Source organism: Burkholderia sp. Bp8986, assembly GCF_003854225.1.
GTDB lineage: Bacteria > Pseudomonadota > Gammaproteobacteria > Burkholderiales > Burkholderiaceae > Burkholderia.
This window is the reverse complement of sequence record NZ_QTQM01000014.1, coordinates 1-56,311: the sequence shown is the minus strand read 5'-3', so window position 1 is coordinate 56,311 and position 56,311 is coordinate 1. Positions and strand designations below refer to the sequence as shown.

At 69.3% G+C, this 56,311-nt stretch carries 51 protein-coding genes (1 of these 51 cut by a window edge); 19 read left to right on the top strand and 32 right to left on the bottom strand.

Annotated features, from left to right (window positions below; translation table 11 throughout):
- Nucleotides 1-547: the 3' portion of a response regulator transcription factor gene (locus DID99_RS15215; protein ID WP_044845365.1), read on the top strand. It extends 86 nt beyond the left edge of the window; only the last 547 of its 633 coding nucleotides appear in the window; the start codon falls outside the window, past its left edge; its stop codon occupies nt 545-547.
- Nucleotides 548-689: 142 nt separating this feature from the next.
- Here the strand turns inward: DID99_RS15215 and DID99_RS15210 are convergent, their stop codons facing one another.
- The 5 genes from DID99_RS15210 to DID99_RS15190 form a co-directional block, all read right to left on the bottom strand.
- Complete coding sequence (locus tag DID99_RS15210; protein WP_124667055.1) at nt 690-1,433, bottom strand: SDR family NAD(P)-dependent oxidoreductase; 744 nt, start codon at nt 1,431-1,433, stop codon at nt 690-692.
- Nucleotides 1,434-1,489: 56 nt separating this feature from the next.
- Complete coding sequence (locus DID99_RS15205) at nt 1,490-2,614, bottom strand: amidase (protein WP_124667054.1); 1,125 nt, start codon at nt 2,612-2,614, stop codon at nt 1,490-1,492.
- A gap of 31 nt (nt 2,615-2,645) precedes the next feature.
- Nucleotides 2,646-3,116, bottom strand: coding sequence for a nuclear transport factor 2 family protein (locus DID99_RS15200; protein WP_260444583.1), 471 nt, complete (start codon nt 3,114-3,116; stop codon nt 2,646-2,648).
- 116 nt (nt 3,117-3,232) lie between these two features.
- A complete protein-coding gene (locus tag DID99_RS15195; RefSeq protein WP_011356094.1) occupies nt 3,233-3,610 on the bottom strand; it encodes a hypothetical protein in 378 nt (125 codons plus the stop codon).
- A gap of 53 nt (nt 3,611-3,663) precedes the next feature.
- A complete protein-coding gene (locus DID99_RS15190) occupies nt 3,664-4,857 on the bottom strand; it encodes an acyl-CoA dehydrogenase family protein (protein WP_124667052.1) in 1,194 nt (397 codons plus the stop codon).
- A gap of 127 nt (nt 4,858-4,984) precedes the next feature.
- On the opposite strand from DID99_RS15190, the gene DID99_RS15185 reads away from it, so the two are divergent.
- The gene (locus DID99_RS15185) at nt 4,985-6,541 is read left to right on the top strand and encodes an ATP-binding protein (protein ID WP_124667051.1); all 1,557 of its coding nucleotides are present in this window, start codon (nt 4,985-4,987) and stop codon (nt 6,539-6,541) included.
- 80 nt (nt 6,542-6,621) lie between these two features.
- On the opposite strand, the gene DID99_RS15180 is transcribed toward DID99_RS15185, so the two are convergent.
- The 3 genes from DID99_RS15180 to DID99_RS15170 form a co-directional block, all read right to left on the bottom strand.
- The gene (locus tag DID99_RS15180; protein ID WP_044845361.1) at nt 6,622-7,008 is read right to left on the bottom strand and encodes a 2-hydroxymuconate tautomerase family protein; all 387 of its coding nucleotides are present in this window, start codon (nt 7,006-7,008) and stop codon (nt 6,622-6,624) included.
- Nucleotides 7,009-7,326: 318 nt separating this feature from the next.
- Nucleotides 7,327-7,827, bottom strand: a complete 501-nt coding sequence (locus DID99_RS15175) for an aromatic-ring-hydroxylating dioxygenase subunit beta (RefSeq protein ID WP_124667050.1) — start codon at nt 7,825-7,827, stop codon at nt 7,327-7,329.
- A complete protein-coding gene (locus DID99_RS15170; protein ID WP_124667049.1) occupies nt 7,827-9,110 on the bottom strand; it encodes a Rieske 2Fe-2S domain-containing protein in 1,284 nt (427 codons plus the stop codon). The genes DID99_RS15175 and DID99_RS15170 overlap by 1 nt, the downstream gene beginning before the upstream one ends.
- A gap of 139 nt (nt 9,111-9,249) precedes the next feature.
- On the opposite strand from DID99_RS15170, the gene DID99_RS15165 reads away from it, so the two are divergent.
- From DID99_RS15165 to DID99_RS15155, 3 genes are all read left to right on the top strand, one after another.
- Nucleotides 9,250-10,170, top strand: a complete 921-nt coding sequence (locus DID99_RS15165) for a LysR family transcriptional regulator (protein ID WP_124487664.1) — start codon at nt 9,250-9,252, stop codon at nt 10,168-10,170.
- Between the two features lie 545 nt (nt 10,171-10,715).
- Nucleotides 10,716-11,054, top strand: coding sequence for a hypothetical protein (locus tag DID99_RS37270; protein WP_185733775.1), 339 nt, complete (start codon nt 10,716-10,718; stop codon nt 11,052-11,054).
- 9 nt (nt 11,055-11,063) lie between these two features.
- Nucleotides 11,064-11,300 (top strand): hypothetical protein, encoded by a 237-nt coding sequence (locus tag DID99_RS15155; protein ID WP_124487663.1) that lies wholly within the window; start codon nt 11,064-11,066, stop codon nt 11,298-11,300.
- A 58-nt stretch (nt 11,301-11,358) separates the two neighbouring features.
- Here the strand turns inward: DID99_RS15155 and DID99_RS15150 are convergent, their stop codons facing one another.
- Together DID99_RS15150 and DID99_RS15145 are read right to left on the bottom strand one after the other, a co-directional pair.
- A complete protein-coding gene (locus DID99_RS15150; RefSeq protein WP_124667048.1) occupies nt 11,359-12,339 on the bottom strand; it encodes a PDR/VanB family oxidoreductase in 981 nt (326 codons plus the stop codon).
- A gap of 288 nt (nt 12,340-12,627) precedes the next feature.
- Complete coding sequence (locus DID99_RS15145) at nt 12,628-14,031, bottom strand: MFS transporter (protein ID WP_124667047.1); 1,404 nt, start codon at nt 14,029-14,031, stop codon at nt 12,628-12,630.
- 410 nt (nt 14,032-14,441) lie between these two features.
- On the opposite strand from DID99_RS15145, the gene DID99_RS15140 reads away from it, so the two are divergent.
- Nucleotides 14,442-15,572, top strand: a complete 1,131-nt coding sequence (locus DID99_RS15140) for a porin (RefSeq protein WP_124667046.1) — start codon at nt 14,442-14,444, stop codon at nt 15,570-15,572.
- Nucleotides 15,573-15,604: 32 nt separating this feature from the next.
- Here DID99_RS15140 and DID99_RS15135 read toward each other — a convergent pair whose 3' ends face one another.
- Entirely contained in the window at nt 15,605-16,636 is a 1,032-nt protein-coding gene (locus DID99_RS15135) for a LysR family transcriptional regulator (protein ID WP_044845355.1), read from the bottom strand.
- Nucleotides 16,633-17,607 (bottom strand): AraC family transcriptional regulator, encoded by a 975-nt coding sequence (locus tag DID99_RS15130; protein ID WP_124667045.1) that lies wholly within the window; start codon nt 17,605-17,607, stop codon nt 16,633-16,635. Before DID99_RS15130 ends, DID99_RS15135 begins: the two co-directional genes overlap by 4 nt.
- A 149-nt stretch (nt 17,608-17,756) precedes the next feature.
- On the opposite strand from DID99_RS15130, the gene DID99_RS15125 reads away from it, so the two are divergent.
- Nucleotides 17,757-18,863 (top strand): NAD/NADP-dependent octopine/nopaline dehydrogenase family protein, encoded by a 1,107-nt coding sequence (locus DID99_RS15125; protein WP_124667044.1) that lies wholly within the window; start codon nt 17,757-17,759, stop codon nt 18,861-18,863.
- Entirely contained in the window at nt 18,860-19,870 is a 1,011-nt protein-coding gene (locus DID99_RS15120; protein ID WP_124667043.1) for a 3-hydroxybutyryl-CoA dehydrogenase, read from the top strand. The genes DID99_RS15125 and DID99_RS15120 overlap by 4 nt, the downstream gene beginning before the upstream one ends.
- A 110-nt stretch (nt 19,871-19,980) precedes the next feature.
- On the opposite strand, the gene DID99_RS15115 is transcribed toward DID99_RS15120, so the two are convergent.
- From DID99_RS15115 to DID99_RS15080, 8 genes are all read right to left on the bottom strand, one after another.
- Nucleotides 19,981-21,318: an MFS transporter gene (locus tag DID99_RS15115; protein ID WP_044845351.1), complete on the bottom strand. Its 1,338-nt coding sequence runs from the start codon at nt 21,316-21,318 to the stop codon at nt 19,981-19,983.
- 172 nt (nt 21,319-21,490) lie between these two features.
- Nucleotides 21,491-22,537 (bottom strand): ABC transporter substrate-binding protein, encoded by a 1,047-nt coding sequence (locus tag DID99_RS15110; protein WP_124520359.1) that lies wholly within the window; start codon nt 22,535-22,537, stop codon nt 21,491-21,493.
- Nucleotides 22,534-23,685, bottom strand: coding sequence for an FAD-binding oxidoreductase (locus DID99_RS15105; RefSeq protein WP_124667042.1), 1,152 nt, complete (start codon nt 23,683-23,685; stop codon nt 22,534-22,536). The genes DID99_RS15110 and DID99_RS15105 overlap by 4 nt, the downstream gene beginning before the upstream one ends.
- Nucleotides 23,678-25,123, bottom strand: coding sequence for an NAD(P)/FAD-dependent oxidoreductase (locus DID99_RS15100; protein ID WP_124667041.1), 1,446 nt, complete (start codon nt 25,121-25,123; stop codon nt 23,678-23,680). The genes DID99_RS15105 and DID99_RS15100 overlap by 8 nt, the downstream gene beginning before the upstream one ends.
- Nucleotides 25,120-25,467: a (2Fe-2S)-binding protein gene (locus tag DID99_RS15095; RefSeq protein WP_124667040.1), complete on the bottom strand. Its 348-nt coding sequence runs from the start codon at nt 25,465-25,467 to the stop codon at nt 25,120-25,122. The genes DID99_RS15100 and DID99_RS15095 overlap by 4 nt, the downstream gene beginning before the upstream one ends.
- Complete coding sequence (locus DID99_RS15090) at nt 25,467-26,261, bottom strand: ABC transporter permease (RefSeq protein ID WP_124667039.1); 795 nt, start codon at nt 26,259-26,261, stop codon at nt 25,467-25,469. Before DID99_RS15090 ends, DID99_RS15095 begins: the two co-directional genes overlap by 1 nt.
- Nucleotides 26,258-27,256 (bottom strand): ABC transporter permease, encoded by a 999-nt coding sequence (locus tag DID99_RS15085; RefSeq protein ID WP_124667038.1) that lies wholly within the window; start codon nt 27,254-27,256, stop codon nt 26,258-26,260. Before DID99_RS15085 ends, DID99_RS15090 begins: the two co-directional genes overlap by 4 nt.
- Nucleotides 27,257-28,339 (bottom strand): ABC transporter ATP-binding protein, encoded by a 1,083-nt coding sequence (locus tag DID99_RS15080; protein WP_044845344.1) that lies wholly within the window; start codon nt 28,337-28,339, stop codon nt 27,257-27,259. It lies immediately after the preceding gene.
- A 294-nt stretch (nt 28,340-28,633) separates the two neighbouring features.
- Here DID99_RS15080 and DID99_RS15070 point away from each other — a divergent pair, with 294 nt between their 5' ends.
- From DID99_RS15070 to DID99_RS15045, 6 genes are all read left to right on the top strand, one after another.
- Nucleotides 28,634-29,524 (top strand): IclR family transcriptional regulator, encoded by an 891-nt coding sequence (locus DID99_RS15070; RefSeq protein ID WP_044845343.1) that lies wholly within the window; start codon nt 28,634-28,636, stop codon nt 29,522-29,524.
- 315 nt (nt 29,525-29,839) lie between these two features.
- Nucleotides 29,840-30,955 carry a porin gene (locus tag DID99_RS15065; protein ID WP_409333447.1) on the top strand — a complete coding sequence of 372 codons (1,116 nt, stop codon included), beginning with the start codon at nt 29,840-29,842 and terminating at the stop codon, nt 30,953-30,955.
- 39 nt (nt 30,956-30,994) lie between these two features.
- The gene (locus DID99_RS15060) at nt 30,995-31,207 is read left to right on the top strand and encodes a DUF3311 domain-containing protein (RefSeq protein WP_124528938.1); all 213 of its coding nucleotides are present in this window, start codon (nt 30,995-30,997) and stop codon (nt 31,205-31,207) included.
- A complete protein-coding gene (locus DID99_RS15055) occupies nt 31,204-32,682 on the top strand; it encodes a sodium:solute symporter (RefSeq protein WP_044845341.1) in 1,479 nt (492 codons plus the stop codon). The genes DID99_RS15060 and DID99_RS15055 overlap by 4 nt, the downstream gene beginning before the upstream one ends.
- A gap of 103 nt (nt 32,683-32,785) precedes the next feature.
- Nucleotides 32,786-34,258: an amidohydrolase family protein gene (locus DID99_RS15050; RefSeq protein ID WP_124667037.1), complete on the top strand. Its 1,473-nt coding sequence runs from the start codon at nt 32,786-32,788 to the stop codon at nt 34,256-34,258.
- Between the two features lie 131 nt (nt 34,259-34,389).
- On the top strand, nt 34,390-34,773 hold the full coding sequence (locus DID99_RS15045) for a hypothetical protein (RefSeq protein WP_124522053.1): 384 nt from the start codon (nt 34,390-34,392) through the stop codon (nt 34,771-34,773).
- 112 nt (nt 34,774-34,885) lie between these two features.
- On the opposite strand, the gene DID99_RS15040 is transcribed toward DID99_RS15045, so the two are convergent.
- The 7 genes from DID99_RS15040 to DID99_RS15010 form a co-directional block, all read right to left on the bottom strand.
- The gene (locus DID99_RS15040) at nt 34,886-36,448 is read right to left on the bottom strand and encodes a methyl-accepting chemotaxis protein (RefSeq protein ID WP_124667036.1); all 1,563 of its coding nucleotides are present in this window, start codon (nt 36,446-36,448) and stop codon (nt 34,886-34,888) included.
- Between the two features lie 435 nt (nt 36,449-36,883).
- Entirely contained in the window at nt 36,884-38,383 is a 1,500-nt protein-coding gene (locus DID99_RS15035; protein ID WP_124667035.1) for an alkaline phosphatase family protein, read from the bottom strand.
- Nucleotides 38,384-38,704: 321 nt separating this feature from the next.
- Nucleotides 38,705-39,475, bottom strand: a complete 771-nt coding sequence (locus tag DID99_RS15030) for an ABC transporter substrate-binding protein (protein WP_124667034.1) — start codon at nt 39,473-39,475, stop codon at nt 38,705-38,707.
- A gap of 150 nt (nt 39,476-39,625) precedes the next feature.
- Nucleotides 39,626-40,855, bottom strand: a complete 1,230-nt coding sequence (locus DID99_RS15025; RefSeq protein ID WP_124571154.1) for a cyanate transporter — start codon at nt 40,853-40,855, stop codon at nt 39,626-39,628.
- A 202-nt stretch (nt 40,856-41,057) separates the two neighbouring features.
- Nucleotides 41,058-42,434, bottom strand: coding sequence for an FAD-containing oxidoreductase (locus tag DID99_RS15020; RefSeq protein WP_044845334.1), 1,377 nt, complete (start codon nt 42,432-42,434; stop codon nt 41,058-41,060).
- 226 nt (nt 42,435-42,660) lie between these two features.
- Entirely contained in the window at nt 42,661-43,236 is a 576-nt protein-coding gene (locus DID99_RS15015; protein ID WP_124487641.1) for a hypothetical protein, read from the bottom strand.
- Nucleotides 43,236-43,700 carry a GNAT family N-acetyltransferase gene (locus DID99_RS15010; RefSeq protein ID WP_044845332.1) on the bottom strand — a complete coding sequence of 155 codons (465 nt, stop codon included), beginning with the start codon at nt 43,698-43,700 and terminating at the stop codon, nt 43,236-43,238. Before DID99_RS15010 ends, DID99_RS15015 begins: the two co-directional genes overlap by 1 nt.
- Nucleotides 43,701-43,878: 178 nt before the next feature.
- On the opposite strand from DID99_RS15010, the gene DID99_RS15005 reads away from it, so the two are divergent.
- Nucleotides 43,879-44,517 carry a LysE family translocator gene (locus DID99_RS15005; protein ID WP_044845331.1) on the top strand — a complete coding sequence of 213 codons (639 nt, stop codon included), beginning with the start codon at nt 43,879-43,881 and terminating at the stop codon, nt 44,515-44,517.
- A 225-nt stretch (nt 44,518-44,742) separates the two neighbouring features.
- Here the strand turns inward: DID99_RS15005 and DID99_RS15000 are convergent, their stop codons facing one another.
- A complete protein-coding gene (locus DID99_RS15000; RefSeq protein WP_124487640.1) occupies nt 44,743-45,954 on the bottom strand; it encodes a hypothetical protein in 1,212 nt (403 codons plus the stop codon).
- Between the two features lie 486 nt (nt 45,955-46,440).
- Between DID99_RS15000 and DID99_RS14995 the strand changes: the two genes are divergently transcribed.
- From DID99_RS14995 to DID99_RS14980, 4 genes are read left to right on the top strand one after another with little or no spacing between them, the layout of a single operon-like run.
- Complete coding sequence (locus DID99_RS14995) at nt 46,441-47,190, top strand: DUF3348 domain-containing protein (protein WP_124487639.1); 750 nt, start codon at nt 46,441-46,443, stop codon at nt 47,188-47,190.
- 10 nt (nt 47,191-47,200) lie between these two features.
- Nucleotides 47,201-50,248, top strand: coding sequence for a DUF802 domain-containing protein (locus tag DID99_RS14990; RefSeq protein ID WP_124667033.1), 3,048 nt, complete (start codon nt 47,201-47,203; stop codon nt 50,246-50,248).
- A 3-nt stretch (nt 50,249-50,251) separates the two neighbouring features.
- Entirely contained in the window at nt 50,252-50,896 is a 645-nt protein-coding gene (locus tag DID99_RS14985) for an OmpA family protein (RefSeq protein WP_124667032.1), read from the top strand.
- Nucleotides 50,893-51,528, top strand: a complete 636-nt coding sequence (locus tag DID99_RS14980) for a DUF2894 domain-containing protein (RefSeq protein WP_124667031.1) — start codon at nt 50,893-50,895, stop codon at nt 51,526-51,528. Before DID99_RS14985 ends, DID99_RS14980 begins: the two co-directional genes overlap by 4 nt.
- A gap of 30 nt (nt 51,529-51,558) precedes the next feature.
- Here the strand turns inward: DID99_RS14980 and DID99_RS14975 are convergent, their stop codons facing one another.
- The 4 genes from DID99_RS14975 to DID99_RS14960 form a co-directional block, all read right to left on the bottom strand.
- Nucleotides 51,559-52,131 (bottom strand): NADPH-dependent FMN reductase, encoded by a 573-nt coding sequence (locus DID99_RS14975; RefSeq protein ID WP_124667030.1) that lies wholly within the window; start codon nt 52,129-52,131, stop codon nt 51,559-51,561.
- Between the two features lie 54 nt (nt 52,132-52,185).
- The gene (locus DID99_RS14970; protein ID WP_185733774.1) at nt 52,186-52,863 is read right to left on the bottom strand and encodes a histone acetyltransferase; all 678 of its coding nucleotides are present in this window, start codon (nt 52,861-52,863) and stop codon (nt 52,186-52,188) included.
- Between the two features lie 586 nt (nt 52,864-53,449).
- Nucleotides 53,450-54,733 (bottom strand): isoprenylcysteine carboxylmethyltransferase family protein, encoded by a 1,284-nt coding sequence (locus DID99_RS14965; protein ID WP_124667028.1) that lies wholly within the window; start codon nt 54,731-54,733, stop codon nt 53,450-53,452.
- 120 nt (nt 54,734-54,853) lie between these two features.
- On the bottom strand, nt 54,854-56,311 hold a 1,458-nt coding region (locus tag DID99_RS14960; RefSeq protein WP_260444578.1), incomplete at its 5' end, for a collagen-like triple helix repeat-containing protein.

Sequence of the window (56,311 nt, the reverse complement as noted above, 5' to 3'; positions counted from 1 at the left end):
CATCGCGTCCGAGGGATTCGCGAATGCCGCCGATTTTCTCGCGCGCTTCGACGTGAACCTGCCCGCGTGCCTGGTGCTCGACGTGCGAATGCCGGAGAAAAGCGGATTCGACGTGCAGGCGGAACTGAACGCGCGCGGCGCGACGCTGCCGGTGATCTTCGTCAGCGGACACGGCGACATTCCGATGTCGGTGCGCGCGCTGCAGAACGGCGCGATCGACTTCGTCGAGAAGCCGTACAACTCGCAGCAGATGCTCGAGCGCGTGCAACGCGCGCTGCGGCTCGCGCAGCAGCGGCACGCGGTCGGCCAGCGTCACCGCGAGCTGCGCCAGCGGCTCGATGCGCTGACCGCGCGCGAGAAGGAGGTGCTGCGCGGTGTCGTCGACGGCAAGGGCAGCAAGCAGATCGCGTCGGACCTGTCGATCAGCGTGAAGACCGTCGACGTACATCGCGCGAGCATCAAGGAGAAGCTCGGCGCGACGTCGATCGCCGCGCTGGTGCGCGACGTGATGGTCGTGTGGGGCGACGACGGGGAGTCGTCGCGCTAGCGCAGGGTGGTTCGCACGCGAATCGGACCGTTCGTGTAAGCGTAGTGCCCGCACGCACCGAGCACGCCGCACACACCGCGCGCGGTACCGGTCAGCACCGGCCGGCATCAGCCTGCACCGCACGCTCGACGCATGCCGCCGCTCAACGCATGTACAACCCGCCGTTGATGTCCCAGCACGCGCCGTTCGCGAAATGCGCGTCGCCCGACGCGAGCAGCACGGCCGCATCGGCGACGAAGCCGGCCGACCCGAGCTTGCCGCCCGGCAGGCTCGCGAGCACCTGCCGCAGCTTGTCCGGCGCGACGCTCTCGTACACGATCGGCAGGTCGAGCGGCCCCGGCGAGATCGCGTTGACGGTCACGCCCTGCGCGGCGAGGTCGCGCGCGAACACCTTGGTCAGCGTCAGCGTGCCGCCTTTCGCGGCCGCGTAGTGCGCGCCCGTCGCCGAGCCGCCGTTCTGCCCGGCGAGCGACGCGATGTTGACGATGCGGCCCGCGCCGCGCGTCGCGAAGTACTGGCCGAACACCTGGCAGCCGAACAGCACGCTGCGCAGGTTCACGTCGATCACCTGGTCGAACTGCTCGGCCGTGATCTCCATCGCGGGCACGACCTTCGATGCGCCGGCATTGTTGACGAGCACGTCGATCGCGCCCCAGCGCGCGACGAGCGCATCGCGCGCGGCTTCGAAATCGCGTTTCGACGTGACGTCGAGCGGCAGCGCGACTGCGCGTGCGCCGCTCGCGTCGAGGTCGCGCGCATGCGCGTGAATGGCGTCGACGGCGATGTCGGCCAGCGCGACGCGATAGCCGGCCGCATGAAAGCGTTCGGCGATGACGGTGCCAAGCCCGCGCGCGGCGCCGGTGACGAGGACGACTCGGTCTGACATGGTGCGTGATTCCGTTGGTTCGCGGATCGTGGCCACAGCCGCGCCCGCATCGTGGTTCATGCGGCGAGCGCCGCTTCGAAGTGCGCGGCGACCGCGCACACCTGTTCGTCCGCGCCCTTGCGTCCGACGATCTGCAGCCCGGCCTTCAGCGGCGTTCCCGCGAGCGGCAGCGGCAGGCTGAGCGCCGGATGGCCGCTCAGGTTGAACGGCCGGATCAGCGACGACATCGCAATGACCGATACGCCGTCGCGTGCCTGCCGAAGCGTGATCGGCAGCGCGGGCAAGGTCGGCAGCACCAGCACCTCCGCGCGCTCGAGCGCGGCATCGACCTGCGCCGTGAAGCGTGCGCGCACGGCTTCGGCTTGCGCGAGCGCGGCCGGTGTCGTCGTCGCGGCCGAGCGCAGCCGCGCATCGAGGTCCGCGCCGAGCTTGCCGGTTTCGACGAGATGACCGAATGCACGCGACGTTTCCGCGTTGATGACGGCAAGCCCCGCGGCGAACGCATCCTGCATCGCATCGAGCACGACGTCGTGCGTACGCAGGCCCGACGCGCCAATTGCCGCGTCGAGCGCGGCCGCGATGGCCGGCCCGGCCTCGACGACCACGCGTGCGACCGTGCAGCCGGCAACGGGTGCCGCCGCGCGCGCCCGGTCGAAGCCCGGCGCGATGGCGGCCATCACGGCCGCGAGCGTGCGGATGTCGCGCGCGAACGGCCCGACACAGTCGAGCGTGGTGACGTCCGGCGCGACGCCGCGTCGCGACACGCGGCCGAACGTCGGCTTGAGCCCGGCTACGCCGCAGCAGGCGGCCGGCCCGCGGATCGAGCCGCCGGTATCGGTGCCGAGCGCGGCGTCGACGGCGCCGAGCCCGACGAGCGATGCCGACCCGCTCGACGAGCCGCCCGGGATGCGCGTCGGATCCTGCGGATTGACCGGCGTGCCCGTGTAGTCGTTGATGCCGGTCATGCCGAACGCGAGCTCGTGCATGTTCGCCTTGCCGGCGATCTGCCAGCCGGCGTCGAGCAGCAGGCGGACCACGTCCGCGTGCTGCGCGGCGGGCGCTGCGTCGGCAAGCGCGCGGCTGCCCGCGCGGGTCGGATGGCCGGCGATGTCGATTGTGTCCTTGATCGCGATCGTCGGGCCCGGGCCGCCCAGCGTGAAGGTGTCGATGAAGCCTGTCATGGTCGATGGCGTGCGAGTGCGGTGAAGGGGTTCAGGCGAGCGGCGCGGCGGCGAGCGGCCACGGGCCGTCGAGCACGCGCTCGGTGCGGAAATGGCGGATCAGCCAGGTCGCGCCGTCGGCGGCCGGCGCGAAATCGATGGTCAGCCGCGCGGCGATCAGCTCGGCGGTGCCGTCCGCGTAGCGCGACGCCTGCAGCATGATCCAGCGGCCGCGCGCGCTTGCATGGTCGCCGCCGACGTCGATCGACTCCGACGTCAGGAAGTGCAGGTTCGCCGAGAAATGTGGTTCGGGCGGCAGGTAGCGGCGCAGCATCGCGACGATCGCGTCCGTGCCTTCGAGGCGGCCGAACTTGCGCGCGTACTGCGGGCCGATGCCTTCCCACACCGCGTCGGCCGTGAATAGCGCGGCGAGCGCCGGGCCGTCGCCGGCATCCTCCGGCACGTCGCACAGCGCCATGTAGCGCGTGATCGTCGCGCGCACCGCGCGTTCGGCGTCGAGCATCGCCACGCGCCGCGCGAGCGCGTCGAGCGCTTTGACGGCTTCGCGTGCGTCGGGCGCTTCGCTTGCGTCGGGCGCTTCGAGCGCGCGCGTCGAATCGGGTCCGGTCATCGCGCGCCTCACGCCGCGGGCTTCGCGGCCGGCGGCACGGTCAGCGCACGGCCGACCCGCGCCTCGATCTTGCCGTAGCGCCACAGGTTGTATTCGCCGACGGGCGTCGTGCGATACAGGTTGCATACCGCGACCGTCGTGTCGAAGTCGGCGACGTCGGCCATGATGTAGAACGTCCACGGCGCGCCGTCGGCCTGGCCGACGACGAGGCGATCGTCATCCATCACGCCGAGCACGCGCACGCCGGGCATCGCCTCGACGGCGGCGAGCATCGCGCCGTACGCTTGCCACACTTCGCCGATCTTCTCGCGCGGCAGGTCGAAGAAGTTTTGCGACACGCCGCAGCAGAACAGCACGCGCAGCGGCAGCGGATTCGAATCGGACATGAAAGGTTCTCCTGAACAATGCGTTGTGCCGCATCGAAGCGAATCGACGCGGATTACAGATAGCCGGGAAACGGCGTGACGCCGGTGAACACCGCACCCGCGCCGTCGAAGTTGCCTTCGCCGAGAAACGCGTGCTGCGTGACGACCATCGCGTCGCGCAGCAGGCGCTGCAGCGGATGCGTGCGATAGATCGCGGCCGTGCCGCCGAGGCGGTACGCGCGCTCGACGACGCTCGCGCCTTCGCGGGCGATATGCGTGGCCGCGAGCCGTAGCAGGCTGACCTGCTCGGGCGTGACCGGGTTGCCGGCCAGGATCGACTGCCAGACCGAGTCGGTCGCGTCGTAGAAGAACGCGCGCGCCGAGCGCAGCTGCGCTTCGGCCTTCGCGAGCTCGATGCGGAAATACGCGCGATCGGCGAGGCGCGGGGCGCCGGTGGTCGTCTGGCGGCCACCCGACATCCGGTTCGCGACGTCGAGCGCCGCGCGGGCCAGCCCGAGGTTGACCACGGCGAGCACCTGCGCCGCATACGCGATGGTCGGATAGCGGTACAGCGGCTCGTCGACGGTCGGCTCGCCGCCGCGCACGAAGGTCCACGCGTCGGGCACGAAGCGGTCGTCGACGCGCAGGTCGTGGCTGCCGGTGCCTTGCATGCCGACCACGCTCCAGTTCTCGACGATCTCGACGTCGGCGGCACGGAACACGGCCGTGCGCGGCTTGTTCGGCGCGGCGTCCTGCGCGCCGGGCACCGCGATGCCGACGCCGAGCCAGTCGGCGCCCTTGCAGCCGCTCGCGAATTTCCACGTGCCGTTCACGCGCCAGCCGCCGGGTGCCGCCTGCGCCGGCTGGACCGGGAACAGCCCGCCCGCGAATACCTGGTCGGGGCCGCCCGCGTACAGCTCGGCCTGCGTGGCGAGCGGCAGCGCGGCGAGATAGACATTGGCCGAGCCGAAGCTCGCGACCCACGCGGCGGACCCGTCGGCGGTCGCGATCCGCTCGATCATGTCGAGGAACGCGGTGGGCGCGAGCGCATCGCCGCCGAAGCGGCGCGGCGTGCCCGCGCGATAGATGCCGGCCTCCTTGAACAGCGCGATCACGTCGCGCGGCACGTGCGACAGGCGGTCGAATTCGTCGCGGCGCGCGGCGACGGTCTCGATCACCGCGTCGAGCGGCGACACCCGCGCGGCCGCTTCGCGGACCGCATGCGGCGAGGGGGACGCGGCGTCGATGGCGAGGGCGGCGTTGGGCATGAGTGGCTCCTGGGAATGGGGTTCGAAAGACGATGCAATCAGTCTAGAAACGCCGAAAACACGCAGCAATTGGTGCGTAAGGCCGCGCGACTGGTGTGGCTCCGTGCCGGACTAAAGAAATCTTCAGATGCGGGCCGTGCACGCCGGTGCTATGTTGGACATCCGGCCGCGCGACGCCGCGCGCCTTCAACCGAATCCGCTCATGAGCTTCCCCGACGAAGACGATTTCCACCGGCTGCTCGACGCATTGACGACCTGCGTGCTGCTGCACGACGCGCAGACCAAGGCGATCGTGTGGGCGAACCGCGCCGCGTGCATCGCGCTCGGCTTTTCCGTCGAGGAGCTGCTGCCGCTGAAGGCGCCTGACATGACGCGTCCCGAACCGAAATACCGGCGCGAGATCGGCGTGGGCGCGATGGATCGCGCGATCGCCGAAGGGCGGCCGCAGGTGTACGAGTGGTGCTATCGGTCGCGCACCGGCGTCGACATGCTGTCGGAGGCGATCGCGACGCACGTGCCGCTGCGCGGGCGCGACGTCGTGATGGTGCAGTTCCGCGACATCAGCGCGGAGGAGGCGATCCGTCAGCAGTTGCGCCGCTACGAGGCGCGGCTGCGCGAATTCATGCAGGACCTCGACGAAGGCATCGCGGTCGTGACGCCGAACGGCGGCGCGCAGTTCATCAGCGAGTCGGGGCGCCGCGTGCTCGGGCTCGCGCCCGACGATGCGCTCGGCGGCGTGCTCGACTACTGCACCGCGGCCGATCGCGACCGGCTCGTCGCGCAGCTGCGCGATGCGCCGTCGACGTGCCCGTCCGAACCGCAGCGCTACCGCTTCGTGCGGCGCGACGGTTCGGCGTGCTGGCTGCGCATCACGTGCCGGCAAGTCGAGATCGAAGGTGACCTCGATGGTTTGCTCGTGCATTTCCGCGACGTCAGCGACGAGGTCGCGATCGAGGAGGCGCGCCGCGCCGAAGCGCGCATGCTCGAATACGCGGGCCGCTACAACGCGATGGGCGAGATGGCGACGGTGATCGCGCACGAGCTGAGCCAGCCGCTCGCGGCCGTGCGCAACTTCATCGAAGGTGCGGTGCAGCGGCTGAACACGCGCGGCGCCGTCGACGATGCGATCTGGGGGCTGCGCAGCGCGGACCGGCAGGCCGAGCATGCGGCGCTGATCATCAAGAGCGTGCGCGAGTTCATCGTGAAGCGCGAGCCGGTCGTCGCGCTCGCCGACCTGCGCGAGATCCTCGCCGACGTCGCGTATTTCATCGAGCTGCGTGCGAAGGAAGCGGGCGTGACGGTCGCGATCGTGCAGGCCGACAGGCCGCTGCCGATTCGCTGCGAGCGTGTGCTGATCGGGCAGGTGATCCTGAATCTGGCCTTCAACGCGATCGAGGCGTTCGCCGGCTGCGCGCGCGCGCCGTGCACGCTGACGCTCGGCACCGCCGACGTCGGCGGCCACGCGGAGCTGCGGGCGATCGACAACGGGCCCGGTATCGCCGAAGGGGCGCACGACCGGCTGTTCGACGGTTTCTCGTCGTCGAAGGCCGGCGGCAACGGGATCGGGCTGTCGCTGTGCAAGAGCATCGTCACGCGTCATGGCGGGCGCATCGGCGCGAGCCCGGCCGAAGGCGGCGGGCTCGACTGTCGCGTGACGCTGCCGCTTGTCGGTGCGCAGGCGTAAGCGGTGCGTCGCGGCGCAAGCGTAACGGGCGCCATGCACGTCGCGCGCATCGCGACCGGGCAGCGACGCGCGGCACACGATCAGCGCCCCAGCGCCCGCGCGGTCTGGCCGCCGATCCCGAAGTCGGTGTTCGGGATGTCCTTGATGATCACGCGCGTCGCCTGCAACGGCGCATCGAGCACGTTCGCGCCGGCGTCCGACAGCGCCGCGATCAACGCGCGTTTCTGCTCGTCGGTGCGGCCGGCGATCAGGATCGCGACGATCACCGGCAGCGACGGCGGTGCGCCATCGGCGGCCGTGCGGCCGCCAAGGCCGATGTGCGTGGCGGGCAATTCGGTGAGCAGGACGCGCACCGATTCGAGCGGTGCGCCGATCGCGTCGACGGTCGCGCCGCTGAGCCGCGCGATCAGCTCGGCCTTGCGCGCGTCGTCGTGGCCGGCCGGCAGGAAAACTTCGAGTGTGGGCATGGTCGTCCGGAAAGGTGAAGGTGACCGGCTCACCGTTGCGCTGGCGATGGCGAACCGGTGGCCGCTTGCAGCAGGAAGCCGATCTCGCTGCGCGCATGGGTCGAGCCGATCAGGTGGATGACCGTTTCCGCATTCGAGTGTGGGCTGGGTCGTCCGGAAAGGTGAAGGTGGCCGCCTCACCGTTCCGATCGCGCCGAGTGATTCGGCCGAACCGATCGGACGGACGACCGTTTCCGCATTCGAGTGTGAGCATGAGCGTCCCGAAAGGTGAAGGTGGCCGGTTCACCGTTGCGTTGGCGACAGCGAAGCGGCCGCCGCTTACAGCAGGAAGCCGATCGCGCTGAGCGCTTCGGTCGAGTCGATCAGGCGCACGACCTTCTCCGCGATCCGCATTTCGCCGTCCGCGTCGATGTGCAGCTTGTGCGTGACGTCGGCCGCGAACAGCGTCGCGACGCCGCGCTTGTACGCGACGACGACCTGCGCGGATTTCAGCTCGACCATGCCGGCGCTGCTGCTCTCCAGCGTGAAGCGCGACACGGTGCGCACCGTGCGCGCCGCGTCGGTCGCCGACGCCGAGTAACCGGACAGCATCCGCTGCACGCGCTTCTCGCGCATGTCCTGGTCGTCGAACACGTAGTTGAGCGTCGCCGCGAAGTCGGTGGTGTCGGGATCGATCGGCACCACGTAGTGACCGGCCCGATCCCACAGGTCGAGCCATGCGCGATAGTCGCGGCGGTCGAGCAGCTCGGCTTCGCGCCACACGAATTCGACCGCGCGGGCGAAGGTCTGCTCGGAAAAGAGGGCGTTGCGGTCGTCCATTACTGTTGCTCCATCATCTTGCGCCATTGCTGGTAGGCCTCGCGCATGCCCGTCTCGTCGGTCGCATGCGCGGTCTTTTCGCCGTTCGCGGCGGTCGTCTCGCGGTTCAGCCCGCGGTTCACGAGGATCGGCACGTCCGGCCCCGCATGCGCGCCGCGCTGCACGCGCTCCCATGCTTCCGCGTCATCGGGGCTGCCGAAGCCGAACGGTCCCTGGAAATGCTCGTGAATCCGCAGCCGCTCGCGATTCGCTTCGTCCGGGCCGCCATCCATCGCGAGCGCGACGTGACGGATCTCGGTTTCGTTCGCGGAGATCGGCCGCAGCACGCGGAAGAACGCCATCGACAGCGCGAGGTTCGGAAACAGGTTCAGGTTGAAGCCGACGCCCATCAGCGAGCGCACGATGCGGCGCGCTTCGTCCGGCGTATGGCGCTCGGCGAGCTTCGCCGCGAGCGGCGCGAAGCGTTCGGGCAGCGGCGCGCCGTCGTCCTGGTCGAGATCGATCAGCTCGGGCATCAGCACCGCGAGGCTGTGACCGTTGCCGAGCCCGCGACAGAAGGCGTCCTCGCTCGTCATGAAGCTCGTGATCGCGGCCGCCGTTTCGTCGTCGATCGACTTCATCCACGACTTGTGCACGACGGGGAAGTGATAGAGGTCGGTCGTGTTCTCGAGCTGGATCTTCCAGTTGCCCTTGAACTTGAACTTGTGCTCGCCGTTCGCCTTGATCGGGTAGCCGGCCCCCTGCTTCATGAACAGGTCGATCCACGGCTTCGCGCCGCCGAGGAAATCCTCGAGCGGTTCGATGGCGTCGTTGAAGCTCGCGAAGATCAGCCCCTGGTACACGCCCACGCGCAGCTTCACGAGCGGCAGGTCGCCTTTCTCGCACACGCCTTCGTAGCCGTCGCCGTACGGCAGCGCGCGCAGCGTGCCGTCGAGCGCGTACGACCAGCTGTGATACGGGCACGTGAAGCCCTTCGCGTTGCCCTTGTGCGATTCGCACACGGTCGCGCCGCGGTGGCGGCAGCGGTTCTGCAGCACGTTGATCTCGCCGGTCCTGTCGCGCACGACGATCACCGGCTGGCGGCCGATCGTCGTCGTGACGAAGTCGCCCGGGTTCGGCAGCTCGCTCTCGTGCGCGACCCAGATCCAGGTGCGGTAGAAGATGCGGTCGAGCTCGGCCTCGAACAGCGCTGGGTCGTGATACATCGCGGGCGCGATGCGGTCGGGCTGCGCGAAGCCGTGCAACGCGCGGGTGTCGATCGTCTGGGTGGGAATGTCGCTCATCGTCGTCGTGGGGAAAGAGTCGCGAAATCGGGCCGCGTCACGCGCGGCATCGGGTACCCAGTCTCGTCTTCCGCTACATATCCGTCAAATTGATCTAAAATTGCCGATCAAATAAATGCGGCAAATGATGGAGGTCACGATGACATCGGTCGATCATCTCGATCTGAACCTGTTGCGGGTGTTCCAGGCAATCGTCGAGGAGCGCAGCCTGACCAAGGCCGGCGAGCGGCTCGCGCTGTCGCAGCCGGCCGTCAGCTATTCGCTCGGGAGGCTGCGCACGCTGTTCGACGATCCGCTGTTCGTGCGCACGCGCGCGGGGATGCAACCGACGCCGGTCGCGCTCGAACTCGCGGGGATCGTCGGCAAGGCGCTCGACATGGTGCGCGTCGCGCTGCGCTATGCGGAGCGTTTCGATCCGGCGTCGAGCACGCGCACGTTCCGGCTGTCGCTGTCGGATGCGGGCGAGATGGCGTACCTGCCGGCGATCTGCCAGGCGCTGCGCGAGCGCGCGCCGCGCGTGACGCTCAGCGTGCAGCCGCTGCCGGTGGAGGAGATCGAGGAGGCGCTACGCGCGAGCCGGCTGGACTTCGCGATCGGCAACCTGCCGGAGCTGATGCCGCGCACGCGCCACCAGCTGCTGTTCGAGGAAACCTACGTGTGCATGACGGGGCGCCGGCGCGGGCTGCCGGCCGGTGCGGCGCTGAGCCTCGAGCAGTTCGTGCGCGCCGCGCACGTCAACGTGAAATCGGTCGAGCACAGCCACCATGCGCTCGACGACGCGTTGCGCGCGCAGGGCGTGGGCCGCAACATCGCGCTCGAAGTGCCGCACTTCGTCGCGCTGCCGAGCGTGCTGTCGGTGACCGATCTCTATGCGACGCTGCCGAAGCGGCTCGCGCGGATCCTGAACCGCGACAACGCGTTCCGGCTCTACGAGCTGCCGGTCACGCTGCCGCCCGCGCCGGTCACGATGCACTGGCACGAGCATTTTCACGAGGACGAGGGGATCGCGTGGATGCGCGCGCTGCTCGCCGAGATCGTCGAGCGGTTCGACGACGCGTGACGGTCGGGCTGCGTGAGCGCGTCAGAGATCGAGGAGGACTGCTAAAGTATGGGCTTCGAAGTGCTAGGCCTGACGTTGAGAGAGCAACGTTATGTTCTGCAAAGCCGATACGGAGAACAGGATTCATGGCCTCAGTGACGATTGATCTGGGTGCCGGAAAGCGCGCTACGCTCACGCGTGCGTCACGTTCAAGCGGTACCAGCTTGTCCGCCAGTCAACGCAGCGACGTGTCCGAATTAATGTTGCACTGGCCGAAATACAGTGGTCTGACCACGAACGTGCTGACATACCTTCGCCAACTTGGCCTAGACGCACTCCAAGGCACTCCGCTTGATGCGCTCAAGGCTGCCATCGAAAATGGACGCGTGGCGGTACAGATCGAACGACAAGCGGTTGGTGGTGGGGGTTCGGCTGGAGGTTCTCCCACAACTCCGCCATTCCCAAAAGCCAATAGGTTCGCCAGTGTGCCGAGAATGGCCCCGCTACCGGTAGACAAGCCCTTGCCTGGTTGGGCGACACCCAGCGATGTGTCTGCGGGCGAGCTCATGAGCTATCTGCAGAGTGTTGTCTCGGGCGGTGCAGGTGGTGCGGCCGCGATGGCGGGCGGCGCGGGCTTCGCTGATTCGACTTCGCTCAGTGAGGCATCGCCATTCGATTTTTCGCCAGATGCGTTGGGAGACGCGGTTCAAGTCGCGGGTGTCGACCGAGGCGATATGATGGCCTGCGACATCATCAAGGCTGAGTGCAAAGGCTCAGTGTTGCGCGAGTTCCGAGGGCAATATCTGAATTCGACGCTCAACGAGATTCAAGGTGATGCGAGCGATGGCATCAAAGAGGCGCGTAAGGCGCTCAAGTTGCTCAACGATAACCGTTTCAAGAAATAGGTGCCCGACATGACCCCCAACACACTGTTCGATCTGCTCGATCAGCTCGAATCTGCGAAGATCCACTACACCCTGAGCCGCAACCGACCGGATACGGTGCTGGTTTCGATCACGGTGGTCGGGATGCGGGTAGAGGTTGACGTGTTCCGAGACGGGCACACCGAGGTTTGCATCTTTCGCGGCACGGAGGAACCCACGGACGATGCGAATGAGCTCGAACGTATCATCGAAGCAAATCGGGATTGATTGCTGAGCGCCGCGCGCCCGCATCTTCCGACGCATTGCACCGATGATACGGGGCGCATCACAGATCGAGAACGAGCACCGCCGAGCGCGCCCGCGACACGCAGCAGCAGATCACCGTGTTGCTCGCGCGCTCGGCCTTGCTGAGGCAGTGGTCGCGATGATCCGGCTCGCCGTCGAGCACCGGCACCATGCAGGTGCCGCACACGCCTTCGCCGCATGACGTATCGACCTCGACGCCGATGCGCGCGAGCGCGTCCACGATCGACGTGCCGGGCGCGACGCGCACCGCTTGGCCGCTGCGCCGCAGGCGCACTTCGAAGCCTTCCGCCGGGGCGGCATCGACAGCGGCGTCGGCCGCGACGGGTTCCGCCGCGAAGCGTTCGAGGTGAATCGCGTCTTCCGGAAGCCGCGTGGCCGCCGCCGCGACGACGGCATCCATGAACGGCCCGGGCCCGCACGTATAGACGTGCGCTTTCGCGTCGATCGACTCGACGCAGCGGCCCAGTTCGGCCGCGAGTACGGCGGGCTCGATCCCGTAGTGAAACGTCACATGCGACGCAAACGGTTCGGCCGACAGTTCGTCGACGAAGGCCGCGTGTTCACGGCTGCGCGCGAAGTAGTGCAACCGGTAACGCGCGCCGCGCTGCGCGAGCGCGTACGCCATCGACAGCAGCGGCGTGATGCCGATCCCGGCCGCGACCAGCACATGCTCGCTCGCGTCGTCCGCCAGACGAAACAGGTTGCGCGGCGCGCCGATCGACAGCTCGGCACCGACGCGCACGTCGTCGTGCAGCGAGCGCGAGCCGCCGCGCGACTGCGCTTCCTTCTTCACCGCGAACAGGTAGCTGCCGCGCTCGTCGGGGCGGCCGCACAGCGAGTATTGCCGTGTGACGCCGGACGGCGCGGTGACGTCGATATGGGCACCCGGCTCGTACGCGTCGAACGGCTGGCCGTCGACGCGCGAGACCCGGAAACAGCGGATGTCCTGCGCCGCGTCGATCAGCGCGTCGATCCGGACCTGGTGGCGGTTCGCTTGCATGGGGTGTTCCGTGGGGTAGAAGAAACCGGCGCGGCGGATACCGCGCCGTCATGCAACCGAGAATAAGGACGGGCATCGCATAAATCAAATCGATAAAAAAGCGATGCCGGAATCAGTGAGGTGGATGATAGTCGGCGACCAGCATGACGGCCGCGGCGTCGACGATCGCGCAGGCGGTGCGCCGAACACGCGATCGCTGAACAGCGCGACTTCAGCGTGCGGCCGCGGCGCGGCCACCGTCGACGGCCGCCTCAGCCGAAGCCGAAGCCGACGCTGACCACCGCGACTTCAGCGTGCGGCAACGGCGCTGCCGCCGTCGACAGTCGCATCGGCCGAAGCCGAAGCCGACGCATGGCCGCGTTCGCGCTCGAGGCTGCGTCGATACTGCCGGCAGCCGACGGCCAGCAACATCGCGGCGAGCGTGGCCGCCGCGATGTTCACGATCGACATCGAATGGCCGACCGCCGCCGGCGCGCCGAACACGCGATCGGTGAACAGCGCGACGACGGTCGTGCCGATCCCGAGCGCGATCAGGTTCGACACGAGCAGGAACAGCGCGGAGATCTGCGCGCGCATCTGGTTCGGCGCGAGCGTCTGCATCGCGGCGGTCGACGTCGGCATCGGGAACGACGCGAAGAACATCGCGACGACGAGCATCGCGAGCGATGCCGGCAGGCTGTCGAGCTGCGTGAACAGCGTCGCGGGGATCACCATGCACGCGGCGCCGATCGCACCGGCGCGCATCGGCGCATCAATGCGGCCGCGGCGCAGCAGCCAGTCGTTGAGCCAGCCGCCGCAGAACACGCCGGCGGTATTCGCGACGAGCAGCACGATGCCGAGCGTGTAGCCGGCTTCGACGGCCGTCATCCCGAAGCGGCGGATATAGAACGCGGGCGTCCAGCTCAGCAGGCAGTACAGCGTCATCGCGTAGAACGAGAAGCCGAGATAGTGGCACGCGAAGGTCGCGCGATGCGTGCCGACGAAGCGCAGCGAATCGCGCATCGACACGCGCCGCACGGCGCCCGAGCGGTCCTGCGCGAGCCCCTTGCGCTGCGGGTCGCGCACGGTCGCGGCGAACAGCAGCGCGACGAGGATCCCCGGCAGCCCGACGATCAGGAACGTGACCTGCCACGCATGCACCTGCCCGACGACCGGCAGCGTGAACGCGCTCGCATGCTTGAGCAGCGCGATTACGTAGCCGCCGATCAGGAACGCGACGCCGCCGCCGATGAACGAGCCGAGCGAATACACGGCGATCGCGCGGCCGAGCTTCTCCTTCGGGAAGTAGTCGGCGAGCATCGAATACGCGCCGGGCGACAGCGCGGCCTCGCCGATGCCGACTCCCATCCGCGCGACGAACATCTGCACGAATTGCTGGCTGAGCCCGCACGCGGCGGTCGCGACGCTCCACAGCGCGATGCCGAGCGCGATGATGCGCGGGCGCGCGTAGCGATCGGCGAGATACGCGACGGGCAGGCCCATCACTGCGTAGAACAGCGAGAACGCGAAGCCGTTGAGCAGGCTGAACTGCGTGTCGGTCAGGTGCAGGTCGCGCTTGATCGGTTCGATCATCAGGACGAGCACCTGGCGATCGACGAACGAAAAGACATACGCGAGCATGCAGATGACGACGACATACCATTCGTACGTATAGCGCTTGCCGTCGGCAGCGCGGGCCGTGGGTGCGGACATGCGGATTCTCCAGGAGCGGGCGATGGAAAAGCGCGGCGCGGACCTCGCGGGCCGGGTGCCGTCGCGGTGCGAAAGCGTGCGGGTGACACGATCGGAGACGCAGCGTAGTCGGCCAAATTCGGCCGCCATAGCCGGAGTGACAGCCGCGCCACACGGACATTTACCGACGCGGATAAAGAAAACACCGAGGCCGTGCGCGCGGGCCGCCGCGCGGCGCACGTGCGGCGGCGCGTGCGCGCATCATGCGGCGCGTCTATAAGCGTTATAGAGCGCATTGCGTCGACGTCCGAAATTGTCGTTCCTAGACTCGGCCCGTTTTTGATCGGCAGCGTTCGCATCCGAATGCGAACGCGCTTCATGTCAAACGGCGCGTTGCCGACAAGCGCCGGCATTTCCACGGGACGACCAAGATGAACCATTCGAACGGGCGGGCCGACCGGCTTGCCGTACCGCTTGCCACGCTGGCGGCCGCGCTCCTTGCGTGCGCATCGTTGCCGGCTGTCGCGCAATCGAGCGTGACGCTCTACGGCCGCATCGACACCGCGATCGAATATGCGAACGCCGGGCCGAACCACGTGACGCGCATGGGCAGCGGCAACCTGTGGGCGTCGCAGTGGGGGCTGAAGGGTGTCGAGGATCTCGGCGGCGGCTACGCGACGGTCTTCAAGCTCGAGGACGGCTTCAACGCGGCGAGCGGCGCGCTGTCGAACGGCAGCGCGCTGTTCGGCCGCGAGGCGTGGGTCGGCATCACCGGGCCGTTCGGCGGCGTGCAGTTCGGCGAGCTCTACACGATCGTGCACACGACGCTCGTCACGTACAGCCTGCCCGGGCTCGGCGCGGGCCTCGCATGGGGCAACGCGACGAACAACTTCGTCGGCCCCGCGTTCCTGCGCGTGCGCAACTCGATGCGCTACACGTCGCCGCGTTACGCGGGCTTCATGCTGCGCGCGATGGCCGCGCGCGGCACCAACGGCGCGGCCGGCCAGCCGGCGACGCTCGGCGACACGTACGGCGCGGGCCTCAACTACGTGCGCGGCGGGTTGTCGGTCGACGTCGACTACATGCAGCAGAAGTTCAGCCCGGTGGCGGCATCCGCGCTCGGCGTCACCAGTTCGGCCGCGAACGGCAACTACACGATCGGCGCGATTTCGTACGACTTCAACGTCGTGAAGGTCGCCGCGCTGTACATGCGGCATCGCGGCGGCCCCGACGTCGCGGCCGCGATCGACAGCCAGAGCGCGTATCCGCACAGCGACACGATGGAACTCAGCGCGACGGTGCCGATCGGGCGCGCGTCGCTGCTGCTGAGCATCGGCCACTACCGGAAGGTTGCCGACAGCGACGGTAACGCCGATTCGTACGGCATCCGCTTCGACTATCCGCTGTCGAAGCGCACGGTGCTGTACACGGGGGCCGCGATGGTGCGCAACGGCGCGCACGCGCGCTTCGTCGTCAATGGCGCGGCGGGCGGCGGCGTCGCGGTCGCGAAACCCGGCGCGACCGCCAGCTCGATCGTCGCGGGCATCCTCACGGCGTTCTGATCGCCGAGGTCGGCCTGCGCCCGCCCGCGTCGCTATGCGCAGGCGGGCGGCTGCGGTGCGAGCCATGCGTCGAACGGCGCCTGCCGGCCGATATCGAACAGCTCCAGCAGCAGCGCGCGCAGCCACCGATGGCCCGGGTCCGCGTCGAAGCGCCGGTGCCAGTACGCGTTGACGGCCCATTCGCCGGCGCCCGCGATCTCGTACAGCGTGCACGGCTGGCGCGCCGCGAACGTGAGCGCGACGGTCTCCGGCAGGATCAGCGCGTAATCGCCGTGTTCGAGCAGCGCCGGCACCACCAGGAAGTCGGGCAGCGCCGCCCGCACGCGCGGCATCAGGCCGTGTCGTTCCAGCAGCTGCATCGATTGCGGATGCGCGGTCACCGCGACGAAGCGCAGCGCGTCCGGCGCGTCGCCGTCGAGCACGAAACCGCCGGGCAGCGCGAGGCGCTGCGCGGTGCGGCGCGGCATCAGCAGCACGCAGCGTTCGTGCAGCAGCGCGGTCCGCTGGAAATGGCTCGAGGCATCCGCGAAATGACCGAGCGCGAAGTCGATGCGGCCCGATTCGAGCGCGACGTTGAGCTGGCATTCGTCGACATGCAGCGTCTCGATCACCGCGCCCGGCGCGCGCCGGTCGAATGCCGCGAGCAGCGTCGGCAGGAACGCGCTCGCCGCGAAGTCGCTCATGTGCAGCCGGAACACGCGCTGGGTGCTGTCCGGCGCGAAGCGCGAGCCTTCGTCGAGCACGTCCTGCAGGATCGCGAGCGCCTTGTCGACCGATAGTGCGAGCCGTTGCGCGCGCGGCGTCGGCTCGACGCCGGTGCCGGTGCGCACGAACAGCGCGTCGCGAAACATCAGGCGCAGCCGGCCGAGCGCGTAGCTCACCGACGGCTGCGTGACGCCGAGCCGCAACCCTGCGCGGCCGACGTGCCGTTCTTCGTACACCGCGCGAAACGTCTTCAACAGGTTCAGGTCGAGGTCCTGCACGCGCAGGCCGTCGGGCGCGTCCGCGTCGTGCGCCGCGGGTTCGGGGCGGGCCGGCGGCCGGCCGGTGGCGGAGTGCGTCATGGTGCTTGCCTCGCGGTGACGGAAGGCAGGTGGCCGTAACGCCGCGCATACGCCTTCGCGAAATGGCCGAAGCCGTGAATGCCGTGCGCGATCAGCACGTCCGTCACGCTGCGCGCGTCGCCGCGCTGCAGCGCGGCGTGCACCGCGGCCAGCCGGCGCTCGCGCACGTAGGCGGCCGGCGTGGTGTTCAGGAACGCGCGGAACGCATGCTGGAGCGTGCGCGGCGCGACGCCCGCGACGGCCGCCAGCGCGGCGAGCGCGAGCGGGTCGCCCAGGTGCGCGTCGACGTGGTCGCACGCGCGGCGCACGTGCGCCGGCAGCGGCGGCGTGCCGCGCGCGAGCGCGGCGCTGTACGAATGCGGCAGGTGCGTGAGCAGCAGCGCCATCAGCCACGCGGTGAGATCGGCGCCGAACGTCGTGATCGACGTGCCGATCCCCGGCTGCGCGCCGAGCCGGCACAGGTATTCGAAGGTCGGCAGCACGAGCGCCGCGCCCGCGCCGTTGCCGCCGGCCGCGAGATCGAACTGCAGCGGCCGCGTGAGCGTCGTGTGCAGCATGTCCTGCAGCTTGCGCTCGAGTGCGCCGCGTTCGAGCCGCAGCACCAGGTTGCGGCAATCGGGGCTCGTGCTCAGGCGGCTCGCGAGCGCCGGCGAAGACACCGTCAGCTGGCCCGGCCCGGCGCGTGCGACCACGTCGCCGGCCTGCAGCTCACATGCGCCCGACAGCGTCAGCCGGAACAGGAAATGCCCGGCATCGTCGCCGAACTCGATGCGCGTCTCGCGGCCGTAGCAGAGCTCGAGCAGTGCGCCGTGATGCAGCGGCACCTCGTACAGCTCCGCATGAAACGGATCGCGGCCGTGCGCGGCCATCCGATGCGGCCCGAGCCGGTGCGCGACCGCGCGTTCGACTTCGTCGGGCGCATGCAGCGTGCCGAGCCGGTTCGGCGCATGTCGGGAAAGGGCGATATCCATGCGGTGGCCTCGTGTCGGATGGATGGATGCGACGTCGTGCGCGTCGCCGCGATTGCGTTGCGCGAACGGGCGTGCCGTTGCGCGTTTTGAAGCGACGCGACGTGCGCCGCCACGTAGTCTCGGCAACACTCACTCACCGGGAGACGACGATGAAGGTATGTGTACTGGGCGGCGGCCACGGCTGCCATGCGGCCGCGATCGACCTGTTCGAGAAGGGCCACGACGTGACATGGTGGCGGCGCGACCGCGAACCGCATGCGCGGCTGCGCGAGCTCGGCGCCTTGCAGGTGACCGACTATCGCGGCAGGCGTGCCGTGCCGCTCGGCGACGCACCCGGCGCGATCCGCCTGAGCGACGATCTCGCGGCCGCGCTGCGCGGCGCGCGGCTCGTCGTGGTGCCGCTGCCGGCCGTCTCGCACGATGCGCTCGCCGCGCAGGTCGCGCCCCTGCTCGAGGACGACCAGGTCGTGTTCCTGCCGCCCGGCACGTTCGGCAGCGTCGTGTTCGCGCGTGCGGCGGCCGATGCCGGCAACCGCGCGCGCGTCGCTTTTGCCGAGACCGGCACGCTGCCGTACCTGGTACGCAAGCATGGCGACAACGCGGTCGTGATCAGCGCGTATGCGACGCGCCTGCCGACCGGCGTGTTTCCCGCGAACGCGGCGGCCTGGGCGTTCGACGTGCTGCGCGCGGGCTACCCGTCGGTCGAGCCGGTCGAGGATGCGCTGTCCGGCGCGCTGATGAATGCGGGCCCGGTGATTCATCCGCCGCTGATCCTGATGAACGCCGGGCCGCTCGAACACTTCGACGCGTGGGACATTCACAACGAAGGCACGCAGCCGTCGATCCGCCGCGTGACGAATGCGCTCGATGCCGAACGCATCGCCGTGCGCGAGGCACTCGGCTACCGCGCGCCGCATTTCCCGCTGGCGGACCACTACGCGACCGACGGCGACGAATGGATGTACGGGCGCGGCGCGCACGGCAAGCTGACCGACAGCGGCGACTGGCGCGAGAAGATCGATTTGCGCACGCATCGCTACATGCTCGAGGACACCCGGCTCGGGCTGTCCTTCATCGTGTCGTGCGGGCGCCGGGCCGACGTGCCGACGCCCGTTGCGCAGGGGCTGCTGAGCGTCGCGTCGGCGGTGACCGGCCGCGACCTGTATGCGCAAGGGCGCACGCTGGAGGCGCTCGGCCTCGCCGCGCTGTCGCGCGACGCGATGCGCGCGCTGCTCGATGCGGGGTACGCCGCATGACGCCCGCCGCCGACGTGACGCGCGTGCACGTGCTCGGCGCGGGACGCATGGGGCAGGGGATCGCGCTCGTCTTTGCGTTCGCGGGCCTGGACGTGACGCTGATCGACTTCAAGCCGCGCGACGCGCAAGGCCGGCGCGTATTCGAGGATCGCACGCGCGGCGAGATCGCGCGGCCGCTGCATGCGCAGGTGGCACTCGGCCGGATCGATGGCGACCAGGCCGCGGCCGTCGTCGCCCGCATCGCACTGGTCGCGCGTGAGGGCGCGGCGCCCGCCCTGCGCGACGCCGGCATCGTGTTCGAAGCGCTGCCCGAAGTGCTCGACGCGAAGGCCGATGCGCTGCGCTGGCTCGACGCACATGTCGATGCGCGTGCAACGATCGCGTCGACGACGTCGACGTTCGTCGTCACCGAGTTGCAGCGTCATGTCGCGCACCCCGAACGGATGCTGAATGCGCACTGGCTGAACCCGGCGCTGCTGATGCCGCTCGTCGAGATCAGCCGCAGCGACGCGACCGATCAGCGGGTCGTCGACGCACTGGCCGCGCTGCTCGAACGCGTCGGCAAGAAGCCGGTGATCTGCGGGCCGGCGCCCGGCTACATCGTGCCGCGCATCCAGGCGCTCGCGATGAACGAGGCGGCACGCATGGTGGAAGAGGGCGTCGCGAGCGCCGAGGACATCGACATGGCGATCCGCACCGGCTTCGGCCCGCGCTTCGCGGTGCTCGGGCTGCTCGAGTTCATCGACTGGGGCGGCTGCGACATCCTGTACTACGCGTCGACGTATCTCGCCGGCGAGCTCGGCCCGCGCTTCGCGCCGGCCGACAGCGTCGTGCGCAACATGGCGGCCGGGCGCGACGGCGTGCGTAGCGGCGCCGGGTTCCACGACTATGCGCAGGTCGACGTGCCGGCCTACATGCGGCAGCGGCTCGGCGAATTCGCGCGGCTGCTCGACCACCTGGGACTGGCGCCCGAGTTCGACGGCGCGCGGCGCAGCACCGACGCATAGCGCGGTCGTCGCGGCCGGGTGCGATCGTCGCGCCGCGCACGCGTGCATGCGGTACCGCAAAGCGGTGTGCCGTTCGCCGGCCGGAAGCGTCGCGTGCGCGGCGGCTACGCTCATGCCGCGTCGCCGCGCGTGTCGGCAGCAGGCGCGCCGCGCGTCTCGCGCATCACGCACAGTGTCGCGACGGTCACGAGGCCGAGCGCCACGAGGAACAGCGACACGGGCCACGACGCGTGATAGCGCGCGAGCAGTGCGGTCGCGATCAGCGGCGACATGCCACCCGCGAAGATCGACGCGACTTCATGGCCGAGCGCGACGCCCGAATAGCGCACCTCGGTGCTGAACAGCTCGCCGACCAGCGCGGGCAGCGTGCCGATCATGGCGCCGTGGCTCACCGCGGTGCCGACCGTCAGCGCGAGCCACACGAGCGGCGTCGCGCGCGTGTCGAGCAACCAGAAGAACGGAAACGCGCACGCGACGAGGCTCAGCGCGCCGATCAGGTACACGGGCTTGCGGCCGATCCGGTCGGACAGCCGGCCCCACGCGAGCATCGCGCCCATTTCGACGATCATCGCGATCATCACGCCGGTCAGCATCACGCCGTTCGGGATGCCGACGTATTTGCCGTAGACGAGCGAGAACGCGAGGAAGATGTACGCACCGCCGTTTTCGGCGACGCGCAGCCCCATCGCGAGCAGGATTTCCTTCGGATGGCGGCGGATGCATTCGACGATCGGCAAGTGCGTGTGCGCGCCGCGCTTGCCGGCCTGCTCGTAGTCGCGGCTTTCCGGCAGGTGTCGGCGGATGTAGATGCCGATCGCGAAGATCGCGATGCTCGCGAGGAACGGCAGCCGCCAGCCCCACGTGCGGAACGCGTCGTCGGGCAGCGCCTGGGCGGCGAGAAACGCGGCCGACGACAGCACGAAGCCGCCGCCGACGCCGAGCTGGCTCCACGCCGCGTAGTAGCCGCGCTGCTCGGGCGGCGCGTTCTCGCTGATCATCAGCACGCCGCCGCCCCATTCGCCGCCGGACGCGATGCCTTGCAGCAGCCGCAGCACGACGAGCGCCGCCGGCGCCCACAGGCCGACCTGCGCATAGGTCGGCAGCAGGCCGATCGCGAACGTCGACGCGCCCATGATCAGCAGCGTCCACACGAGCGACGCCTTGCGGCCGTAGCGGTCGCCGACATGCCCGAACACGATCCCGCCGAGCGGCCGCGCGACGAAGCCGAGCGCGAACGCGGCGAACGCTGCGAGGCTGCCCGCGAGCGGCGACGCGCCGGGCGGAAAGAACACGTGGCCGAACACGAGCGCGGCGGCCGTGCCGTAGACGAAGAAGTCGTACCACTCCATCGCGTTGCCGGCGACGGAGGCGATGACGATGCGGCGAAGCTGCCGGTCGGCGAGCGGCCGGGCGGCGCTCGGGGATTGCATGGTGTCGGTCGGGTACATGGCGGACTCTGAAGGGGGCGGGTGCGTGCCGTCTCTGCGACGCATGCGGCACTGCGGGCTAGTGTTGTCGGCACCGCCGCCCCGGTCAAATCCGCAGAAAAAGGGGAGTGTCATCACTCCCGCAAATGATGGTCGTGGCGCGCACGGCCGTACCCGCGAACGCCGGTGCCCGTCACCGCTCGATCTGCCGGTTCCAGCGCGTGTCCCACTGCGCGCGGCGGGCGTTGATCGCCGTCCAGTCGACCACCGTCAACTTGCGCACCAGATCGTCGACGCTGCCGAGGCTTTGCTGCATCGCAGCGGGCATCTTCGCGAGGCGATTGGTCGGGATCTGCTTGCCGGCTTCGGCCGCCTTCGTCTGCGCGGGTGCGGACAGCAGGAACTGCGCGAGCTTCTGGGCCAGTTGCGGGTCCGGGTTGTTCGCGACCACGCACAGGTCGACGAGCAGCAGCACCGGGCCTTCCTTCGGGTTCGCATACGCGACCGGAATGCCCTTGTCCTGCAGGTCGCCGACGCCGGTCGGCGTCAGCGGGAACAGGCCGGCCTCGCCGGTCTGCACCATCTCGGAGATCTTCGCCGAGTTCGGGATGTACTCGACGACGTTCGGCCCGACCGTGCTCGCCCACTTGCTGAAGCCGGGCTCGACGTTCTGTTCGCTGCCGCCGAGCAGCCGGTTGATCGCGAGAAATCCGTGCAGCCCGAACGTGCTGCTCGACGCGGACTGGAACACGACCTTGCCCTTGTATTTCGGGTCGGCGAAATCCATCCACGACGTCGGCGGCGCCCAGCCTTTCTCCGCGAACAGTTTCTTGTTGTACGCGATGCCGGTCATGCCGAGCTGCACGCCCGCGCCGACGTCGTCCTTCATTCGCGCGAACGGATAAAGCTCCTTCAGTACCGGCGAGTCGTCGAGCTTCTGGCATACACCGAGGCTGACCGCGCGCGCCATCACACCGTCGTCGAGGAACGCGACGTGGATTTGCGGTTTGTTGCGGTTCGCGAGCAGCTTCGCGAGCACGTCGGACGAGGTGCCGGGCACGACGATGACCTTCACGTTGTTCGCCTTCTCGAAGTCGGGCAGCACCTGGCTTGTATAGGCCTTTTCCATCGGGCCGCCGTTCATGCCGACGTAGATCGTCTTGGTTTGCGCGAACGCCGGCGCGCCGGCGCCTGCGAGGCAGAGGGCGGCAGCCGCCGCGATCGTTCCGAGCAGTTTCATCGTTGGGTCTCCTCTTGACGGAAAGGGGCGGTCGGCGCGGCTTTGGGGAAGAAGCGGCCGATCGAGAATGCATCGAGTGGCGTGGCGGTTTCGCCGATTGTGACGAGCTCGGCGAGCACTTCGCCGACGCCCGGCGCGAGCAGGAAGCCACCGCCGGAAAAGCCGAACGCATGCAGCAGGTTCGGCGTGGTACGGCTAGCGCCGATGATCGGGTTGTGGTCGGGCGTGCAGCCTTCGACGCCGCTCCACGTGCGGATCAGCAGCGCGTCGCGCAATGCGGGCAGCAGCGCGCACGCATCGCGCATCACCGCGCGCGTCGTGTCGACCGACGGCTGGCCGAACTCGCCGTCGCCGCGGCCGCGCCCGCCGCCGATCACGCAGTTGCCGCGCGCGACCTGCCGGGCGTACACGCCGCCGCCGTACACGCCGAGGTTGTGCGTGATGAACGGCGGCAGCGGTTCGGTCACCCACATGTTCGGGTAGATCGGCTCCATCGGCACGGCTTCGCCGAAGCGCTCGGCGATCGTGTTCGCCCATGCGCCGGCCGAGTTGATCAGCCACGTCGAACTGAACGCACGGCCGCCCGCAACGACATGAAAACGCGTGCCATCGTGCCGGGCGTCGTCGACCGGCGTGTGCTCGAACACGTCGGCACCCGCTGCGCGGGCCGCGCGTGCGAACGCGGGCGACACGACGCGCGGGTTCGCGTGCCCATCGGTCGCGCACAGCGAGCCGCCGACCGCCGCGCGGCCGAGCCACGGGTAGCGGCGGCGGAACGCGTCGCCGCGCATCACCTGCAACGGCACGCCGTGCTCGCCGGCAAGCGTCGCGTAGGCATCGAGCGCATCGAGATCGGCGTCGCTGCGCGCGAGCCGCAAATGACCCGACACGACGAATTCGCCGTCGATGCCGATCAGCTCGGGCAGGCGATCCCAGATGCGCCGCGCGCGCAGCGCGAGCGGCAGTTGTTCGGCGGGGCGGCCCTGGCAGCGCACGCCGCCGTAGTTCACGCCGCTTGCCTGCGCGCCGCAGTCGCGGCGCTCGAACAGCGCGACGCGCAAGCCGTGCCGCGTGAGCGCCAGCGCAGCCGAAGCGCCGACGAGCCCGCCGCCGACGATCGCGACGTCGTAGTGACGGCGTTCACTCATCGCGTGCCTCGTCGGGAATCGCCGCGACATCGTCGCCCGCGAGTGCGGCGGAGATCGGGAACGGCTTCACCGGCGGTTGCGCGCGCAACCGGCCGACGTCCGCGAGCGCGCGGCCGGTTTCCGCGGCGAGCACGAGTGCGGTCGCGTCGCCGCACATGCGGCCCTGGCAGCGGCCCATCCCGGCGCGTGTCAGCGCCTTCAGCCGGTTCAGCTCGGTCGCTTCGCCACCGCGGATGCAGCGTCGCAGCGTACCCGCGTCGATTTCCTCGCAGCGGCACACGATCGTGTCGTCCGGGCAGCGCGCGGCGAGTGCGGCGGGCGGCGCGAACGCCGCTTCGAGGCCGGCACGGAACGCGCCGAGCCGGGCGAGCGTGCGATCGAGCGTCGCTACATCGGGCTTGCCGGCCAGCGACGGCGACGACGACGGCATCGCGATACCCGCATCCCCGAGCAGCGCGAGCGCCGCGCGCCGCCCGGACGCCTCGGCCGCGTCGGCGCCTGCGATGCCGGCACCGTCGCCCGCCACGTAGATGCCGCGCACCGACGTGCGGCCGGCCGCATCGCGTTCGGGCAGCCATGCGCGGTTGAGCGGATCGAAACGGAACCGGCAGCCGGCGAGATCCGCGAGCTGGGTCTCGGAACGCAGCCCGAAGCCGAGGCCGAGCGCATCGCAGTCGAGCATCCGCGGCTGCGCGTCGCCGCCGGCCGCGCGCCATGCGAGGCCCGTTACGTGCCGCTCGCCGAGCACGCGCTCGAGCGTGACGCCGGTTTCGATCGCGACGCCGTGCGCGAGCAGCCAGCCGATGTAGTACAGCCCCTTCGCGAATGTGGACGGCATGCGCAGCAGCGCGGGCGTCGCGGCAGCCTGCCGGCGCAGCGGGCTCGTGTCGAGCACGGCCGCGACCTGCGCGCCGGCCTTCGCGTACTGATAGGCGACGAGATACAGCAACGGCCCCGTGCCCGCGAACACGATGCGGCTGCCGATCGCGCAGCCCTGAGCTTTCAGCGCGACTTGCGCGCCGCCGAGCGTATAGACGCCCGCGAGCGTCCACCCGGGTACCGGCAGCATGCGATCGGTCGCGCCGCTCGCGACGATCAGGTGCGAGAACGGCACGGTCGTTTCGCGGCCGTCCTGCAGCGTGTCGACGCGGCCCGCGCCGCACGCCCAGGCGAGCGTGTTCGGCCGATAGTCGACGTGCGGCAGCAACGCGGCCATGGTGCGGTGCACGGCATCGGCCTTCGCGGCCTCGAAGCCGTACAGCGCGCGCTTGCCGCGCGCGAACGCGCCGTCGGCCGGCGGCTGGCGATAGATCTGCCCGCCCCAGCGCGCGTTCTCGTCGATCACGATGGGGCGCAGCCCCGCGTCGACCAGCGCCTCGGCCGCGCGCACGCCGGCCGGCCCCGCGCCGACGATCACCGGCCGCAGTGCGTCGCTCATGATGCGTCTCCGGCCGTGTCGGGCTGCGCGCCGGTGAGAATCCGCATGCCATCGGCGATCGGCGTCGAGCAGGCGCGCACGCGGGCGCCGGCCTCGGTGCGGACCCAGCAGTCCTGGCACGCGCCGATCAGGCAGAAGCCCGCGCGCGGCTTACCGCTGAATTCGCTCACGCGCACGCGGCGCTGCGCGACGAGGATCGCGGTGAGCACGGTGTCGCCGGCGAGCGCCTGCGCGGGGCGGCCATCGAGCGTGAACGCGACGGCGGCGCGCTCGCGTTCGGCGACGCGCACGAATTGCGCGCCGGCGTCCGCGTTGTCGGTGGAGCGGGAAACGAAGGTCGTCATCAGTGTTGGCCGATCAGGATGCGGTTCAGGCCGTACACGCGATCGAGCAGCAGCATCGCGCCGGCGGTGATGAAGATGACCAGCGCCGATACCGACGCCATCATCGGATCGATCGATTCGGTCGCATACATGTACATGCGCACCGGCAGCGTGACCGTCTGCGGCGACGTGACGAAGATCGACATCGTCAGCTCGTCGAAGCTGTTGATGAACGCGAGCAGCCAGCCGCCGGTGATGCCAGGCAGGATCATCGGCAGCGTGATGCGGCGGAACGTCGTCCACGGGTCGGCGCCGAGCGAGCACGCGGCCTGCTCGATGCTGCGGTCGAGGCCCGCGACGGACGCGAGCACGAGCCGCATCACGAACGGCGTGATGACGATCATGTGCGCGAGCACCAGCCATGCGAACGAGCCGGTCGCGCCGATCAGCGCAAAGAAGCGCAGCAGCGCGATGCCGAGCACGAGGCCGGGAATCACGAGCGGCGACAGCAACAGGCCGTTCAGGAACGCGCGGCCGGGAAAGGTCGCGCGGCCGATCGCGAGCCCGGCGGGCAACGCGATGGCGAGCGACAGCGTCGCCGACGCGAATGCGAGCTTCACGCTGTTGGCGAACGCGGTGACGAAGTCCGGATAGTCGAGGATCGCGCGGAACCAGCGCAGCGACAGGCCATGCGTCGGCAGCGTCAGCGTTTCTTCGGGCGTGAACGCGACCAGCACGACGATCGCGAGCGGCGCGAGCACGAACAGGATCACGAGCGTATGGAACGCCAGGGCGAACGGGCCGTTCTTTCTCATCGGGAAGCGCCTCCGAGGCTGCGCGCATAGCGGCGTTCGAGCACGCGGTAGTAGGTGAGCATCACGACGAGGTTCGCGACCAGCAACAGCACCGCGATCGTCGCGCCGAGCGGCCAGTTCAGCGAGCCGAGGAATTCGTCGTAGACGGCGGTCGCCGCGACCTTCAGGCGGCGTCCGCCGAGCAGGCCGGGAATCGCGAACGCGCTCGCCGACAGCCCGAACACCATCAGGCTGCCCGACAGCACGCCCGGCATCAGCTGCGGCACGACGATGCGGCGCAGCGTCGTGAACGGCGACGCGCCGAGCGACAGCGCCGCGTGCTCGGTCTGCGGATCGAGCCGCTGCAGTGCCGTCCAGACGGGAATCACCATGAACGGCAGCATCACGTGGACGAGCGCGATCACGATCGCGAACGTCGTGTATTCCAGCTTGTACGGCCCGAGGCCGACGAGCCCGAGTGCCTGGTTCACGAGCCCGCTCGTGTTCAGCAGCATGCTCCAGCCGAACGCGCGCACGACGACCGACACGAGCAGCGGAGCAAGGATGACGAGCAGGAACAGCGAGCGCCACGGATCGCGCATCTTCGACAGCACGTACGCTTCGGGTGTGCCGATCGCGACGCAGATCGCGGTGGTCAGCGCGGCGATGCCGAACGTGCGCGCGAAGATCGTGTGGAAGTACGACGAGCCGAGCACCTCCGCGTAGTTGCCGAGCTGGAAGGCGGCGATCGGACCTGTGGCCGGGTCGTAACTGTAGAACGTGAGCGCGAAGGTCATCGCGAGCGGCACGAGCACGAGCGCCGCGAACAGTGCGAACGCGGGCGCGCACATCAGCCACAGCGGCGCGTGCGCACGCCACGTCGCGCGCAGCGCAACGCTGCCGGTGCGAAGCGGAACGGCGTCGGCCGCGTTGGCCGCCGCGGTCGCGGCCGCGCCCGATGGCGCGAGCCCGGCCGGCGCGCCGTCGGTCGAAAGCGGACGGGTAGGCTGTCGCATTCAGGCCTCCCGGCGCATCACGCGCACCGCGTCGCTGTGCCAGTCGACGCCGACCGGCGCGCCTTCCGCGAGCGGCTCCGCGCCTTCGTTCTGGCAGCACACGAGCACTTCGCCGAGCGCGCTGTCGACGCGGTACAGCCACTGGCTGCCGAGGAAGAAGCGGCTCGTGACGGTCGCGGCGAAGCGGCCCGCGCCGGGTGCGCACAGTCGTAGCTTCTCGGGACGGATGCACACCGACACGGCATCGCCGATGCGCACGTCGCGCTCGCGCGCCGGCAGGTGCACGGTGCGGCCGGTCTCCGCGAGATCGTGGCCGAGATCGATGCGGATCGCGTCGCCGTCGTGCGCGACGATCGTGCCGGGCAGCAGGTTCGCCTTGCCGATGAACTGCGACACGAAGTGGTTCTCCGGGCGTTCGTACGCGCGGTACGGCGTGTCCGTCTGCGTGATGCGGCCGGCTTCCATCACGACCACGCGATCGCTGATCGACAGCGCTTCCGATTGATCATGCGTGACCATGATCGTCGTCGTGCCGATCTTGCGCTGGATCGCGCGCAGTTCGAACTGCATCTCCTCGCGCAGCTTCGCGTCGAGGTTCGACATCGGCTCGTCGAGCAGCAGCACCGGCGGCTCGATCACGACCGCGCGCGCGATCGCGACGCGCTGCCGCTGCCCGCCGGACAATTCACGCGGAAAGCGGTGCGCGAGCGCATCGAGGCGCACGAGCGCGAGCGCCGCGCGGATGCGCTCGGCGCGCTCCGCCTTGTCGACGCCGCGCATGTCGAGCCCGAAGCCGACGTTCTCCGCGACGCTCATGTGCGGAAACAGCGCATAGCTCTGGAACACGATGCCGAGCCCGCGGCGGTTCGGCTTCATGTGCGTGATGTCCTGCCCGTCGAGCGCGATGCGGCCGCGGGTGACGTCGACGAAGCCGGCGATCATCTGCAGCGTCGTGGTCTTGCCGCAGCCCGACGGCCCGAGCAGCGACACGAATTCGCCTTGTTCGACCGACAGGTTGACGTCGGCGACGGCGGTGAGCGCGCCGAACGATTTCGTCAGATCCGTAAGCGTGAGAAACGACATGGAGCACTCCGGGTTCGCACACCGCATGGCCGGTGCGTCATTGACGCGGACTCTAGCCAGCCATATTTCGGAGCGTCAATTTGGAATTCTGCTCAACGAGATGAATTTCAGAAAAATTCCAGTGAACGGAATGCTTTGCTGGGTCGCCGGAAAATCGTTCCGTTGAATGAAGGGCGGGCAGGTGGTGAAAGACGCGCGTCAATCCCGTGCACACCCGGATGCCGCGCGCATTTTGGCGACACGACAATGGCAGCTGATGTATTCCGTTCAATGAAATCATCGAGGAGAATCCGCATGCAGGAACCGCATTCGCCCGGAACGTCGCGTGCCGTACGCATGCCGGCCGCGGACGAGGACGCCGCCGTCGATGCGGCCGGCGCGCCGGGCACCGGCATGCTGCAGCGTGCGTTCGCGATCCTGCGCGCGCTGGCCGGCATGCAGCAGGACGGCGTGCGTGTCACGCACCTCGCGAAGGCCGTCGGCCTCACGCAGGGCACCGCGCACCGGATCCTGCAATCGCTGATCGCCGAAGGGATGGTCGAGCAGGACGAACAGTCGAAGCTGTACCGGCTGAGCGTCGACTTCTTCGCGCTCGCCGCGCTGGCCGGCAACCCGAGCAGCATGCGCACGCTGTGCCGGCCTGCGCTGCTGCGGCTGTGCGCGAGCCTCGGCGAGACGATCTTCCTGCTCGTGAAGAGCGGCTTCGACGCGGTGTGTCTCGATCTGTGCGAAGGCCCGTTCCCGATCCGTTCGTTCACCGGGGACATCGGCGGGCGCATTGCGCTCGGCGTCGGGCAGGGCAGCCTCGCGATCCTCGCGTTCCTGCCGGAAGCCGAGCGCGAGGAAGTGATCCGCTTCAACGTGCCGCGCATTCGCGGTTACGGCGTGCTCGACGAGGTCTACCTGCGCACCGAGATCGAGCGCGTGCGCGAGCTCGGCTACGCGGGCCGCAACAGCGGCGTGCTCGACGGGATGGCCGGCGTCGCGGTGCCGATCCTCGATCGCACCGGCTACCCGGTCGGCGCGCTGAGCGTTGGCACGCTGGCGTCGCGGCTCGGCGACGACCGGATGCCGATGGTCGTCGAACTGCTCCGGCGCCAGGCCGATGCGATCGGCCCGCGCACGAATCCGTTCGACGCCGCATTGCGGCGGCCGATGCACGGTCTATCCGGGAAAACCGCATAGGCGCGTCGCGCGTTACCGTTTCGTCAGCTTTCTTACGCGAGCCATTCATGTCTGAGCAGAATGCGTCGCGTCCGGCGGGCTTCCATGCTTTCTATCGGCTTGCAGACGCGCGCATTCGCCGCCCGTTTCCCCTTCATCCGTCTCCATTCGATTTTCAACTGCCGCCCAGTTGAACATTTCATTTCTTGATGCGACTGCGGCTGGATACCATCCAGCCACTGTCTATACAAGCCGACCGGCGCGTATGGCCAGCATCAACAAAACACAACATCGACAAGACGGTTTGGAGAGGAGATGACGGAGATGGTGCGAACGATGGGCAGGAAGACGGGCGTCGCGTGCATGAGCGCAGCCATGGCGATGAGTTTCGCCGGCGCCGCGCACGCGCAGTCGACGGTGACGCTGTACGGGATCGTCGACGCCGGCGTGACCTACACGAACAATTCGAAGGGCCATGCGCTGTGGCAGTTCACGGGCGGCAACGAATCGGGCCCGCGCTGGGGCTTGATCGGCAGCGAGGATCTCGGCGGCGGCCTGAAGGCGAACTTCCGGCTCGAGAACGGCTTCAACGTCGCGAACGGCGCGCTCGGGCAGGGCGGCCGGATGTTCGGCCGCTCCGCGTGGGTCGGCCTGAGCGGTGCGAACTGGGGCGCGGTGACGCTCGGCCGCCAGTACAACTCGACGCAGGACATCCTCGGCTCGCTGCAGATGAGCAGCTTCCTCGCGCAGTACTCGACGCACCCGTTCGACAACGACGACATCAACAATAGTTTCCGCACCAACAACGCGGTCAAGTACGTGTCGCCGACGATCGCGGGCCTGCAGGCGAACCTGATGTACGGGTTCTCGAACTCGACGGGCTTCTCGAACGACAACTCGTGGAGCGCCGGCGTCACCTATACGCACGGGCCGCTCAATGCAGGCGCCGCCTATGCGCGCGTGAACCATCCGGCGGCCAGCGCGACGGGCGCCGTTGCGTCCGACAACTACTACCCGGGCTCGGCGTCGGTGTTCGGCGCCGGCCTGTCGAGCGCGGTGCGCCAGCAGATCTGGGGCGCGGGCGGCAATTACACGATCGGCGCGGCGACGCTCGGGCTGCTGTACACGGGCTCGAACTTCGGCCAGGCGACGGGCGGCGCGCTGCGCTTCAACAACTACGAAGGCAGCGTGCGCTACCTGATCACGCCCGCGCTGATGGCCGCGGCCGGCTATACCTATACGAAGGTCGCGCGCGGCGCCGACGACGGTCACTATCAGCAGGTGTCGGCCGGCCTGCAGTACCTGCTGTCGAAGCGCACCGACGTGTACGTGAACGGCTTCTACCAGAAGGCGTCGTCGGGCGTGGGCCACGCGTGGATCGACGGGACCGACGGGCCGTCGTCGACGACGTCGCAGGTGGCGGTGGTGGTCGGCATCCGCCAGAAGTTCTGATGCGCTGACGCGTTCGCGCGTCTTCCGGAGGAGACATAGATGAAATTCAGACTGTTGCTGGCGGCGCTGCCGTTCGTCGGGATGTACACCGGCGGCTCGATCGCCGAGGTGCGGCCGCTGCTGTTCGGCCTGCCGTTCCTGCTCGTGTGGAACCTGATCTGGATGGCGGCGACCGCCGCGATCCTCGCGATCCTGTTCCACCTCGACGAGCGCGACGCGGCCCGCGACGGCCGCACGGGAGACGCGCGATGAACGCCTCGATCATCATCATCGCGGCGTTCGCCGTGTTCGCGCTCGCGATCGGCGTGATGGCGCGGCGCGGCCGCAAGCTCACGCTCGAGCAGTGGGCGGTCGGCGGGCGCGGCTTCGGTTCGCTGCTCACGTTCCTGCTGATGGCCGGCGAGGCGTTCTCGACGTTCTCGTTCCTCGGCGCGAGCGGCTGGACCTACAGCAAGGGCGTGCCCGCGTTCTACATCCTGTCGTACGGCTGCCTCGCGTTCGTGATCGGCTACTGGATGCTGCCCGCGGTGTGGCGCTACGCGAAGGCGCGCGGGCTCGTGTCGTTCGCCGACTACTTCGCGTCGAAGTACGACAGCCGCGCGATCGGCGTGCTGGTGTCGGTCGTGGCCGTGTTCGCGATGGTGTCGCTGCTGATGATCCAGCTGCGCGGCCTCGGCGTGATCGTGTCCGAGATGTCGTACGGGCTGATTCCGCAAGCGGCCGCGATCTGGATCGCCGCGACGCTGATGGCCGTGTACATGGTCGTGTCGGGCATCCACGGTTCGGCGAGCATCGCGATCTTCAAGGACGTGTTGATCCTCGCGATCGCGATCTTCCTCGGCCTGTACCTGCCGATGCACTACTACGGCGGCCTCGGCGAGATGTTCGCGAAGATCGACGCCGCGCATCCCGAACTGCTGCGCATGCCCGAGCACGGCTTCAACCTGAGCTGGTACAACTCGACGATCCTGCTCACGTCGCTCGGCTATTACCTGTACCCGCACGGCTTCACCGCGATCTACGTCGCGAAGGACGAACGCGCGCTGCGCCGCAACGTGATCCTGATGCCGCTGTACCAGGTGCTGATCGCGTTCCTGTTCCTCGTCGGCTTCGCGGCCGTGATGACGGTGCACGGGCTCGAAGGCGCGCAGACCGATCTGGCGCTGCTGCGTCTCGTGAAGCAGACGTTCCCCGCGTGGTTCGTCGGCATCGTCGGCGGCACGGGCCTGCTGACCGCGCTGGTGCCGGGCTCGCTGATCATGCTGAACGCCTCGACGACGATCGCGCGCAACATCTACCGCGAAGGCTTCGCGCCGAACGCGACCGACCGCGAGGTGACGCGCGTCGCGCGGATCGCGCTGCCGATCTTCACGCTGGTGGTTGTCTACTTCGTGCTGCGCGGCGGCGCGACCTTCGTCACGCTCGCGATCTTCTCGTCGAGCCTGCTCACGCAGCTCGTACCGATGCTCGCGTCGAGCTTCCTGAAGCGGCCGTTCGGCACGCGGGAAGGCGCGTTCGCAGGGATCGTCGCCGGTGCGATCGTGATCGCGCTGACGAACTACTACGGCGTGACGCTCGCGTCGCTGTTCCCCGGCGCATCCAGCACGCTGACGTCGATCAACCCCGGACTCGTCGCACTCGCGGTGAACGCGGTGGTGTTCATCGCGATCAGCGCGGCACAGCGCAAGCTGAAGGCGCGCGTGGCTGCGCCGGCCCGCTCCGCGTGACGACCCGATCGGCGTGCCGCCGCCGAACCGCCGGGCGACTGCCCGGCGGTTTTTCCGTGCGGCGGCGCCCGGCCCCTTCTAACTACAACAGGACACCGAAACGATGACGACCGAGAACAAGGCCGACGACCGGCGTGAAGCGATCGACACCCTGATCGCGAATGGCTGCGTGATCACGATGGACCCGCAGCGGCGCGTGATCGAGAACGGCGCGGTTGCCGTGAGGGGCGACCGCATCGTCGCCGTCGGCGACACCGCCGAATTGCACGCGCGCTTCCGTGCCGCGCGCACGATCGACGCACGCCGCAAGGCCGTGCTGCCGGGCCTGATCGATGCGCATGCGCACGCGGGCCACGCGATGCTGCGCACGATCGGCGGCGCGGACGGCGATGCGTGGTCGGCCGCGGCCGAGACGATCTATACGCGCGCGTCGGACGAGGCGTTCTGGGAAACCGAATCGCATCTCGCGGCGCTCGAACGGCTGAAGGCCGGCGTGACGACCGGCGTGTCGCTGCTCGGCGGCGGCAACTCGATCATGCGCGTTGACGATCCCGTCTACGCGCGGCGTCATTGCGATGCCGTGGTGCGCACCGGCACGCGCTCGATCGTGGCCGTCGGCCCGTCGCGCCCGCCCGCGCCGCGTGCATACACGCGCCACGCGCCGGACGGCGGCGAGACGCGCGACATCGATTTCGACACGATGTACGACGTGTGCGAACGCATCGTCGACGAATGCCACGGCGACGCCGACGGGCGGATCCGGATCGCGATCACGCTGCCGGTGTACGGGCCCGAGCACGACCCGGAACTCGCGCAGTACGAGCGGGATTTCCGCGATCAGGCCGCACGCTACGGCGCGCTAGCGCGCGAGCGCGGCCTGACGTTCACGCAGGACGGCCATCGCGCGGGCACGCTCGCGTTCGCGCATCGCGAGCTCGGGCTGCTCGGCCCGACGTCGTTCATGTCGCACAGCATCGACCTCACCGACGCCGATATCGCCGCGTGCGTGGAAACCGGCACCGCGATCGTCCACAACCCGAGCGCGATCATGTCGATCATCGGCCGCTGCCCGGTGCCCGAGCTGATCGATGCGGGCGTGACGGTCGCGATCGCGTCGGACGGCGCGGCGCCCGATCGCGGCTACGACATGTTCCGTCACATGTGGCAGTGCATGCACTACCATCGCCGCCATTTCCGCGACCCCGACGTGCTGCCGCACGGGAAGGTGCTGGAGATGGTGACGATCGACGCGGCGAAGGCGCTGTCGCTCGATCACGAGATCGGCTCGCTCGAAGCCGGCAAGCTCGCCGACATCATCCTCGTCGACCTGTTTCGCCCGCACATGATGCCGATGAACATGCCCGTGTATCGCGTCACGTGTTTCGCGAACGCGGCCGACGTGTGCATGACGATGGTCGGCGGCCGCGTGCTGATGGAGGATCGGCGTGTGCTGTCGGTCGACGAGAACGCGATTCTCGAGCGCGTGATGGAGGTCGCGGAGACGATGATCGAGCGCAGCGGGTTGCGTCGCCTGCTCGACGAACCGAAGACGCTGTGGGGGCGCAGTCACTACTGAGCGAGGCCGCGCGGGCAGGCATTTGCGCGGTGCGATGTCGGCGAGGCCGGTCCTTTCGGGGCCGGCTTTTTTTCTGGTTTCGCCGCCGACGGACATGCTAGGATTTCTCTCAAACAACTTCGGAGACAGCTATGCCGTTCATCTGCGAAAACGTTGAATGTCGTGCCGTGCTGGCGCGCGGGCAGGTCAAGTCTCGCCAGGATGATGCGGGATGGTGCTTCTACTGCCCGGACTGCAAGGCCAGGAACGAGTTGATGGCGATCGGCACGGCCGGTGGCTCCGTCGAACTGGTTCAGCCGGAGCGAGCGAGCCCGCCGCACAAGGTCGTCGCGACGGCCCGGCCACTGGACGACGGCAAATACGCGGCGCAGTTGCGCGTTCAGCGGGCGCTGGCGGTGAGGGGAACCTACGCGGCCGAAGAGCACTGGGAGCAGCTCGGTGTATTCCCCGATGCGCAGGAGGCTGTCGAGCATGCGAAGTCGTTCGCAACCGACCTGCTGGAGCGGGCGGTCTAGTCACACACGGCACACCGCACACCGGCGATCCACCTGTTTCCCGTCACGACACCGGGCTGCGGCCCGGGTGGCGTGACGGGCCGGCCAGCCCGCGACGGGCCGGGCCGTTACATCACGCCGCCGCCGCTTCTCGCAGACGGAATTGCGCGACGGCATCGCTGAGCCGCGCGCCCTGATCCTCGAGCGACAACGCCGCTGCGGCCGCTTCCTCGACCAGCGCGGCATTGCGCTGCATCGTCTGCTCCATCTGGATGACCGCGGCATTCACCTGCTCGATGCCGGCGGACTGCTCGTCGAAGGCGATGCTCGTTTCGCCCATGATCGCGTTCACGCGCTCGACCGCGACGACGAGCTCGGTCATCGCCGAACCGGCGAGTGCGACGAGACCGCTGCCGTCTTCGACGCGCTGCGCGGAATTGCCGATGAGTTCGCGAATCTCCTTCGCCGCCGATGCGCAGCGCTGCGCGAGCCCGCGCACCTCGGTCGCGACGACGGCGAAACCGCGCCCCTGTTCGCCCGCGCGCGCTGCTTCGACGGCGGCGTTCAACGCGAGGATGTTGGTCTGGAATGCGATGCTTTCGATCACGCCGACGATGCCGGAAATCCGCGCGGAGCTGTGCGAGATCGCCGACATCGTCTCGACGACGCGCTGCATCGCGTCTCCGCCCTTTGCCGCGATGCCGGCCGCTCCCTCGGCGTAAGTGCGCGCATCGCGTGCGTTGTCCGCGTTCTGGCGTACGGTTGCCGTCAGTTGCTCCACGCTCGCCGCGGCTTGCTGCAGCGAGACGGACTGCTGCTCGGTGCGGGCGGACAGGTCGACGTTGCCGCTCGCGATCGTGCGCACGTCGCCGACGATCGTCTCGGTGCTCGCGCGCACCTGGCTCACGGTTTCGACGAGGCCGTCCTGCATGCGCTTCAATGCATTCAACAGATACGCCATTTCGTTTTCGCCCGGAATGACGACCGCGCCGGTCAGGTCGCCTTTCGAGATCCTGTCGAAATGCGCGACGGCGAGATGGATCGGCGCGATGATCGCTTTCGCGAGCACGCGCTGCGCCAGGAAGCCGACGACCAGCGCGAAGGCGGCGACCGCCGCCATGGCCCACACGATCCGGTGGAAGCGTTCGCCGGCCGCGTCGTAGCGCGCCTTCTGGCGCGCGACCTGGAACGATTCGAGCGCATCGATCGCTTCCTGGTAGGCGGTGAAGAGTGCCGGCGGCGCGGTGCGGTGCGTGTCGAGGAAGTCGAAGGCGTTGTCGTGGTCGAGTTGCGACATCGCTTTCAGGAAGACCTGATCGAGCAAGGTGCGACGGCGCTGCTGCAGCGTATCGAACAAGGCCTGCTCGTCGGCGTCGCGCGCATGCAACCGCGAGTACGCGTCCAGTTCGTCGTCGCTCTGCTTGAGGAGCGTGTGGAGCTGCGCGATTTCCGCCTTCGCGGCCTGGCCGGCGCTGATGATCTGCGCGACGTCGCTGACGCGTTCGCGCAGCACGAGCATGCGCTCCGAGCTGGTTTTCAGGTGCAGCAGCGACGCGGTGTCGTCGCGGTACATCGCTTCGAGCGAGCCGTTGCCGGCGTAGAGCGCGGCGATGCACGCGCCGACGACCAGGACGAGCAGCGCCGTATAGCCGGCGACGGTCGCGACGAGGCCGCCGCGGATGGTGAGTTTTCGCATGACGTTCCCTTGCCGGCGGCCCGACGGGCGGCCGACGGCGGATGTGGATTCCGGATCACGAACGACGACGGGTGCCGCGTTGAAAGACGGGGCGCCGGGACTGCGAACGGGTTAACGGCGGACCGGGCGCGGAGGTTTTATCTGCACGCGACGCGAATCTGGATGATTGCGACAGCGGGGGGCGGAGGGTGGATGCACGCGCGTGAAGCGCGCCGCGCCGATCGTCGAGGCCACGTCGCATGCGCCGCTCGGGATGCACGCGAATCGTCCGTGGCCCCGGCCATCTGCCGGTCGCCGTCGGCCAGTCGCGACCGGATCTCGGCGATCGACCGATCGCGCTGATGCGTGGCGAACTGCCGGGTGTTGCCCTACGGATCCCCGGCCATCGCTCGCCTGTCGCCGTATCGCGTGTCGGCCGTCGCCTCCACGCGGCCGTCAGCCTCCGGTCCTGAACCCCAGTGCCGCAGCCTTCGCGCGCAACTCGGCGAAGCGGTCGACCGCCGGATTGGTTGCGGGATTGGCCGCCGGATTGGCCGCCATTTGCGACGGATCCACGCCGGTAACCGAACCGGGCGACGACGGCGCGGTCGTCCCCGGACACGTTCCGCCGAACGGACCTTGCGGGACCGTGAACGCCGGCGCGTCCGTGCGCGGCGCGTCGTTGAAATCGAGCGCGTAAGCGAGATTGAAGGTCGCCGGATCGCTGCCGCGCACGCCGAGCGGCTTCAGCCCGAAACGCCATTGCAGCAGCGCGTGAATCGAGCTCGGGTCGAACGGGTAGCGCGTCACCGAGCCTGCCCGCACGCGCGGGCCGAGCAGGGCGAGCGGCACGCGAAAGCCGAGCTTGCCGTCGTTGCCGAGCGCGAGCTCGTTGTTGCTGATCGGCCGGATCGGCGGCACCGCGTGCTCGAGAAACCCGCCCCACTCGTCATATACGACGATCATCAGCGTGCGGTTCCAGGTGGGACTCGTGCGCAGCGCGTCGTACACCTGGTTGAGAAACGCCTGCCCGTCGCGGATGTCCGCATGCGGATGGTCGTCCGCGGACGCACCTTGCAGCTCGCCCGCGAAAACCGGGTCGACCATGCAGAACGGCGGCAGCGTTCCCGCCGCCGCATTCGCCAGGAAATCCGCGAACGCATGCGAGATGCCGAGATAGCGCGTGCCATACAGCGCGGTGAACGGCACGTCGTGGTAGTAGTAACTGCAACCGATGCCGGCGTCGCCCAGGTTGTCCCAGATCGTGCGCAGCGACGAATTGTCGGGGGTGTCGGTGAGGCGGTCGGTGGCGCCGCTGTGCAGGTAGAGGCGATTCGGAAACGTATTGGTCAGCACGCCGCTGAAGTAGAAGTCGCCGATGGTGTAGCTGCTTGCCGCCGCGCTGAAGAACGGCAGGTCGGCCGACGTGTAATAGCCGATGGGCAGCAGGTCGCCCTGGGTCAGGCTCGTCCCGGGCGTCAGGAGCCAGCCGTTCATCTCGCCCGCAGCCAGTTGCGTGCGCGCGCCCTGGTAGGTGTGGTTCGGGTCGTGGTACGCGCATGCCTGATAGCCGTAGGCGGGATTCGCCGACAGCGGAAACGGTGCGTTGGTCCCGCCGAACGCGTCCCTGAACTGCCGATTGGCGGGCATCCCCTCGGCACCCGGCACCCAGCTCATGAAATGGTCGAACGATCGATTTTCCATCGTGACCAGCACGATGTGATCGATGCCGGAACTCGCCGGATCGGGCAACGCCGGCCGCGGCAGGCTGTAGCGATTGCCGCCGTTCGGCGACGGCGCGTCGCCGATCGATGGGGCGCGCGCATTGCCGTCCACGGCCGATATGCCGTCCCCTCCGCCGCCGCAACCCGGCAGTGCGACACTGCCGGCCACCGCGGCAACGCCGGCGAGAAAGCGGCGGCGATCGTAGCGGCGATATGCATTCGTCTCGTCCATGACAACGTCTCCTTCGTTATTAAATGCGGCGCTGGCCAGCCGATCGCGCATCGCGGCAGCCGCGAAGCGACGCGCGCTCGCCGTTCGAACAGGCGAGCAGGCGAGCGGGCGCAAGGCGCAAGCTTCGTGCCTGTTGCTGAACAGGTGGCACTTCGTCGGTGATTGCGAATAGCGAAGCCGTCGTCAGACGATGGGTCGATGCCATTGCACCGGGCGTGGGTCGAAAGGAGTTGACGAACCGGTTCCGGAAAAGAAGAAAGGGGGCGTCGCACTCGCATGCGCCGCCCCCTTTGAGCCACCGGCCGCAACCGGCCGAGTCCGTCAGTTGTAGATATCGAACGAGAAATACTTCTTCGCGATCCGCTGATACGTGCCGTCCTGGATCAGGCTGGCGAGCGCCTGGTTGATCTGCGTGCGCAGCGCGTCGTCGTCCTTGCGCACGCCGATCGCGGAACCGACGCCGAGCGTCTTCGGATCATGCAGCGGCGGCCCCGCGAACGCGAAGTTCGTGCCCTTCGCGGTCTTCAGGAAGCCGAGATCGGCCTGTACCGACGACTGCAGCGACGCGTCGAGACGACCGGCAATCAAATCCTGATAGACGAGGTCCTGCGTCTGGTACGTGCGCACGATCACGCCCTTCGGTTCCCAGTACGTGCGCGCATAGGTCTCCTGCGTCGACCCCTGTTCGACGCCGACGCTCTTGCCGGCCAGCGACTCGGCCGTCGGCTGCAGGTTCGCGCCGCGTCGCGCGACGAGGCGCGGCGGCACGTTGTTGATCTTGTCGGTGAACGCGATCTGCGCGAGGCGCTTCTCGGTCACGCTCATCGACGACAGCACGCCGTCGAACTTGCGCGCCTTCAGCGCCGGGATCATCCCGTCGAAGGCGTTCTCGACCCACACGCAGCGCACCTTCATGCGTTCGCAGATCGCGTTGCCGAGATCGATGTCGAAGCCGACGAGCGTGCCGTCGGGTGCGAGCGATTCGAACGGCGCGTAGCTGGGATCGACGCCGAGGCGCAGGACGGCCGGGTCTTTCGCGGCGGCGGCGCCGGCCGTCAGCGCGAGCGCGACGGCGATGACGAGCTTTTTCATGATTGTCTCCTTACCGATTGATGTCGTTCTGGGGTGAAGCGAATGGCGGCCGATGGGCGTGACGGCCCGCGCCCGGCCATGCGCGGGCGGCTGGACGAGCGCCGCAAGCGGCCGGCGATCGTCCGGATCAGGGAATCCGGTGCTGCGGTGTCAGCGCGCGGCGCCGGTGACGCGCGCCATGCTGCGCCGGTAGCCGGCGGGCGAGAACGTGGCGTTCAGCGCGGCCATCGACGCGATCACGCCGAGATGCATCCACCACGCGATCGCGAAGCCGCCGCCGGCGTCGCGCAGCCAGCCGATCAACCACGGGCTCGCGGCGACGGTCAGGAAGCCGACGCCTTGCACGAACGCGGCGAGCGCACCCGCGAGCCGCGCATCGGGCAGGTGATCGAGCGTGACGATCAGGCTCATCGAGAAGAAGCCGCCGAGCCCGATGCCGACGCTCGCGACCCACATCCACGGCGCGAGCGCGGGCATCGTCGCGAAGCCGGCGAAGCCGGCCGTCTGCAGCGCGAGCGTGAGCCACAGCACCGGGCGGCGATCGTGCGAACGTTTCGCGAACATCGGCATCGCGAGCGCGCCGGCCGCCTGGAACAGCGCCATCCACGCGAGCAGGTTGCCGCTCGCCTGCGGGTTCATGCCGACGCTGCGATAAAACGCGGGCAGCCACGCGACGAGGCTCGCATAGCCGCTGTTGCTGAGGCCGAAGAACAGCGCGAGTTGCCATGCGCGCGGAATGCGTACGAACGCGGCGACGGGCGCCGATGCCGCCGCCGCATGCAGCGCGTCGCGCGGCGCCTTCGCGCGCCACAGCGCGAGCGTGACGAGCGCGGGCACGGCCCACACGGCGAGCGACAGATGCCAGCCGCCGCGCGCGGCGAGCCACGGACTCGCGACCGCGCCGAACGCACCGCCGCCGACCAGCGCGGCCGAATAGAGGCCCATCGCGAGCGGCAGCCGGTCGACGAACCAGCGCTTGGCGAGGCCCGGCGCGAGCGACTGCACCACGGCGACGCCCGCACCCGCGACGATTGCCGTGACGGCCAGTCCGGTGCTGCCGTCGCTCCACAGGCGCGCGGTACAACCCGCGGCGATCAACGCCAGCGCGGCGAGCAGCGCGCGCTGCTCGCCGACGCGCCGCGCGAGCCCGACGCCGAGGCCGGCGACGACACCCATCAGCACGAACGGCAGCGTGGTCAGCAGCGCCGCCGCGCGGAAACCGAGGCCCGTGTCGGCACGCACGAGGTCGAGCACGGGGCCGAACGCGGTCAGGAACGGACGCAGGTTGAGCCCGGCCAGCACCAGCAGCGCGAGCGCGCCATAGGACACGGAAGCCGCGTGCGGGCGGGAAACGGCTTGCGCGGTGCCGGGGTCGGTCATCGGAATGCTCCAGAGGGGGCCGGTGGCCCTGTGATGCGATGCCGAAAGGGTAAAGGCGCGCTCGTCCAGGTGAAAATTAAATATTCGACTGGCGATCAGTGCGGTTTGCGATGGGACGGCGCCGCGTGACGGGGCCGGATGGGCAATGTGCAGCGCGCGTGCATGACGGGCGCGCAGGATGCACGCCCGTTTCCGCGATCCTTCATTCGACCGGATGCAGATCCTGCAGCAAGGTCGGCACGAGCTCCGACACGGTCGGGTGGATGTGCATCGTGCGGCTGATCGTCGTGTACGGCGCGCCGGCGGCCATCACGTCGAGCATGCCGTGCACGACCTCGTCGCCGGTCACGCCGAGGATCGACGCGCCGAGAATCGCATGGCTGTCCGCGTCGACGATCACCTTCATGTAACCCAGGCTCTCGCCTTTTTCCACCGCACGGCCGACGCGCGTCATCGGCCGCGTGCCGACCAGCAGCCGGCGGCCGGTCTGCTTTGCTTCCGCGAGCGTCATGCCGATGCGGGCGAGCGGCGGATCGATGTACATCGCGTACGCGTTGATGCGGTCGGACACCTTGCGCGGATCGTTGTCGAGCAGGTTGGCCGCGACGATCTCGTAGTCGTTGTACGCGGTATGCGTGAACGCGCCGCGCCCGTTGCAGTCGCCGAGCGCCCAGATGCCGGGCACGCTGGTGCGCAGCTGGTCGTCGACCGTGATGTAGCCGCGCGCGTCGGTCGCGACGCCGGCCCGCTCGAGCCCGAGATCGTCGGTGTTCGGCACGCGGCCGACCGCGAGCAGCAGGTGCGAGCCCGCGACCTCGCGGCGGCCGCCGGTGCAGTCGAGGCCGACCGCGACGCCGTCGCCGTCGCGCCGTGCGCTCAGGCAGTTCGCGTCGAGCTGCACGTCGATGCCTTCGTTCTCGAGAATCTCGCGCACGGCCTGCGACACGTCCTCGTCCTCGCGGTGGATCAGGCGCGCGCCTTTCTCGACGATCGTGACCTTCGAGCCGAAGCGGCGGTACATCTGGCCGAATTCGAGCCCGACGTAGCTGCCGCCGATGATCACGAGATGCTCCGGCAGGAAGTCGACGTCCATCATCGTCGAGTTGGTCAGATAGGGCACCGAGTCGAGGCCCGGCATCGGCGGGATCTGCGCGCGTCCGCCGACGTTGATGAAGATGCGTTCGGCCTCGAGCACGTCGTCGCCCACGCGCACCGCATCGGGCCGCTCGAATCGGGCATGACCCTGAAACACCGTCGTGTGGTCGAGCCCGCGCACCCATTGCTCGACGTTGTGGTTCGAGCGGCCGGAGATCCGGTCCTTGCGCGCCTTCACGGCCTTCATGTCGACGCTGACGGGGCCGACCGACACGCCGTACTCCTGCGCGCGCCGCGCGAGTTGCGCGGCATACGCGCTCGCGATCAGCGTCTTGGTCGGGATGCAGCCGGTGTTCACGCAGGTGCCGCCGAAGCGGCCGCGTTCGACGATCGCGACTTTCATGCCGGCGCCGGCGAGCCGTGCGGCGAGCGGCGGCCCGGCCTGGCCCGTGCCGATGACGATCGCATCGAAGTGTTGCGTCATGACGTCCTCCTGCGCTGGTTCAACGTGGGAAGGGACCACGCGCAAGCCGCATGCCGCGCCGGCGCGCGCCCGAACGACGACGAGCGCCTATGGTAGACCGGTTGGCGGGGGGAGGCGAGTCGCGCGGATGCGGGCGACGCGGAACATTGTTCATGACGGCCGGCAGGCTTCATGGCCGGCGGCAACGCGGCTGCGCGCCGGTTGAGGATTGCGCTGCGCGGGTCCTTCAGTCCTTGCGCCGCCATTGGCCGAACGATACCGGCCGGTGCGCATCGGCGCGCGTGACGGTGACTTGGTCGGGCTGCTCGTCGAGCGGAAACGATTCGGTGTAGATCTCGCTGGAGAACAGCCAGCCGCGGGTGCGCGGGTCGTAGCGGAACGTCACGAAGTCGCTCCAGTGTTGCCCGCAGGCGACGAAGTTCTGCACGGTGAAATAGCGGCCTTTCACCGCGAGGCCGCTGTCGGCGGCGTCTTCGGGATCGAACGGATCGCACTGGCCGCCTTCGTTCGCGCGCAGGACGACGTGGTCGTTGCGCGCGGCGAGCCGGTACGCGCGATCGGGCTGCTCCTCGAAGATCAGCAGCGGGCGCGGCGACGGCTGCGCGCGCGTATCGGCTTCGCGATGCACGACGACGAGCAAGCTGCGCCGTCCGTTGCCGAGGTCCGGCCCTTCCTGTACAACGAGCGGCCGGTAGCCGGACGGCAGTTGCGTCGCGACCGATGGCGGCAGGTCGCCGGCGCGTGCGCCGGACGACAGTGCGGCGAGCAGCGCAACCAGGGCGCAGCGTGCGGTGGCGATCATCACAGATCCCGCCCGAGGAACTCGGTGCCTGGCACCGGATTGAACGCGACCGGCGGCGCGGGCGTGAAGCCGAGCGAACCATACAGTTGCCGTGCGGCGACGAACTCGGGCAGCACGTCGAGGCACATCCGCGCATAGCCGGCCGCCTTCGCGTCGCGCAGCAGCCGTTCGACGAGCTGGCGGCCGACGTTCAGCCCGCGCGCGTCTGGGCGCACGTACACGCGCTTCATCTCGCACGTCGTCGCGTCGATTTCCCGAAACGCCGCGCAGCCGACCGCGCGCTCGCCGTGCCATGCGAGCAGCAGTTGCCCGCGCGGGGCTGCGTATTTGCCCGGCAGTGCGGCGAGCTCCGGCTCGTAGTCCTGGAACGCGAGGCTGACGGTGGGGCTTGCGATGTATTCGCGGAAGATCGCTTCGACGACGGCGGCATCGTCGGGATAGCGGGCGGCGCGGATCTCGATCATGGGGCGGGGCGCGAGGGCGGGAACGGCAGCCAGCATAGCAGCGCGCGGGCGCTTTCGGCGGGCGGCGAAGCGTGCCAGAATCGTCGGCTTCAGCGTCGGCGATCGATGCAATGCGACTCGATTCTCGACGCGACACGCAGGCGCCGGCGTTTCGGCGCCGCCGACCAAGGAGACTTCGATGACTGCATCGGCTGCCGTACTCGCCATTCTGGCCGCGCTGTGGCTTGGCGCAATGATTCCGGGACCGAGTTTCGTGCTGGTCGCCCGCAATTCGATCGGGCTGTCGCGCCGCGACGGGCTCGCGACCGCGCTCGGCATGGGTGTCGGCGGGATCGCGTTCGGCGGCGTCGCGCTGGCCGGGCTCTATACGCTGCTGCAGGCGGTCGAATGGCTGTACGTCGGGCTCAAGGTGGCCGGCGGCGCATACCTGATCTACATGGCGTCGAAGATCTGGCGCGGCGCCGACCGGCCGATCGCGATGGACGACCCGCAGGCCGTCGTCGCCGGCAGCGCGCGCAAGTCGTTCTGGACCGGCCTCACGACCCAGCTGAGCAATCCGAAGACGGCGATCTGGTACGGCAGCATCTTCGCGGCGCTGTTGCCGCAGCATCCGCCGCTGTGGTGCTACCTGGCGCTGCCGCCGCTCGTGTTCGGCGTCGAATTCGGCTGGTACACGATCGTTGCGCTGTGCTTTTCGACCCGCCGGCCGCGCGAACTCTACCTGCGCGCGAAGAAGTGGGTCGACCGCGTCGCGGCCGGCGCGATCACGCTGCTCGGCCTGCGGCTGATCCTGAACGCGCCGAAAGCGGGGATCTGACGGCAGGCGGTGCCGCTCGCGCGCACCGTCGTTTCATTCCCGACGGGCATGCCGGCGCGGCCGGTCATTCCGTCCGGTGGCGGGACGGTCCGAGCCGGGCGATTCTTTTGGGCCCATCCGCCCCGTCCGCCCCGTCCATCAGCCCATCCGCTCATCAGCCCATCCGCCCATCCGCCCATCCGCCCAATCCGCCCAATCCGCTCAATCCGCCCGCGCGAGCGCGCGTCACACCGCCGGAAACCGCTCCAGCAGCGCCGCGAACCGCGCCTCGTCCGGAAACGCCTTCACTTCATACCGCACCGGCCGATGCGCGGTGGCTGTCATCAGGTCGCCGCACGCGTCCCGCAGCGCGGCCATCGGCACGTGCGCCGACTGCCGCGTCGCTTCCCGGTAGAGCACGACGATGTCCGTCTCGGGCAGCAGCGTCGGCACACCGTCGCTCCACACGCTGACACTGAACAGTTCGCCGTTCTGCCGTCGATACACGGTGTAGGTCGCCACGAAGATGTCGGTGCCGTCCCGCTTGTGCAGCTCGTCCAGCTGCGTGCGCTGATCCTGGTAGTCGCCGGCGAGTTCGTCCACGCGCAGCGCGTGCAGCTTCGCCTCCAGTCCTGCCGGGATGAAGTTCCGCCACGCGGCGCCGTCCCAGCGCAGCATCAGCGGCGGCAGCGGACGCGGCTGCGCGCGCGCGTGTTCGGCAAGTTCGACCATCGTCGCGAGACCGGCCGTGTTGCGGTCGCCGGTGAGCAGCAGCACGGCCCGGTTCGGCGCCATCACGACCGGCGCGCCGGAGATCGGCTGGCGATGCAGCAGGTCGGTCAGCAGCAGCCGCGACGCGTCGTAGTAGTCGCCGAACTGCGACAGGAACACGCCGTCGCGCAACGCGACCCACGGTGCCGACGACGCGCCGCGCAGGTTGTCGATCGCGATGTCGCAGGCGGCGTCGAAGCTGACGCCCCATTCGGCGAGCCGCGCGCTCGTCAGCCGCGCGACGCTGAATTCGCCGTCGTACGCGATGCCGATCTCGAGGTTCTCGCACAGTGGCCGGAACGCCACCTCCGACGCTTCGGGCTGTCCGGCGAGCTGCAGCGCGACCGTGCCGCGCTCGGTCGCGCTGCGGATCACGGGGCGCAGCCGCGCGCGCACGTCCGCGAAGTTCGCCGGAATCTCGTGCTGCATCATCGCGTTCGCCTGGCGCAGCAGCGTCGCTTCGCGCTCGGTGGGCTTCGCGTCCGCGTAATCGCGGAACAGGTTGTGGAGGTTGATGATGTTCGACGGGGCATCGGCTTGCACGAGACGGCCCTTGTCGTGCTCGTGAAGCCACTCGCGCGTGTCGCCGGTCGCGCGCAGCGCGGCGATCAGGCGTTCGGCGAAGTCCTGCCGGCTGGGCGGTTTGCTGAAGCGCTCGCGCAGGCGCGCGACGAAGTCGGAAATCATCGTATGCGGTCGGGCGGGCCCGTCTGTTATTGATCTCTCGTTGTCATGGGCGGCGCCACCCGTCTCCCTTGGGGGCGCGCGCTGCGACCCGCCGATATCGGCCGGATACCCGGAATGCGGCCGGTGGCGGCCCGCGCGCCGGCTGCATGGCGGCGCGGGCCCGCGTCGGACGCGATTCGCGTGGCGGGTGTCGCGATGGTACCGCACGTCCGTGATGGAAACGCGTGTGGGTGAATGTTTGTTGATGCACAGGTGAGAGCCCGAACCCCGAACCGGCCCGCCCGCCCGCGCCGGCTCTGGAACGCGGCCCGACTCGTCGCCTGACCCGCGCCGGCGCTGGCGAAAACCCCGACAACCGCCCCGCGAGCCTTGTACGGCGGGCGTTCGCGCCGGTTGCGCGGCGTGCCGTGCCGGGCCGCTTCCCCGATTCTGGCGGCCGACCTCCCGACGACGTGTAAACTGCTGCCTTTTTTGACGGTTTGCAGCATGGTGCAAGCACCCCCGCGCCCGGCACTGAGCGGCCCGACGCTCGTCCGGCTGCTCGCGCGCCTGACCGATGCCGACGTCGCGGAATCCCGGCAGACGCTGTCGGACCGCCTGAGCCAGTGGCTCGGCTGGACCGACGCGATCACGCTGTCGTCCGCGCTGAATGCGAGCCCGCCCGGCGTCGCGGCCGGCGTGCGCGGTTACGACGCCGAGCGCGACTGCGCGCGCGTGCGTCACGACCTCGCGCAGGCGATCACGGCCGCCCACCGTCCGCGTACGCGGCGGCGCCCAGGCGAAATGCCGCCGCCGCCCGCCGACACGGCGGACTTCGCGGATTTCCGCCAGAGCTGTCTGTCCCTGCAGCAGGAAATGGAAACGGCGATCGGCCAGTTGCGCGGCCGCCTGCGGGTCGCGCTGGCCGCGCGCGCGTCCGGGATGGCGCGGCTCGCGGCGCTCGACGCGATCATGGAGCGCGTGCTCGGCGCGCGCGAGCGCAGCCTGCTGTCCGCCGTGCCCGCGCTGCTCGGCACGCGCTTCGAGCGGCTGCGCGACGCGGAACGGCAGGCGCTGGCCGACGCGCAAGCGGCGGCCGCTGCCGATCCCGACGGCGACGCACCGCCCGCTGTGGCGATCGTGCCCGGCACGTGGCTCGACACGTTCCGCAACGAGATGCAAAGCATCCTGCTCGCCGAACTCGAAGTCCGGTTTCAAACGGTAGACGGGCTGCTCGCGGCCCTTCGTACCTGCTAATCCCTACGCTATGTCCAGAATTCGTCTTGATCTCGTTGTCTTCATCGCCGGCCTGCTCGCAGTGTGCTGGATCGGCGTCGGCTATGTCGCGTCGAACCCGCTCGCGACGGCCGTCACGCTGCTGATCGGCGCGTGCTACGTCGCCGGTGCGTGGGAGCTGCGGCGCTACCGGCAGGCGACCGCCACGTTGTCGCGCGCGGTGGCCGGGCTGACCGAACCGCCGGCGCAGCTCGACACCTGGCTCGACACGCTGCCCGCGGGCCTGCGCGGCGCCGTGCGGGCACGCGTCGAAGGCGCGCGCGTCGCGCTGCCGGGCCCGTCGCTGACGCCGTATCTCGTCGGCCTGCTCGTGCTGCTCGGCATGCTCGGCACGCTGCTCGGGATGGTCGTCACGCTGAAGGGCACGGGCGCCGCGCTCGAAAGCGCGACCGACCTCGACGCGATCCGCGCGTCGCTGATCGCGCCGGTGAAGGGCCTCGGCTTCGCGTTCGGCACGTCGATCGCGGGCGTCGCGACGTCGGCGATGCTCGGCCTCCTGTCCGCGCTCGTGCGCCGCGAACGGCTCGACGCGGGCCAGCAACTCGACGCGAAGATCGCGACGACGCTGCGCGTGCATTCGTCCGCACACCAACGCGACGAATCCTTCCGGCTGCTGCAGCGCCAGGCCGACGTGATGCCGGCCCTGGTCGACCGGCTGCAGACGATGATGACGACGCTCGAGGCGCGCAGCGTCGCGCTGCACGATCGCCAGATCGAAAGCCAGCAGGCGTTCTTCGATCGGACCGAGCGCGCGTATGCGGGCCTGGCGTCGAACGTCGGCGATGCGCTGAAGGAAAGCGCCGCCGAGAGCGCGCGCGTCGCCGGTGCCGCGCTGCAGCCGGTCGTCGCGGCGACGATGACGGGGCTCGCGCAGGAGATGGCCGCGTTGCGCGACACCGTGACGGGCGCCGTGCAGCGTCAGCTCGACGGGCTGACCGACGGTTTCGAGAAGACCACCGGGAACGTGACGGCCGTCTGGAACCGCGCGCTCGACGAGCAGCGCCGCGCGGGCGACGCCGTCGCGCAGCAATTGCAGACGACGCTCGGCCAGTTCACCGACACCTTCGCGCAGCGGTCGACGGACCTGCTCGACGGCGTCGCGACGCGCCTCGAATCGACCGAAAGCCGGCTGTCCGACGTGTGGCGCGATGCGCTCGCGCGCCAGGAGCAGGTCGGCGCGACGCTGGCCGGCCAGCATGCGCAGGCGCTCGGCGAAGCCGCCGCGACCTTCGAGCGGCATTCCGGCGCGGCGCTCGCCGCGATGCGCGAGTCGCATGCGGGGCTGCAGACGCAACTGGCCGCGCGCGACGAGGAACGCCTGGCGGCGTGGAATGCGTCGCTGACGGCGATGGCCGCGAAGCTCGGCGACGAATGGCAGCGCGCGGGCGCGCACAGCGCGGGCCGTCAGCAGGAAATCTGCGATGCGCTGGCGCAAACGACGCGCGATCTCGCGGCACAGGCGTCTACGTTCGAACAACGTTCGAGCGATCTGCTGTCGACGATCCGCGAGTCGCATACGGGCTTGCAGACGCAACTCGCGGCACGCGACGAGGAACGTCTGTCCGCATGGAACGACTCGCTCGCCGCGATGGCGACGAAGCTCGGCGACGAATGGCAGCGCGCGGGCGCGCACAGCGCGGGCCGTCAGCAGGAAATCTGCGATGCGCTCGCACAAACGACGCGCGATCTCGCGGCACAGGCGTCTACGTTCGAACAACGTTCGAACGATCTGCTGTCGACGATTCGCGATTCGCACACGGGGCTGCAAACGCAACTGGCCGCGCGCGATGAGGAGCGCCTGTCCGCATGGAACGACTCGCTCGCCGCGATGGCGACGAAGCTCGGCGACGAGTGGCAGCGCGCGGGCGTGCACAGTGCGGGCCGTCAGCAGGAAATCTGCGACGCCCTTGCACAAACCACGCGCGATCTGACCGCACAAGCAGCGACGTTCGAGCAACGTTCGAACGACCTGTTGTCGACGATCCGCGATTCGCACACGGGGCTGCAAACGCAACTGGCCGCACGCGACGAAGAACGCCTGTCGGCATGGAACGATTCGCTAGCCGCGATGGCTGCAAAGCTCGGCGAAGAGTGGCAGCGCGCGGGCGTACACAGCGCGGGCCGTCAGCAGGAAATCTGCGACGCACTCGCACAAACGACGCGCGATCTGACCGCACAAGCTTCCACGTTCGAACAACGCTCGAATGACCTGCTGTCGACGATCCGCGAATCGCACACGGGCCTGCAAACGCAACTGGCCGCGCGCGACGAAGAACGCCTGTCCGCATGGAACGACTCGCTCGCCGCGATGGCCGCCGCGCTGCGCGACGAATGGGCGCAGACGAGCGCGCAGGCCGCGACGCGCCAGCAGGACATCTGCGACACGCTGACCCGCACCGCGAACGACATCACCGCGCAGGCGCAGGTGCATGCAAGCGACACGATCAACGAGATCTCGCGCCTCGTGCAGGCCGCATCGGAAGCGCCGAAGGCCGCGGCCGACGTCGTCGCCGAACTGCGCCAGCGCCTGTCCGACAGCATGGTGCGCGACACCGCGATGCTCGAGGAGCGCAGCCGCCTGCTCGCGACGCTCGAGACGCTGCTCGGCGCGGTCAATCACGCGTCGACCGAACAGCGTACCGCGATCGATGCGCTCGTCAGCACGTCGGCCGACCTGCTCGAGCGCGTCGGCGCGCGCTTCAACGACACCGTCGATGCCGAAACGCGCAAGCTCGATTCGGTCGCCGCACAGGTCACGGCCGGTGCGGTCGAGGTCGCGAGCCTCGGCGATGCGTTCGGCGCGGCCGTGCAGGTGTTCGGCGAGTCGAACGACAAGCTGCTGAACCACCTGCAGCGCATCGAGGCCGCGCTCGAGAAATCGCTCGCGCGCAGCGACGAGCAGCTCGAGTACTACGTCGCGCAGGCGCGCGAGGTGATCGACCTGAGCATGATGTCGCAGAAGCAGATCGTCGAGGACCTGCAGCAGATCGCCGGTCGGCGGGCATCGGTCGGAGCGTAACGCATGCACGACGAAATCGACGACGGCGCGCCTTCCGCGCCGGTGTGGCCCGCGTTCGCCGACCTGATGTCGGTGCTGCTCGGCGCATTCGTGCTGATCCTCGTCGGCGTGATCGGCATGCAGTTGCAGCTCACGTCGAAGCTCGAGGAAGCCGTGCGCGCGCGCCAGCAGGAAGCGCAGCAGCGCAAGTCGCTCGAGGAGGCGCTGGCCGGGCCGCTCGCGGCCGGCCGCGTGACACTCGTGAACGGCCGCATCGGCATCAGCGGCAACGTGCTGTTCGCGCTGAACTCCGACCAGTTGCAGCCCGAGGGCCGCGATCTGTTGAAGACGCTGGCTGCGCCGCTGGCCGCCTACCTGAAGACGCGCGACGAGATCCTGATGATCAGCGGCTTCGCCGACGACCAGCAGGTGCGTGCCGGCAACCGCCAGTTCGCGGACAACTGGGAACTGTCGGCCAAGCGCGCGCTGACGGTCACGCGTGCGCTGATCGACGCCGGCGTGCCGGCGAAGTCGGTGTTCGCGGCCGCGTTCGGCTCCGAGCAGCCGGTCAGCTCGAACGCGGACGATGAAGGCCGCGCGAAGAACCGTCGCGTGGAGATCGCGCCGGTGCCGCGCAAGACCGCGTCGAGCGGAGGGAAGGCGAAGTGACGGACGATGCGACGCACGTGCGCGCGACGCTCGACGCGTGGCGCGAGCAGGGCGCCGACCGGCTCGATCCGGTGCGCTTCCATCGGCTCGACGCGCTCGAGAAGCGCGCGGCCGCGCTCGACGGCGATGCGCGCGCGTTGCTCGATGCGCGGCTCGCGATGCTGCTGGAAGGGTTTGCGCAGATCGTCGCGCGAGCCGGTGAAGCGGCAGCCGCCAGCTCGGCGGCGCAAGCGAACGCGCAGGCGCCTGTGCGTGGTGCGATCGGCGGGCTCGTCGAGCGCCTCGCGCGCGATGCAGAGGCTGACCGGCGCGGGATCGATCCCGCGCTGATCGACTACTTCCGCGCGATGTGGTCGAAGGTCCGCACCGAACAGCAGTACCGCCAGTCGCTCGACCAGGTGCCGCGCAACGCGGGACCGCTCAATTCGAACAGCCTCGTGCACCGGTCGCTCGCGACGATGCGCGAGCTGTCGCCGGAATACCTGCAGCAGTTCCTGTCGTACATCGATGCGCTGGCGTGGCTCGAGGATCTGGCCGGCGGCGGCGCGCAGCCGGAGAAGGAGGCGCCGCGCGCGAAAGCCGCGAAGACGCTGAAGCCGGCGAAGAAGACCACGCGCACCAAGGCGCGATAACGCACGCACTTGCGCCGCGCCGATCGTTGTCTAGCGAGCGGTCGCCTGCTCGTCGATCGCCGCGCGCAGCGCGTGCAACGCGTCGGTCAGCGCCGATGCGAACGGCGGATGCGCGGCGATGCCCGCCGCGTCGAGCCGGCTGCCGAGGATCGGCAGCGTGATCGACGCGCGCTCGACGATGCACGCCGACATCACCGACAGCGTTTCCCGCAGCGCCGCGTCCGCATGCGTCGCGCGCGGCGACGCGTTCAATACCGCGACCGGCTTGTACACGACGGCCTCGCATCCCACGATCCAGTCCAGCGCGTTCTTCATCACGCCCGTCACGCCGTGCGCGTATTCCGGGCTCGCGATCAGCACGCCGTCCGCGGCATTCAGCCGCTCGATCAGGTCGCGCACCGCGGCCGGCGACGGATCTTCGATATCGGGGTTGAACAGCGGAAACTCGCCGAGACGATCGAAACGCGTGATGCGCATCCCGCGCGGCGCAACGCGGGCGGCTGCGTCCAGCAGCGCCGCGTTGTGCGACTGTGCACGCAGGCTGCCGCACAGCGCGACGATGTCGATGCGGCGCTCGGAATCGGTTCGGGGTTCGATAGCCATCGAGGAGCGTAGGGGTGGGAGTCTTGCGCGGCGACGGCGCGCGGATCCGCCGGATTATCTCATCGGGGCGCGAGCAACGTGTCGCGCGTCGGCGACGCGGCGCAGGTGATGCGATTCGCGTCCGTTCCGCGGCAACTGCGTGTCCTGACCCCGGGTGGCAACCGTGTCGCGCATCCCGGTTGCCCGTGCCAGGTCACCGAGTGTCCATCCGTCGCCGAGCAACAGGCGGCGCGTATGCAGCGCACCGTACACGTCGTCCGCGACGGTTTCGCCGAGATAGCGCAGCGCGCGGCCTTCGACGTCGACGAAGCCGTGCCGGTAGTCGTGCGCGAGCGCGGTCCACAGCTGTGCCGCGCCGACCGACTGACGCGCGCCGCTGATCAGGCAGAGACCCGCGTCGAGTCCCCATCGATACAGCGTCGTCGCAAGCCCCTTGCGTTGCGCGGACCCGCGCAGCCGCGTATGCGGCGCGCGCAGGTAGCGGTCCGCGCGGCGCGGCAGTTCGGGAAGCCGGTTGAAGATCGTGTAGCCGGCGAGCTGCCGGGCCGACGGATCCTCGACGTAAAGGAAATATTCGCCGTCGGCCTCGCGGTGGCGGACGATCAGGCCCGAGTCGCCGAGCGCGACGGCCGGCAGGCCGTGCAGGCGATGGCCCGGCTGGTTCAGACGCGCGTGGAGCATGTCGAGTTCATCGTCGATGTCGTGCTGGGAATGCTGTACGTCGATACGCATGGCAAAAGGCGCCCGTCCCGGGCGCATCGAGAAAGGGGTTCATCGCAAACGGGAAAGGAAATGGCAGCGGCCCCCGGGCTCGACGTGCGAGCCGGGGCCGCGAATCAGCTGGGGATGTGCTGGAAACCGGCGGCGATCGCGGCGAGGCCCGCGATGCAGAGTGCGAACAGGATCAGGACTTTGTGGATCACGCCTCTCTCCTCATGAACGCGCGGCGCCGAACGGCGGTGCCGCGGAGACGGTGATGGCGGGCGCGGCCCGCGCGGCCGTCGTGCGTGACGACGGTCGAAGGTCCGGGCGGCAGGCGCGCGGACGGTCAGCACCATACGCGACGGGCACGGGACGGGCAACCGGACGGCGGGAGAAAAGCGACGAAACGCGGGGAATCGAGGGTGTTTCGCGACAATCGGTCGCAAGGGGCGGATGTGTCGATGTCGCTTGTCGGTGTTTGTCTCGAAATTACACACACTTCACGGCAGACGAACTTCATCAGGATCTGCTCATGGGAGCGGGCCCGTCCAAGGATCGCCGAGCCGCAACGACCTTCTTCACACGGTGGTTGCGGCGATCTCGTCGCGCCGCCGCCTCACCCTGCCTGCCGCACCCCGAACGCCTGCCTGATCCGCGCTAACAACCCATGCTGCGCGATCCATTCCGCATACGCGCGATAGTCAGGATCGCGCATCAAATGACGTTCCTCCGTCTTCGCCCGCGTGTAGTAGATCAGATTGACCGCGACGAGCCCCGCGCAGTGCATCAGCCCGACCTGCCAGCCGAGCGGCTCGACGAACGGCACCGACACCATCCAGTACGACAGGTTCTTCGTGATGTACGCCGGATGCTTCGTGAAACGATACGGGCCCGACGTGATGATCCCGCGGTTCGTGAGGTTCGAGAAACGCAGCCCGAACGAGATCGTCGACAGCGCATAGGTCATCAGCAGCAGGATGATCGCCGCGCCCCAGATCACGCGCAGCGTCGGCGCGGACAGCAGCCAGTTGTCCCAGAACAGCGAGCCTTCGTAGCGGATGTAGTTGTTCGAGATCAGCGACCAGAACGGCTGGTAGCACATCAGCGCGGCGACCCAGCCGAGCGTGGTCGGCTCGACGGTGCGCACGTGGCTGTCGAGGATGCGGAACGTGCACAGGTAGCCGACGGTGCCGAACATCAGGTCCATCGTGAACGACAGGTCGTACAGGAACACGAAGGTCGCGATCGTCATCGGCGCGTTCACTGCGTGCGCAAGCGATGCGCTCAGGTGATCGGCGTCCTTCGACAGGTAGACCGTCATCAGCGGCAGGAAGAACGCCTTCACGCCCCAGCCGGCGAGCATCTCGCGCACGGGCTGCCAGCTCGCGGGCTGCTCGCGGCGGAACAGGTAGCGGCCCCACAGCAGGTACGCGTCGTCGGTCTCGCGCTGGTGGCGATCCATCCACGCGAAGTAGAACGGCGCGGCGACGATCACGTACGGCGCGAGCGAGCGCAGCAGCGACCAGAACGGCAGGTAGAACGCGCCGTGATATTCGGGCAGCAGCCAGTAGATCGCGGCGATGCAGGCGTAGATCGACGTCAGCGCGCCGAGCCGCGTCGCGACGCGGGCGAGCCCGAGCGGGCGCACGGCCTGGCGCGACAGTCCCGCGCTCGGGCGCAGGTAGACGCGCGAGATGAAGATTTCGTGCAGCGCGATCGTGCCGATGATCGCGAGGCTGGCGACGACCGCGCGCGTGGCCGCATCGAGGCTCGGCTGGTCGCGCGTGATCCACAGCGCGAAGAGACCGGCCGCGATGCCGAGCAGGCCGGCGCGGAACGGCGTGGCGGAACGGGGCGGGCGGTCCTGGACCGCGGCGATGCCGTCGAGCGTGGAATTCATGATCGGATCCTCGTCGGGATGACGGCCGGCGCCCCCGCTTGGCGGGTGGCGCCGGCCATCGGCCGGGCTTTGGATTGGTATGTGCCCGGCCATTGGCCTGTGGTTCTGATACGTGACGCGTTACTTCTTCGGGGCGGTGCCGAGCAGGCCGCCGAGCAGGTTCGTCACCGGTGCCAGCAGGTTGGTCGCGCCAGCCGCGGTGCCGCCGTTCGAACTGCCGGTCAGGCCGGCCGTGACGGTGCCGCTGCCGGACGGCGTCGTCACCGTGCCGGCCGCGCCGCCCGGGCTGGCCGTGCCGACTGCGCCGAGCGTGCCGGCCGCCGACGTCAGCGAGCCCGTCAGCGTGCCGACCGGGCCGCTCGTCAGCGCACCGCCGAGGTTGCCGGTCAGGTTGCCGCCCGGCGTCGTGACCGTGCCGGTGAGGCTTGCGCCAAGCGGCGTCAGCGAATTGACGAGGCCGGTGACCGGTGCCAGCAGGCTGCCGGCGCCCGAGCTGCTGGTACCGCTCGTGCCGCTGGTGCCGCCCGTACCGCTCGAACCGAGGCCGCCGAGGGCGCCCGTCACCGTGCCGAGCAGGCCCGTGATCGGCGCGAGCGGGCCGCCGCTGGTGCCGCTCGTCCCGCTGGTGCCGCCGGAGCCGCTCGAACTGCTGCCGCCGCCGAGGGCGCCCGTCAGCGAACCGAGCACGCCCGTGATCGGGGCGAGCGGGTTGGTGCCGCTGCTGGAACTGCCGCTGGACAGCAGGCCGCCTGTCGACGACACCGTGTTGCCGAGCTGGGACACGCTGTTGCCGGCGCTCGTGCCGACCGGGTTGCCGGTCGCGCTGCCGACCTGCGTACCGGCGAGGCCGAGGCCGCTGCCGAGCGTGTTCAGCAGGCCGCTGAGCGGGGCGCCGAGCAGGGTCGCGTTGCCGAGCGTCTGCGTGGCGCCAGGCGTCGTGACGCCGCCGGTCAGCGTGTTGGTGATCGGGTTGATCACGCTGCCGAGCTGCGTCTCGAGTTGCTGGACCGGCGCGCTGTTCAGCGCCGTGTTGAGCGCCGATGCGGTGGAGTTGACCGCGGTGCCGACCGTGTTGACGAGACTGCCGACCAGGGTCGTCGCCGGCGCGAGCGGCGCCAGCGGACCGGTGCCGAGGCTCGTCACCGCGTTGCCGAGGTTGTTGACGGCGCCGCCGGCGCCGGTCAGCAGGCCGGTGGTCGAAGTGAGCGTCGGGCCGAGCGGGTTCGGCGACACGCCGATCGAGCCAAGGCCGGCCGCGACGCCGTTGCCGAGCGACTGCACGCCGTTGCCGAGGCTGGTGACCGCATTGCCGATGCTGGTGGCCGTCGTCGGGTTCGTGCCGGGGACCTGTACGCCGCCGATCTGCGACCCGCCGTTCGCGACCGTCGTGCCCAGTGCCGTGACGAGCGTGCCGGTTTGCTGGAGGACGTTGCCGAGCGGGGTGGCGCTGGTGCCGGAGGTGCCTGAAGTACCGGAAGTGCCCGACGTGCCGGACGTGCCCGAGGTGCCTGAAGTACCGGAAGTGCCCGACGTGCCGGACGTGCCCGAGGTGCCTGAAGTACCGGAAGTGCCCGACGT

Excerpts from the sequence above, each read along its gene's own strand:
- DID99_RS15210 (WP_124667055.1), bottom strand. The coding sequence starts at position 1,433 with ATGTCAGACCGAGTCGTCCTCGTCACCGGCGCCGCGCGCGGGCTTGGC.
- DID99_RS15205 (WP_124667054.1), bottom strand. The coding sequence starts at position 2,614 with ATGACAGGCTTCATCGACACCTTCACGCTGGGCGGCCCGGGCCCGACG.
- DID99_RS15200 (WP_260444583.1), bottom strand. The coding sequence starts at position 3,116 with ATGCTCGACGCCGAACGCGCGGTGCGCGCGACGATCACGCGCTACATG.
- DID99_RS15195 (WP_011356094.1), bottom strand. The coding sequence starts at position 3,610 with ATGTCCGATTCGAATCCGCTGCCGCTGCGCGTGCTGTTCTGCTGCGGC.
- DID99_RS15190 (WP_124667052.1), bottom strand. The coding sequence starts at position 4,857 with ATGCCCAACGCCGCCCTCGCCATCGACGCCGCGTCCCCCTCGCCGCAT.
- DID99_RS15185 (WP_124667051.1), top strand. The coding sequence starts at position 4,985 with ATGCGGGCCGTGCACGCCGGTGCTATGTTGGACATCCGGCCGCGCGAC.
- DID99_RS15180 (WP_044845361.1), bottom strand. The coding sequence starts at position 7,008 with ATGCCCACACTCGAAGTTTTCCTGCCGGCCGGCCACGACGACGCGCGC.
- DID99_RS15175 (WP_124667050.1), bottom strand. The coding sequence starts at position 7,827 with ATGGACGACCGCAACGCCCTCTTTTCCGAGCAGACCTTCGCCCGCGCG.
- DID99_RS15170 (WP_124667049.1), bottom strand. The coding sequence starts at position 9,110 with ATGAGCGACATTCCCACCCAGACGATCGACACCCGCGCGTTGCACGGC.
- DID99_RS15165 (WP_124487664.1), top strand. The coding sequence starts at position 9,250 with ATGACATCGGTCGATCATCTCGATCTGAACCTGTTGCGGGTGTTCCAG.
- DID99_RS37270 (WP_185733775.1), top strand. The coding sequence starts at position 10,716 with ATGAGCTATCTGCAGAGTGTTGTCTCGGGCGGTGCAGGTGGTGCGGCC.
- DID99_RS15155 (WP_124487663.1), top strand. The coding sequence starts at position 11,064 with ATGACCCCCAACACACTGTTCGATCTGCTCGATCAGCTCGAATCTGCG.
- DID99_RS15150 (WP_124667048.1), bottom strand. The coding sequence starts at position 12,339 with ATGCAAGCGAACCGCCACCAGGTCCGGATCGACGCGCTGATCGACGCG.
- DID99_RS15145 (WP_124667047.1), bottom strand. The coding sequence starts at position 14,031 with ATGTCCGCACCCACGGCCCGCGCTGCCGACGGCAAGCGCTATACGTAC.
- DID99_RS15140 (WP_124667046.1), top strand. The coding sequence starts at position 14,442 with ATGAACCATTCGAACGGGCGGGCCGACCGGCTTGCCGTACCGCTTGCC.
- DID99_RS15135 (WP_044845355.1), bottom strand. The coding sequence starts at position 16,636 with ATGACGCACTCCGCCACCGGCCGGCCGCCGGCCCGCCCCGAACCCGCG.
- DID99_RS15130 (WP_124667045.1), bottom strand. The coding sequence starts at position 17,607 with ATGGATATCGCCCTTTCCCGACATGCGCCGAACCGGCTCGGCACGCTG.
- DID99_RS15125 (WP_124667044.1), top strand. The coding sequence starts at position 17,757 with ATGAAGGTATGTGTACTGGGCGGCGGCCACGGCTGCCATGCGGCCGCG.
- DID99_RS15120 (WP_124667043.1), top strand. The coding sequence starts at position 18,860 with ATGACGCCCGCCGCCGACGTGACGCGCGTGCACGTGCTCGGCGCGGGA.
- DID99_RS15115 (WP_044845351.1), bottom strand. The coding sequence starts at position 21,318 with ATGTACCCGACCGACACCATGCAATCCCCGAGCGCCGCCCGGCCGCTC.
- DID99_RS15110 (WP_124520359.1), bottom strand. The coding sequence starts at position 22,537 with ATGAAACTGCTCGGAACGATCGCGGCGGCTGCCGCCCTCTGCCTCGCA.
- DID99_RS15105 (WP_124667042.1), bottom strand. The coding sequence starts at position 23,685 with ATGAGTGAACGCCGTCACTACGACGTCGCGATCGTCGGCGGCGGGCTC.
- DID99_RS15100 (WP_124667041.1), bottom strand. The coding sequence starts at position 25,123 with ATGAGCGACGCACTGCGGCCGGTGATCGTCGGCGCGGGGCCGGCCGGC.
- DID99_RS15095 (WP_124667040.1), bottom strand. The coding sequence starts at position 25,467 with ATGACGACCTTCGTTTCCCGCTCCACCGACAACGCGGACGCCGGCGCG.
- DID99_RS15090 (WP_124667039.1), bottom strand. The coding sequence starts at position 26,261 with ATGAGAAAGAACGGCCCGTTCGCCCTGGCGTTCCATACGCTCGTGATC.
- DID99_RS15085 (WP_124667038.1), bottom strand. The coding sequence starts at position 27,256 with ATGCGACAGCCTACCCGTCCGCTTTCGACCGACGGCGCGCCGGCCGGG.
- DID99_RS15080 (WP_044845344.1), bottom strand. The coding sequence starts at position 28,339 with ATGTCGTTTCTCACGCTTACGGATCTGACGAAATCGTTCGGCGCGCTC.
- DID99_RS15070 (WP_044845343.1), top strand. The coding sequence starts at position 28,634 with ATGCAGGAACCGCATTCGCCCGGAACGTCGCGTGCCGTACGCATGCCG.
- DID99_RS15065 (WP_409333447.1), top strand. The coding sequence starts at position 29,840 with ATGGGCAGGAAGACGGGCGTCGCGTGCATGAGCGCAGCCATGGCGATG.
- DID99_RS15060 (WP_124528938.1), top strand. The coding sequence starts at position 30,995 with ATGAAATTCAGACTGTTGCTGGCGGCGCTGCCGTTCGTCGGGATGTAC.
- DID99_RS15055 (WP_044845341.1), top strand. The coding sequence starts at position 31,204 with ATGAACGCCTCGATCATCATCATCGCGGCGTTCGCCGTGTTCGCGCTC.
- DID99_RS15050 (WP_124667037.1), top strand. The coding sequence starts at position 32,786 with ATGACGACCGAGAACAAGGCCGACGACCGGCGTGAAGCGATCGACACC.
- DID99_RS15045 (WP_124522053.1), top strand. The coding sequence starts at position 34,390 with ATGCCGTTCATCTGCGAAAACGTTGAATGTCGTGCCGTGCTGGCGCGC.
- DID99_RS15040 (WP_124667036.1), bottom strand. The coding sequence starts at position 36,448 with ATGCGAAAACTCACCATCCGCGGCGGCCTCGTCGCGACCGTCGCCGGC.
- DID99_RS15035 (WP_124667035.1), bottom strand. The coding sequence starts at position 38,383 with ATGGACGAGACGAATGCATATCGCCGCTACGATCGCCGCCGCTTTCTC.
- DID99_RS15030 (WP_124667034.1), bottom strand. The coding sequence starts at position 39,475 with ATGAAAAAGCTCGTCATCGCCGTCGCGCTCGCGCTGACGGCCGGCGCC.
- DID99_RS15025 (WP_124571154.1), bottom strand. The coding sequence starts at position 40,855 with ATGACCGACCCCGGCACCGCGCAAGCCGTTTCCCGCCCGCACGCGGCT.
- DID99_RS15020 (WP_044845334.1), bottom strand. The coding sequence starts at position 42,434 with ATGACGCAACACTTCGATGCGATCGTCATCGGCACGGGCCAGGCCGGG.
- DID99_RS15015 (WP_124487641.1), bottom strand. The coding sequence starts at position 43,236 with ATGATCGCCACCGCACGCTGCGCCCTGGTTGCGCTGCTCGCCGCACTG.
- DID99_RS15010 (WP_044845332.1), bottom strand. The coding sequence starts at position 43,700 with ATGATCGAGATCCGCGCCGCCCGCTATCCCGACGATGCCGCCGTCGTC.
- DID99_RS15005 (WP_044845331.1), top strand. The coding sequence starts at position 43,879 with ATGACTGCATCGGCTGCCGTACTCGCCATTCTGGCCGCGCTGTGGCTT.
- DID99_RS15000 (WP_124487640.1), bottom strand. The coding sequence starts at position 45,954 with ATGATTTCCGACTTCGTCGCGCGCCTGCGCGAGCGCTTCAGCAAACCG.
- DID99_RS14995 (WP_124487639.1), top strand. The coding sequence starts at position 46,441 with ATGGTGCAAGCACCCCCGCGCCCGGCACTGAGCGGCCCGACGCTCGTC.
- DID99_RS14990 (WP_124667033.1), top strand. The coding sequence starts at position 47,201 with ATGTCCAGAATTCGTCTTGATCTCGTTGTCTTCATCGCCGGCCTGCTC.
- DID99_RS14985 (WP_124667032.1), top strand. The coding sequence starts at position 50,252 with ATGCACGACGAAATCGACGACGGCGCGCCTTCCGCGCCGGTGTGGCCC.
- DID99_RS14975 (WP_124667030.1), bottom strand. The coding sequence starts at position 52,131 with ATGGCTATCGAACCCCGAACCGATTCCGAGCGCCGCATCGACATCGTC.
- DID99_RS14970 (WP_185733774.1), bottom strand. The coding sequence starts at position 52,863 with ATGCGTATCGACGTACAGCATTCCCAGCACGACATCGACGATGAACTC.
- DID99_RS14965 (WP_124667028.1), bottom strand. The coding sequence starts at position 54,733 with ATGAATTCCACGCTCGACGGCATCGCCGCGGTCCAGGACCGCCCGCCC.